Source organism: Synergistaceae bacterium (assembly GCA_021372895.1).
GTDB lineage: Bacteria > Synergistota > Synergistia > Synergistales > Synergistaceae > JAJFTP01.
In genome coordinates, this window is record JAJFTP010000007.1 from 1 (window position 1) to 57,671 (window position 57,671).

Genomic DNA, 57,671 nt, shown 5'->3' on the forward strand with positions numbered 1-57,671 from the left:
GGATGTGGAAATGAGATGCTTTCAGAGAAGATGCTTGAATTGGGCAAAAAAAGGTCCGTAATACGTGAGATATTTGAGTACGGCAAGACGCGCATCAAGGAGATAGGCTCGGATAAAGTGTTTGATTTCAGCCTGGGCAACCCGAGTGTTCCCGCTCCGGAATGTGTGAAAGAGGCAATTTTGTCCCTGCTTGCGACAGAGGATTCGGTCCTTCTCCATGGATATTCATCGGCGCAGGGAGATGCCAATGTCAGAAAGACGATCGCCGGACACATCAACAAGACTCATAACACCAGAATTACAGAGGACAACATATATATGACCGTAGGCGCAGCTGCCTCGCTTACTATCTGCTGTAAGGCACTGACAGCTCCCGGTGACGAGTTTATCATTTTTGCCCCGTACTTTCCGGAGTATAAGGTCTTCGTCGAGGCAGCTGGTGCAAAACCTGTCATCCTGCCTCCTAACGAACCTGATTTTCAGATCAGTGTGGAGAAATTCAGAGCAGCTGTGAACGATAAAACCAATGCGGTCATCGTCAACTCGCCGAACAATCCGTCCGGTGTGGTATATTCCGAAGAGACGCTTCGTGATCTCTGTTCGGTACTTGAGGAAAAATCCAAAGAATATGGACACCCTATATATCTTATATCAGACGAACCTTATCGCGAACTTGTCTATGGTGACGTTAAAGTACCATATCTCATCAATTACTATAGAAACACACTTGTATGTTACTCCTACAGCAAGTCGCTATCTCTGCCCGGAGAGAGGATAGGCTACATCGTGGTTTCTAACGAGATGGAGCAGTGGCAGGACATGTTTGCCGCGATCTGCGGAGCCGGCCGCGCACTTGGCTATGTCTGCGCGCCCAGCCTCTTCCAGCAGGTCATCGCGAAATGTGTAGACAAAACCGCTGATATTGCAATTTATAAGAGAAACAGAGATTTGCTCTACAATGGGCTCACAAAACTTGGATTTGACTGTGTGAGACCGGACGGAGCCTTCTATCTTTTTGTAAAAGCCCTTGAGCCTGATGCAAATGCCTTCTGTGAGAAGGCAAAAAAATATGAGCTTCTTCTGGTTGCCGGTGACGGGTTCGGATGCCCGGGATATGTAAGGATCTCTTACTGCGTGAGAACAGAACAGATCATCAACTCTTTGCCTGCATTTGAAAAATTAGCCGCAGAATACAAATAAACACTAACCGCATTAAGGACACAGCGCATATTCTCAAAGCACATAAAATGGCGCGTCGTACTCATTCATGTACGTCGCGCCATTTCTCTTTGGATCCTGCCAAGTCAGTAAGGGTATATAAGAAGCGCCCTTTATTTCTTCAGTTGACGTACGACGTCGATAACTGTCCCGTCGCGCCATTCAATGATACCTACGATGCGGTCTTCCGTAGCAACGGGGTCTGTAGGGCCGGCCATCTTAAGGGCACGCGCCGCGAGTTCGTCCATTGAGACAAGAGGGAGGTCCTTGACCTCTGAGCAGGCTTCGAGCAGGTCTTTGCGGCGCGGGTTGATTGTGATCCCGTATTCGGTGACGATCGCGTCAACGACTTCGCCGGGCGTCGTTACACTGTAGACCTTGTCAGTTACGCACGGGATGCGGCCACGGAGCAGCGGCTGCGCGATGATGGTGAGTTTTGCGCCTGCCGCCGTGTCCTGGTGTCCTCCTGTTCCGTGAAGCAGAGCTCCGTCGGCTTCGGTGTTTACATTTGCGTTGAAGTCAACGTCGACCTCGGTTGCGCCCAGGATTACGACATCAAGCATATTGACGGCCGTGCCGTTGTTCCAAGGGTTGGCATACCAGTCGGCGGATATCTCGATGTGGTTCGGGTTCTCACCTATAGAGCGAACTGCGTCAAGGTCAAAGGACTGAACGTCCATAAGCCTCTCCACAAGACCCTCTTTAAGCAGTTCGACAAAATATCCGGTGATCCCGCCAAGCCCGAAGCTCCCCTTTATGCCCTTCTTTATCATCGCTTCTTTCATGAATGCGGTTACCGCGAGCGGGATCCCACCGGCCCCCGTCTGGAAGGAGATGCCGTCCTTGAAGTATGGGCTGGCTTCGATGAGCTGTGACGCGTACTTGGAGATGAGAAGACGGAGCGGGTCGCGGGTGACCTTAGTCGTTCCGGAGACAATTCCTGCCGGGTCGCCGATGCTTGGAACCTCAACGACTAGATCCGCATAGACCTGTGGGATGGAAACCGGAGCTGCGGGATATGGCTGGAGGTTGTCCGTGATGGCAACGACGCAGTCGGCGTAATGCGCGTCGGTGAACGCGTAGCCAAGTGAACCGCAGGCTGATTTTCCCTGAGTCCCGCAGATGTTGCCGTATTTGTCGGCTGTCGGTGCCGCGATAAATGCGACATCTATGTGCACATCTCCTGCCATCACCGCGCGCGGACGGCCGCCGTGGCTTCTGAGAACGACCGGGACATCCATGCCGCCGTCTGAGACCAGCTGCCCTATTGGGCCGTTGACCGATCCCATGATTTTGGTAATTACGCCGCTCTTGATGTGGTCGATCAGTTTTTTATGGACGCCGAAGAGTGCTGTCGGGAACAGCGTCAGGTCTTTGATGCCAAGTTCCGCGCATGCGTCTATTACCATGTTTACCACGTAGTCGCCGTTGCGGAGGTGATGGTGGAACGAGACTGTCATCCCGCTTTTGAGTCCTGACGCAATGATAGCTGCTTTTATGTCGTTTACCCGTTTGTCGGTACGGTCGCTGTTTACACAGCGCAGCCTCGGACCGGCTCTTAAGCCTTCGGGTTTAATTGCGAATGCGCCTTTAAAGGGCTTTGTCCTGCCATAACCTTCGATGAAATCGGGGATTTCGCGGCCAAGTGCGTTCTTTGCCATGTTATTTCACCTCCGGGATCCCGGCTTTGAGCAGAGTATGCTCCGCTCTCTTTACGACCGGAACATCCACCATTCGTCCGTCCACAGAGACTGCGCCCTGCCCATGTTTTGCCGCTTCCTTAGCTGCTTTGACGATCTTGATGGCTTGTTCTATCTCTTTTTCGGTTGGTTTGAATACGTCGTGTATTATTGGGATCTGGTTCGGGTGGATCACACTCTTGCCTTCAAATCCAAGCTGTTTGATAAACTCGGTCTCTTTGCGCAGGCCCTCGTCATCAGTGACCCTCGGGAAGACAGTGTCTATAGGATCCACGCCTGCGGCTCTGGCTGCAAATACAAGCATACGCCGCGCCCATTCCAGCTCAGTGCCTTCTTTTGAACGGTTTGTCTTAAGGTCTGCCGTCAGGTCTTCGCCGCCTGGTATTATCGCCGCCACACGCGGAGAAGCAGACGCGATGTCGTATGCGTTCCAGATGCCCTTCGCCGTCTCAAGAAGGCAGAATATCTTTGTACGTCCGACAGGAATGCCGTTTTTCTCTTCGACATGCGAGAGTTCTTCATCAAGTATCCTGACTGTGCCGGCATCGTCGACCTTCGGGGCGCGGATGCCTGTAAGACTGGTAAATGGAATTACGGCAGCCAGATCATCTTTCCAGTATTCTGTGTCGACACCGTTGATTCGGACAGTGACTTCGCAATTGCCGAACTCGCCCTGTTTAAGAAAGTGCCGCACAAGTATACGGGCTGTGTCCTTTTCAGCCATTGCGACCGCGTCTTCCAGGTCAAGGATGAGTCCGTCGGAACCGAAGAGATGCCCGCGAGTTAGCATGTTAGGGTTGTTGCCCGGAAGGTATAGCATTGTGCGCCGCATTATTTCGCACCTCCCAGTCTTTTTATAGCCGCTTCAACACGGGCCCCTAGCACTATGTCGAGCGCGCCGTTGTCCTGTATCGAAACATCGATATCCTTGATATCCATTGATACAAGAACTTCCGTTACTTTTTTCTCCATTGCTGTTTTAAAACGTGTCGCGCTGCTGCCGGTTATCCGGATTTTTACACCGGAACCGGCCGTACCTTCAGTCACGGTTACAAGGCAGTCCATTGATTCCAGTGTTCCAGCCTGAGCCGTATTCATGATCATTTACCTCCCTGCTGATATCATGGGAATTACAGCCTGCCCCTCAGCCTCAACGAATAACTGAGAAAGCAGGCCGTATTTGTGTTTTTCCTGTTTTGCGGAAAATGTATCCGCAGGATCGGCCCGCAAACGTTGTGAAGCTAGTGTGCCAAAATGTCCGTTCCTGCTCTAGTCGTCAAAGCCAACGAGACTGGCTGCATCCCATGCGCACATTTTGTGGACTTTTGACTTTGCTTCTTCGAGCCTTGCACCGGTGAATGCCGGGTCGATTTTACCTGCGATTGCCGCAGCCATATCCAGGGAGCTGGCCGCGTTCTTCTCCCAGTCCGGGTCGCCGCGGAAATCGCGGAGAACATCATATGTAAGGGTGCCGGGTTTGCTTTCTACGAGGACCTCGCCGAGCGCCTTCTCGATTTTATTTGCCGCATCGTCAAGGCCGAGGTACTCCAGCATCATTTTTGCGGTGAGGACTATTCCACTCGGGTTGACTCTGTACTGGTGGGCATATTTGGGAACAGAGCCGCTGCTGGGTTCGAAGATCGCCGCATCCTTGCCGATGTTTCCGCTTGGTGCGAAGCCCAGACCTCCTGTGAGCTGTGAAGCTTCGTCGGAGAGAATGTCGCCGAATACGTTACTGGCTACGATAACGCTGTAATCCTGCGGGTTCTTGATAAGCCACATAGCCATTGCGTCCGCGTTTTCTTCAATGCCCCTGATCCCGTACTGCTCATATTCCTTTGCGATTTCAAGGAAAATCCTTTTCATCATTCCGTCGGTTTCACGTATCACGTTTGCCTTGTTTCCGCAGTGGACTGTCTTGCGGCCGGTTGCCTTAGCGTATTCGAATGCCGCTCGGATTATACGCTCACAGCCGTCTTTCGAGAATACGCGCCATGAAACCGCTACTTCGCGGCCGCGGAAGCGGTCCATGCCCTTATGGAGGTCGAACATGGCCTCGGGAAGCGGATAGAATTCTACTGCTGCGTAGAGGTCTTCTGTGTTTTCACGGAACATGACTATATCGATATCGGGGTCTTTCGCAAGGGGGGTGCCTATTCCGGGGAGTTTTTTCGCCGGACGGAGGTTTATATAAAGGTCAAATATCTGACGCATCTGGAGGATCGCTGATTTGAAACCCTTTACGCCTGACTTTGACGTGATTGCCGCCATAAGGGTGGCGTCAGTGTCGCGGATCTTCTCGATCGTTTCGGGCGGAACTGTATTGCAGCGCGGGTCGCCCTCGCCGAATTTTTTGTTTGATTTTTCCCACATGCACCAGCCGAGATCGGCACGGATCCAGTCGATGGGCAGGTTCAGTGATTCGAGTACGAGCAGCGCGCTCTCCATCATATCGAAGCCGGAGTCGTCTCCTGGCATATAGCATACCTTGTAGCGGTCTTTCTTTTCCCTTATCTTTAGAATATTTTCTGACATAAAAAACCCTCCTTAAGTTATAAGTTATATTCTCAACTTTCCCACCTCTTGCTACTAGTGGATTCAAAACCTCTGTTTTTCGTCTTCTCTGTATGTTATTTAACAGAGAACCAGTGGCTCTAAAATATTAAAGTTGCTGGATTCCCGATCTCGAAACGCACTCGAAATAGTTCAGTCACTATGGTGATTTGTTATGTCCCTCTTTCGAGGAACAGCGTCCTTCCTGATCAAAAGCATGCGGGAAAGACGGTGGGAAAGTTAAGTTATATTTTAAGATATCATCCAGCAGCCTAGGATAACCCCAGGCTTTTCTTCACGTGAGGTATAAGTCCCCCATCATTGACCAAACCCTGGACAAACTCAGGATAGGGGGGGAACTTTACAGTCTTGCCGCCGGCAATTATCTCGCCCTTGTCGAAATCTATCTCTATAATATCGCCCTTCGCGACAAGATCCTGGATCTCAGAGCTGATTATTATAGGCAGTCCCTCGTTGAGGCAGTTGCGGTAGTGGATACGGGCGAAACTCTTTGCTATTATGGCGCCTATGCCGCGCTCTTTCAGGCAGATGGCCGCCTGTTCACGGCTGGATCCACAGCCCCAGTTCTTACCGGCGACTATGATGTCTCCGGGCTGCGCGTTCTTGTTAAAATCGGAGTCAAGATCCTCCAGAGCATGCTGGCCCATTTCTGAGCGCTCTTTTACCGTATACGTGTATTTCCCGGCGAATATGACGTCAGTATTGACGTCATCCCCATATTTCCAGACCTTACCCTTTATCTTCATAATTACAGCACCTCCCTTGGGTCGGAGATATTGCCGGTCAACGCGGATGCAGCTACCGTGTAAGGACTGGCCAGGTATATAAAACTATCCTTATTGCCCATACGGCCTTTGAAGTTGCGATTCGCCGTGCTTATGCACGTCTCGCCCGTTGCAAGCGTTCCCATATGCGCGCCAAGACACGGCCCGCACCCGGAGTTGCAGATGATGCATCCGGCATCGAGCAGCGTATCTATCGTGCCGTCTTTCATCGCCTCGCGGTAGATATTCCATGACGCCGGGATCACTATCATACGAACCGCGATTTTTTTACCTTTAAGAATTTCAGCCGCGGCGTGTAAGTCTTCGAGTCTGCCGTTAGTGCAGGTCCCAAGGAAAGCCTGGTCTATTTTCGTGCCGACGACCTCTTCGATTGGGGCATAGTTGTCGACCGTATGGGGTTTCGCGACACCAGGCACGATATCGCTCAAATCGTAGCTTAATTCTTTGACGTATCGCGCATCGGGATCAGCCCACAGAGGCTCCCAGCCGGAGACCTTTTCCTTGCCCTTGATGTAGTCCAGTACTTTTTGATCTGGAGGGCAGACGGCGTTCTTTGCCCCCATTTCAATACCGAGATTGCATAACGTCATGCGCTCCGAGATGCTCATGTCGAGGATGCCCTGTCCGTGGAATTCAACGCTCATGTAGTCGGCGCCGTCCGACTTGACGTCGCCCATGACCTTAAGTATGAAATCTTTGGCGGAAACGCCTTTATTAAACTTGCCGGTCACGTTTATCTTCATGCTCTCCGGGACCTTAAACCATATCTGTCCGGTTGCCCATGCAGCAGCCATCTCGGAACGTCCGATCCCCGTCGCAAAGGCCCCGAACGCGCCATACGTACAGGTATGGCTGTCACTGCCTATTATGACGAGTCCTGGAAGTGCGAATCCCTCCTCCGGGAACTTCTGATGGCAGACGCCTCCTGCGCTTGACACATCGTAGAAGTGGGTAGCACCCTGTTCCCGCATAAACTCCCTCGCCTCTTTATGGTTCTCGGCGTGATCCGTCGAAGGCGCTGGAACTCCGTGGTCAAGGATCACAACAAGGCGCTCCGGCTTCCATACGTTCTTGACACCTATTTTTTTGAACGTGCGCGATATCGGGCCGGTGTTATCATGGCTCATACACCAGTCGGGTTCGACCGTGACTACCTGATTTGCTGTGACTTCATATCCGGCTGCCCTTCCGAGCGCTTTTTCAGCAAATGTCTTGCCCATTCTAAATTCACACCCCTTTGTGTTTTATAGATCGTGAAACCGTGACAAGGCATATCCCTTGTCCATTTGAAACAATAGCAAGACGATCACAGGATCCCATAAAAATTCATTCTTACACATATACATAGTACAACTGATCATCTGGTGTTTGACACGGCGCTCTTCCTGCCGCGGCTTCAAAATTGCCTGACAGTTTATGCTATTTTTTTGCCGCTGCCTGGGCTTTGAGATACTCGATAAGCCCGCCGGCCTCCATTATGTCGTTTTCCAGGTCGCTGACCGCGTCGCCGTGGAAAGATCCCCCGCTCGTTATGTCTCTTATGGTGCCGGTTGAGAGATCAACTTCGAGCTGGTCACCATCCTTGATCTTTCCTGCTTTTATAGCATCGGAGATCCCTTTGACAAAGAGAACAGGGTATCCGTTGTTGATCGCATTGCGGTAGTAAATACGCGAGCAGGTCTCTGCGAGGATTACCGGAACGCCGGCATATTTGAGGCAATATACCGCATGCTCACGGCTGGAGCCGCATCCGAAGTTCTTTCCGGCTACTACAAAATCTCCCGGTTTTACCTCTTTTGCAAAGTTCTCCTTGCCCGGGTAGTACTCGAATGCATACTGCGGCATATTTTTGGGATCTGTTTCCGCCAGATATTTGTTGTGGTATATGAGATCGGTATCTACGTCGTCGCCGAAGACCCACGCTCTGCCCCTGAGAATTTTGCTCATGTCTGTTTTCCTCCTCTGCTAGCCCAGAATATCCCTGGGGTCTGTGATGACGCCCTTGACCGCGGTCGCCATTGCGGACATCGGGCTCATAAGGTACGTATGGCTTCCCTTGCCGACCTTGCCGATAAAGTTGCGGTTCGTCGTTGAACAGCCTATATCGCCGCTGGGGAGTGCACCATAGTGTTCGGCGGTGCATAGCGCGCATGTCGGGTTTGTAAAGACGACTCCTGCCTCCAGGAACTTTTCTATCATGCCGGCCCTGGCACACTGGAGCTGTACTTCGGTAGTGCAGGGGGTGATTATCGTTCGTACCTTGGGGTCGACCTTGCCGCCGCCGGCCATAAGAACATCATATGCAGCCTTGATGTCTTCAAAGCGGCCGTTTGAGCAGGAACCTATATGCACCTGGTCTACCGCAGTGCCTGCGATTTCCCTGATGGGTCTGACGTTGTCCGGTGCGTCAGGGCAGGATGCAAGCGGCTCAAGTTTTGAGACGTCGTACTTGATTATCCTGCAGTACTCAGCATCAGGATCCGCAGAGAACTCTTTGATACGTTCCTCAACGATCGGGCCTGCACGCTCGACCATCCACTTAAGGACTTCGCCGTTCGGCATGATAAGCGGGACCTTGCCGCTCATCTCTGAAACCATGGAACATAGGGTAATGCGCTCTGCAAGGTTTGAATTTTCTATTGTTTCTCCTGTAAACTCGACCGCAAGGAAGTCCATGCCCCCCGCGCCCAGGTCGCCGACTATTCGCGTAAGGAGGTCTCTCATGCAGACGCCCTTCTGGAATTTGCCCGTTACCTCTATCTTCATTGTCTCAGGCACGCGGAACCAGTTTATCCCGTTTATGAATGCCGCAACGATGTCGGTGTTTCCTACTCCGGTGGCAAAAGAACCGACTGCACCAAGGAGGTTCATGTGGCTGTCGGTGCCCAGGACGACATCGCCGGGTTTGATCATCCCGGCTTCAAGCATTACATGCTGGCCTATGCCGTGGTTAATGTCGAATACGCGCTTGATACCCTGTTTCTTCGCAAACTCACGAATGATCTTCTGATTTGCTGAAACCTTCTCCGAGTGTGAAGGAGCCTGCAGGTCAAAAGTGAACGCTATCTTATCGGGATCCCATACCTTGGCATCCGCGCCCATTTCCTTCTCAAACTGCAGAACACAGTTTGCCCCACCGAAATCCCGCGCCGTTGCCCAGTCTATTTTGCACCAGACACGGTCTCCAACCTTTACGGGTTTGCCTGCGGCCCGTTCCATGATCTTGACTATCGCTGTCTTACCCATGACGGTCATCCCTCCGTATATTTTGTTGATGTTGCTGATGATATTATTTCATTCCGAGGAACGACTTCACACCTTCAAAATTCATGAAGTCGGCCTTGTTCACAATTACCCCTTCAGGGCTGCGGAGAGTCCCGTCGCCCTCATGCGCATGGTTTGCTATTATGTGGCCTATTGCATCCGGACACCCGTTGCGAAGTGCAATGACAGTCCCTGAGAACGGATGGCGAAGGTTCTTTCCCATAGTTGACTTGACTGTCTCTCCGGCCGAATTTTTTTCATATTCGACTAACTTGCCGACATCGTGAAGAAGCGCGCCTGCGACCAGGAGGTCATTATCAAGCGTGAACTTAGGATCCTTTGCCGGATAAATTGCGTTGAACTCCTCCATTGCGCTCTTTGCCATGCGCGTTACGCCCCGCACGTGGTCAAGGTATGAGAATGGACAGTCCGGAATGAGAAGGGTAAACGGTATCTTGTCCATATCGTCAGGCTCCCAGCCGCCTGTCTTAAGAGCATCGATGTAAGATGCGACCACCTTGTCCTGCAGCCCCTTGTCCTTGATCCATTCGATCTCAGGAAAGAGTTCTCTGATTCTTTTTTCCATAATCGACGCCTCCTGTTTATATGATGTATGTGATATTAAGTATTTTTGAATAATTACTTTACTGGTCAGACCAATCAGCGCTGAGCAGCTATTCCTTTGTGCAGAGTCCTGTATATTCTGTCGATATGACACGCGGCCATCTCCTTTGCCCGATCAACGTCATGGTCAAGGATCGCGTCATACATGGTCCTGTGTTCGAGAAGAAAAGCATCTTTGTCATCGAGCAGGTTGTAAATCTTATCGTGAGTTGCCATAATAAGATCGAAATTCATCCTTGTGATGTTTACGAATACAAAGTTGTGGGTCGCCTCCGCGAGGACAAGATGGAAGTCAAAATCAGCCTGGGCCCGGCCGGACGGTTCGGTGAGATTCTTCTCGGTTGCCGTGATCACGCGCAGCATACGAGTCAGGTCGGATGGGGTCGCCTTCATCGCGCTCTCGCCTGCAATAGCAGGGTCAAGGACACGGCGTGCCTCCATGAGCTCAAGGATGGCCGAATCTTCAAGAGGTATCGTTTTCTTGTCTTCGGAAATAGACCTGGGGTGACGGACGAAACGGCCCTTGCCCGGGATGGACTCGATGAGGCCGAGAAGCTCCATCACCCGGAAAGCTTCACGAAGAGAACTTCGGCTGACGCCAAAATCATTCATCATCTGGCGTTCTGACGAAAGCGGATCTCCAGGCAGGATATCCCCGTTTGAGATGGACTCCTTAAGTTTTTCTACAACCTTTTCGTATATGCGGGTCCCCCGCGCAACGTGCGTTTCAGCCATGCGAAAAAACTCCTTTCCTGGACCACCCAGTATACTTTATACTACCCTGTGATTAAAAAATCAAGTGCAATGGAGCATTCTAAATAGTCAGACTAATCGCTTGTGAAATGAGGTAACGGGGATTGCCAGACGGCTTATGGATGCCGTAGGATCCGGGCCGGTGCGTACCAAAACGGAAGTGTTCCGTTTCATATAGAGAAAAACATCTGGAATAACAAATAATCGATAATATAGATATATAATATATAGAAGCGTACGGACAAGCTATAATATAATGATGGCTGATAAGCCGGATATGGGCCGGGGGCTGGGATGATGCCCAAATGCGGTAGTTTTACCGTAACATTTGTCCATTCAAACATCCGGTGTTTTCTTAACTGAGAGGGGTCGGGCCTGTGGTGGAACGTGCACTTGAAATGAAGATGCAGGAGCTGCTTTCGATGTCTGGAAAGAAGATACTTGGCGTTAATCCTCCGGTGCATGACTTCGCTTTCTTTGACCTCTGGTCCAAGCCGCTTGGGCTGCTGTATCTTCTGCAGAGGATGAGGGATAACGGGAACGAGGTCCGACTGCTTGACTGTATCCACGAAGGCGCAGAAGGCAGGAAGTCCTTTGGCCGTGAAAAAATAGCTGAGACAGAGATAGAAAAGCCTGCGGCATATTTTGGTATAAAGAGAAAATATCACCATTTCGGAATGAAAGAAGAGGGTTTTTCAGCAAGGCTCAAAGAGCTCCCGAGACCGGATGCCGTACTGCTGACCTCAGCTATGACTTACTGGTACGGAGGAGTCAGGTGGGCAACAGCGCTGCTGCACAGGGAACTTCCCGGCGTACCTGTCATCCTCGGAGGCATTTACGCTCGTCTATGTCCCGATCATGCTTCGGCTCTCGGCGCTGATTTTATTGTAACTGAGCATTGGGAGCCGGATGTATCATATCCGGCGATGGACCTTTATGGTGATCCGCCTTATGGAGTGACTATGACATCTTTCGGCTGTCCGATGGCCTGCAGCTACTGTGCGTCGCACATTCTATGGCCGGATTACAGAAGAAGATCTCTGGAAGAGGTGACCGGTGAAATTGATTTTCAGGCAAAGCTCGGAGCCGAGGATTTCGCATTTTATGATGATGCCCTTCTTATGCATAAGAGGGAAAATTTATATCCTCTATGCCATGAACTGATCAGGCTGTATCAAGGCAGACTGCGCTTCCACACCCCTAACGGCCTTCACGTGCGCGAGATAGACTACGAGTGTGCCATACTATTAAAAATGACAGGTTTCAAAACGATACGCCTTTCTCTGGAAAGTGTTGACCCGAAGGTCGCGAGCGCAAGCTCGGGCAAAGTCCTGCGCGAAGAATACGCTTCAGCAGTCAGAAACCTCCGCAGGGCAGGCTGGTCGCGTGATGACTGCGAGACCTACATACTGCTCGGTCTGCCCGGTCAGAGCATAGAGTCGATCAGGGAAACAATAAATTTTGTAAATGCGTCCGGTGGGAAGCCAAAGCTGGCCGAATTCTCACCCATACCGGGAACGAGGTCGTTTTCACAAGCTGCGGCCTTGATTCCGGAGCTTCTGACAGAGCCGCTTTTACACAATAACTCAGTCTATTCTTCGTGGATTTCCGGTGCCATATCAGAGGAGGATCTGCAGGGATTGAAAGATCTTGCGAGAAAGACTCATTAGGCGAACGCCGGTCGATATGCCGAAGGAATATCCCGCTATCGTAAGGTGTGCGGCACGGACACACGGCCGTCAAGAAAGATCAGATGTCTGTTTGCGGCGACTCCTGTGTAATGTTGCAAGGTGATCAAGATTGACAAAATAACGGTGCAGTATATGGCGCGGGGCCCCCTGCTGCCGGAAGCAGCTAAAGGTCCCCGCTCAAATTCCGGAAGTCAGTACTGAAAGCTCAAGCCGTGTCGTTTATTTATCAGAGATGTACGAGCATACATACTGTACGGGTACATAGCAACGAAAACAGTATTTGCTGTTTCCCGGCAGATCGAAGTTCTCTCCGGCCTTGACTTTTATGTACTCTGCAGAGCCCGGAAGAAGGACCTCGCACTCTCCGTCGATGATTTCCATGATCTCTGCATCGCCGGTGCCGAACTCATAGCTGCCCGGCAGGAAAAGGCCGAGCGTCTTGCGCTTTCCATCCTTGGTATATACCGTGTGGCTGACTACTTTCCCGTCAAAATATACGTTTGCCTTTGCAACAGCGGTTACGTCTTCCAGTTTCTCGATCATCCGATGTCCAACCTCCTGAGAAAATAATGAATGCCGTTTAATGCTGTAATAATAGTGTGAATTTTGTCCTGCGTCCAGTAAAATAGTCTTGTCTGCGCAGGTTTTGTCAATTGCAAAAATATATGGGGGAATTTATATGCCAAACGTCTATGCGTTCAGCGACGGCAGAATAGTTTTAAGGGACAACGGCACAGCTCTGCCAGATAGGGACTCTGATATCGGGCTGGAAAAATTATTCTTAAACAGAGGTTTTGTGGATAAGGAAGACAGGTATGGCGATATCTGGGCGGAATTGCCTGAAGATGCAACTCTTCCATTAGGTTATTCTCTGTGTGAGCGGCGTGAACTCTGGCCCGTCTTCGATGAAAAAACTTTTTTTCGTGCCGGCAAGGCATATCATTTAATGGAGTGGCAGAGGACGCACAAATTCTGCGGGGTCTGCGGAGCGCGCTCTGAATTTGACGGCAGAGAACTCGCGATGCGCTGCCCGGAATGCGGGGAGCTTGTGTTTCCGGTTATAGCGCCTGCGATAATAGTTGCGGTAGAGAAAGACGGGAAACTGTTGATGGGACACGGTGTCTCATTTCCGCCGGGACGTTTCAGCGTACTGGCAGGTTTTGTCGAACCTGGTGAAAGCTTGGAAGAGTGTGTCAGACGCGAGGTCTATGAGGAATCGAAAATACTGGTGAAAAACATAAGCTACTTTGGCAGCCAGCCATGGCCCTTCCCGCGCTCTCTGATGGCGGGGTTTACCGCGGAATGGGAGAGCGGCGATATCGAGCCGGATATGACTGAGGTGACAGACATACGCTGGTTTGCTCCTGACGAAATGCCGGAATATTTCAAGGGCCTCAGTATATCCAGCCGGCTGATAAATGATTTTATAAAAAGGCATTCGTAAACTACTGATGATTTAAGCTGCTCTTTAATGTACATTAACACAGGGCATAGTCTGATATGCCCTGTGTCAGACAGAACGACAAATTCCGCAGTAATTTTAGAAGGAGGCCTGTGCTTATGAAATTAAAAATATATAATGTGCTGCTTTTTATGCTTATAGCAGTTTTCTTTGCAATACCCGCAGAGGCCAAGCTCTCGCATGAGACCGCCAAAAATGTGTGGGGCCGCGTTGCTGAAGCAACGGATCTTACAAAAATTCCGTTTACAATAAAAGAGGAGAAGACGCCGAACGCCTGGGTCACAAACGGTAAATCAGTCACAGTAACGACCGGGCTTCTAAACATCCTTGATTCCCCAGCCGAGCTTTACGGAGTCTTCGCACATGAGGCAGGACACGCCAAGCTCGGACACTATGATGACACAGTTAAGCACGCGACCGGGCTGTCCGTTGCCGCGGCAGTACTGGGACAACTTCTTGGCGGAGGTATCGGAGACACCGCGGTAAATGTCGGCGCAAACCTTGCATACGCCGGATGGAGCCGGGAACAGGAGGTAGAGGCCGACGATTACGCTGTGAGGCTTGCGCACAAAAACGGAGAAGATCCAGTCGGATTGTACAGCGCAATGCTTAAACTTTCGAAGAGCGGCTCGAAGCTGCAGCCCAGCGGATTTAACTCGCATCCGCCTGATGATCGCAGGCTTCTCCATATAAGGAATGAAATACTGAAAGTTGAGCCTAATGCCAAATTTCCGGACGGTTCAGAGAAAACCTCCGGTTTGCAGACACCTGTGGACCCTGTAGCCAAGACTCAGACAGATCAGCCTAAAACTGCAACAGTTGGACCCCGAAAATCCGGCGGATATGATATAGATGCGGCTATCGAGCGCATGAAGAAAGAAGAGGCCGCCAAAAACAAAGCAGCCGGAAGCACTAACTGATATGTTTGGCGAAAAGGGGCTCACACAAATCTATACCGGGGATGGCAAGGGCAAGACGACAGCCGCTTTTGGGCTTGCGCTTCGGGCAGCCGGGCAGGGAGCTCGTGTCGCAATAATACAGTTCATGAAGGGTTGGAAGCATTACGGCGAGCTTAAATCCGCAGTGATGATCCCTAATGTGACGTTGATACAGACCGGCCGCCAGGATTATGTCTATCGCGGCAAGGAGACGCCGGAGGACTATACAGAGGCTCAGCGCGGGCTGAAACTGGCGCAGGGGTTTGCCTTGCCCGACAAGTGCGACATGCTTATACTCGATGAAATAAACGTCGCGCTTGACTATGCCCTTATTCCGCTCGAAAGCGTCATCGAGCTTGTCATGAGCAAGCCTCATGAGATGGAGCTCATACTGACAGGTCGCTCCGCGCCTCAGAAGCTGATCGAGGCGGCTGACCTTGTAACAGAGATGAGAGAGATAAAACATCCGTATCGGCAGGGGGTACAGGCGAGAAGGGGAGTAGAGTACTGATCTGCTGCGCTTGAGTCATGTGGATCTTTTATCGCACCGCGCCGTCCACTCCGTTAAAATCCGGAAAGAAACAAATGCCTTTTTCAGCGATAATCAAAATGGAGCGTAAGGTAACCAAGCCGGTTGACAAATTATATATATTGGCTTAATCTAAAATAGTTTTAAACAACAATGACCATCGCTTTCCGTACAGGGAAGAAAAATATCAAAGGAGGCAATAATGATGAAAACACAGGACGACCTTGCAACGGCATTCGCAGGAGAATCACAGGCAAACCGCAAGTATCTCTTATTTGCAGAGCAGGCAGAAAAAGAAGGTTTCGATAACATTGCCAGGCTCTTCCGTGCAACGGCAGCAGCGGAAACGATCCACGCTTTCGGCGAATTTAAGGCAAAAGGCGGGATTGGCACGACCGCGGAGAATCTTGTTACAGCAAAAGAAGGCGAGACTTATGAGTTTACCTCAATGTATCCGCCAATGCTCGAAGACGCTAAAGCAGATGGCAATAATGAAGCGGCGCGCATATTCCATTTTGCACTTGAGGCTGAGAAGGTCCACGCACGCCTGTACCACGAGGCGCTTGCCAATCTCGGCAATGAGCCTGAAGGTCAGGACTACTACCTCTGCCCGATTTGCGGATACATTCATAAAGGCACGGAAGCAACAAGTCCATGCCCGATCTGCGGAGCAAAGCCCTCCATTTTTAAGAAGTTTTAAGTATTTGTAAATATTTTAATATAGCTGTCTCTTTAAACAAAGCGCCGGTGATCAAAGCAGATATATGCTGGCCGTCCGAAAGGGCGGCTTTTTTTATTGCTTTTTATGTGCGGAGACTGTAAGCTGTTGTAAAATCTGATGTACCATGCTTCGTCATGATATAATGTGCTTGATAATGGAATATTATTTCCACTATTTTATTTGGCAGAAGCGGAGGGGCTTGTTTGCTGCGACTTTTTGTTAGATATATTCTTAATCTCTTTTTCCGTGTTGAAGTCAAGGGATGGGAAAACTGGAGAGAAGCAGGAGAAGGGGTGCTCATTGCACCAAATTATGTCTCGTTCATTGATCCGCTTATACTTGCAGTTTTTCTGCCGGAAAAAGTTCCTTTCGCCATAGAACGCCGCCTCACAAAGAAACGTTTTGCCGGAATGTTCCTGCCTCTTGCCGACACACATATCCTTGACGCAGACACGCCTCTCACTCTTAAATACTTTCTTGCGCTGCTGAAAAACGGCGGGCGCTGTGTGATCTTCCCGGAACTGCAGCCCACGACCACAGGACTCCCAATGAAGGTTTCAAGAGGGGTCGCCATGATCGCAGATCACACGGACGCGAAGATACTGCCGATACATATAGAAGGGACAGAACGGACTCCATTCTCACGCATCCAGCATAAGCGAGGGATCCGGTTCTTCTCTAAGGTCACTCTGACAGTATATCCGGCCCGCAGGCTCAATATCCCCGAACAAATCACAGGGACCCAGCGTAACGCGGCTGCCGGACGCGCGCTTGAAAAAATAATGGAAGATATGTGCCTTGCGGCCAGGACAAAACAGAAGTCATTCTTCGGTATACTGCTTGACTCACGCAGACGGTTCGGGGGCAATTACAGGATATTCTGTGACTATGGGCAGAAGCCGGTGACATACAACGGCTTTATCACAAGAATACTCCTTATAGGGGAAGCTTTGAAAAATCAGAACATTGACGGTGACCACGTCGGAGTGCTGCTCCCTACATCCCTCGGCGGCGTTATCTCAATATATGCTCTTCAGAGGATCGGCAAGATCCCGGCTATGCTGAACTTCTCTCTCGGTGGGCGCTCTCTTGTCAACTGCTGCAGGACGGCAGCAATAAAAACGGTTGTGACCTCACGTAAATTCATAGAGTTAGGCAAACTTGAAAACCTTATAAACGCCATTGTCGAAGAGGGGCTTCGCATCATTTGGCTCGAAGATCTCGCACCGGAGATAACAACACGGAAGAAGCTTTTCGCGGCAACCAGGACGTTATTCCTGAAGTCCCTCCCAGTTATCCCGGGGGAGACAGACAAGCCGGCGATAATCCTCTTCACATCGGGCTCGGAGGGCGCGCCGAAGGGGGTCGTGCTGAGCTACAGGAACATAAATACAAACAATGCACAAATATACACGCGGGTCGACTTCTACCCTTCAGACCGTGTCCTCAATGCTATGCCCATATTTCACTCATTCGGCCTATGCGGGATATTTATGCCGGTAAGCCTTGGCGTGATCGTTCACCTCTATCCCTCGCCGCTACACTATAAAACGATACCCACGATCTGCTATGACGAGCGTATAACAGTGCTGTTCTCCACGGATACCTTCCTTAACGGATATGCAAAAGCTGCGTCTGACAACTATGACTTTGCTACTATACGCCTGCTCGTGCAGGGTGGAGAAAAACTTCGTGCCTCCACGCAGGACGTCTGGTTCAAGCGTTTTGGCATAAGGATAACTGAAGGCTATGGTGTTACAGAGGCATCTCCTGTAGTGGCCAACAATTATTACGCGCACTACAAAAGCGGAACAGTGGGATTGATATGTTCCGGTATTGAGTACAGGACAGAACCGGTCGATGGTGTCCATACGGGCGGAAGGCTATGGATAAAGGGCGACAATGTAATGATGGGATATCTGCGCGTTACTGACCCAGGTGTGATCGAACCGCCGGCAGATGGCTGGTACGATACAGGAGACATTGTAAGCATTGATGATGAAGGTTTTATGACTATACTCGGACGTGCAAAGAGGTTCGCCAAGATAGGCGGAGAGATGATCTCACTTGCTGCGGTCGAAGATCTGCTCGGCGAGTGCTGGCCTGAAGAAAAACACGCCGTGGTCATGCTGGACGGCGGACCAAGGGGAGAGACGCTGACTCTTGTAACGACAAGAAGAGACCTTAAACGCGACGCAATGCACCAGCGGCTTTCTGAACTTGGAGTCGCAGAAATTGCTATACCAAAGAGGATCTTGGTTATGGAGGATATGCCGCTTCTCTCGACAGGAAAAATCGACTATGTCCTGCTTGAAGAAGTCCTTAAGACGCGCGGGGAGGATGCGTAACATATTTGTGAAATATGACCTGCCGTCCGGTTTTATATCGACAAACCCCGGATAGTTAAAAAAGCATGCATATCTCTACTGTTTCCATGCAAGTGTGTCTATACGGAGGAGCTGGAAGTTCAGAAGAGTTTCGGTCTGGGGAGGTTTCCCATCCGCCAGGCTGTTGAATTCAGTCAGCATCCTGGCGTAGGCAAAGCGTTTCATAGGTGTGAACTCCCCCTGCATCCCGGCCCTCAAAAGTACAGAGAGCTGTTTATATACGTCAGGCACAGGAACAAAGGCAGGACCTTCCGGTGTCATCCTTATAGTGTAGACGAAAGAATAGCTGTCTCTGCCGCTGAACTGTCCAGCCTTGTTATACGTCGGTGTCGCGGGTGAGATATATACGGCTGTTCCCTTAGGCACTATGAGCTTGGCGGGTACGGCGTCCCATCTCGTATATTCGTATGGTGATACAGCGATGAAGGCTTTTGGCGACCATGTTGTCATGCCTATCCACAAATGTACTCCGTTGCCTTCAAAATTAGTGAACGATGCGCGCCAGAGCAGGTCATCCTTCGTGTCCTGATCCACGCGTGAAAGGAAGGAACTGTCGGAGATAAAGGAGAGGCCTTCCAGCTGCTCTATCTGACGTACGCCTGCTGGAGTTCGCAGCCACGCAGAGGCAACAGTCCCGCCTCTCTGCTCAAGCACCAGTATCACGGGGAAATCCGCAACCCGCAGAGTCGTCAGATTAGAACTGCCTTCCGGAAGCTCATTGCCCTGCAGTATGTATATCAGGACTGCGAGCAGCAGAAAAAAACAAGGCAGAAATGCGATCCGGAGATTTTTCGGTGATTGCGGCCAAATTCTCCATTTGGCCTTTGAACAGAGTCCTGTGATTTTTCTGGGGATAAACTCTTTTGCATTTATCATATTTGTATTATCCATTCCATTTTTTCTTCCTGCAGGGAGTCCAGCAACTCCCTGACGGTTTTTTTCAGAACTGGATGTACTGCCCCGGGCGCGATCTCAGCAAGGGGAACGAGAACAAAAGCCCTTTCCTGAAACAGCGGATGGGGCACCTTCAACGATGGAATGTCAATAATCTCGTCTTCTAAAAGTATTATGTCTATGTCGATCTCACGAGGTCCCCAGTGTCCCGATAAGCTTCTTCCCAGGGATTTCTCTATTGCTTTGATAACGGTGAGTATCTGTACTGCTTCCAGTTCTGTCTTGGCTGTAAGGCACATATTGAGAAAACGAGGCTGATCTGTCATGCCCCATGGAGCTGTCTCCCAGACGCGGCTTTTTGCCGATATGAGGAACCCGGAACCGCTCAGCGCACCGATCGCCTGTTCCAGCATCAGGAGCCTGTTCCCCATGTTTGAGCCGAGTGCCAGTACGACTGTCCTGCTAGGCATATTTTGCTCCTTTTATTGCCTCTGTCATCATAACCGCTTTTCTGTTCTGTGCGACATCATGCACGCGGATCATATCCACGCCCTGCCATGCGCAGAGCGTGGAAACAGCAATTGTGCCTTCAAGGCGTTCTTCGGGATATTCCGACTCAGTCGCACGTCCTATAGTCCCTTTCCTGGAGACACCGATCAGCAGCGGTAGCCCGAGGGTTTCGAAAGCCTCGAGATGCCGTAAAATAAAAAGATTCTGGTCATAGGTTTTTGCAAAACCAATGCCGGGATCTATTATGATGCGTGATCTGTCTAACCCGAAAGATCCCGCTGCGTCGATCCCCTTTTCGAAGAATTGCGTGAGTTCGAGAAGGATATTATCGTAACCGCACATTGACTGCATTGTTTCAGGTGTGCCGCGCATGTGCATCAGCACCAGCATTGCTCCGAAATCAGATGCTGCTTTTGCTATTTCAGGTTCATAGGTAAGTCCGGAGACGTCGTTGATTATATCTGCACCGGCCTCCAGAGCAGATCGTGCAACAGAGGCACGGGTAGTGTCTATGGAAAGGGGGATGGATGGCAGCAATTTGCGGATCTCTTTTACTGCGGCAACTATTCTTTCTTTTTCAATGTCCTCCGGTACGCGGGCTGATCCCGGACGTGTAGATTCTGCGCCGAGGTCAAGGATGTCCGCGCCCTCTTCCGCAAGCTGAAGGGCCCTTTTGACAGTCTCTTCCAAGCTGCCGCCTGTGCGGCTTTTGCGGTAGAAGGAATCATCCGTCAAATTTATTATTCCCATTATGAGAGTGCGTGCCCCGATTTTGAGGACGGCGCCTGATGGAAGGACTGTCGTTTTTCTCCTTCTGCTAAGCGCCGCAATTGCCCTGCGGATCTCTTTAGAAATATCAGGGAGTCCCCACCATGCCATAGTTTCAAGTTTGTCCGCAAGCAGCTCAAGCTGTTTTCTTGTGCCAAAGAGTATTACGTCGCTATGCGCCACGCCACAGTCTATCACATGCGCATTCACGGCGGCGTCTCCGCCCCGGGACAGTATCTCCTGCTTTATGACATTGGCAGCGCGAACGTCGGCGTTGGAGACGAAAAGGATCCTTATCTCCCTGCGGTTGCTGAAGAACGGAAGGCTGCGCATGTCTGCCCCGATCGCCCTTAGTGCGTCCGCAAGCTCCGATGTCTCAATGAATTTCATATTATATACAGTCATTGAGATCTAGCCCTTATTCGAATTCCTGAACAAGGGGGATGCCCTTCAGGTGTTCCGTGAAGTTGAGCCCCATGAGACAGAAGCCGCGGGTATCATCGTGAGTCAGCAGGCTGTATGACGCGTTGTCCATGTGGAGGCGCCAGAAACGGGGTTTTGCTATTCCAAGCGCCCCAGCGAGCGCAAGTTTAAGTACCCCCCTGTGTGCGACGATCGCAAGGGTATGTCCTTTACGTTCTTTTATGATCGATTCAAGCCCCTTCAGGGAGCGGTCCATAACCTGGTCAAGCGTCTCTGCGCCCTCGACCCTCAAATCTTCAGGCATGGTTACCCATGTGTTCCAAAGCTCAGGTGTTTCAACTGCAAGCTCTGCCTTAAGACGCCCTTCCCATGGTCCCAGCCTTATATTGCAGAAGGCATCAATTATCCCAACTCCAAGCCCGAGCGCATCGCCCAGTATTTGAGCTGTTTTGGTTGCACGACTCAGGGGGCTGGAATATATGAACTCTATATGCTTGTCTTTCATAGCTTCGGCAAGAGCATATGCCTGAGTCAGTCCATTTTCATTGAGAGGGAAATCAAGACATCCGCGGATCCTGTTTTCCTTGTTCCCGGCACATTCGCCGTGGCGTATGAGGTAAATTGTCGTTTTAGTATTCAATATTTACACCCCTGTTGTCTGTTTTGCCTGCTGACGGAGGCATTGTAAAATGGATCTCAGCAACGATCTTTCTGATATTTTCAGCTGCATTTATATATCTGTTTTCCACCGCAGCGAATATTGCAGGATCGGTCCCTGCATCCATGGGAACTTAAATATGCATTGCTGTCCGGAGTCTTATTGTAAAGGCGGCAGACAGCCACAAATATTGATCCGGCATTATATATGGATGTCTGATCGTTGTTTGTAACGGGTAATTTTTATCCATTGGCTCATTATACCCTATTGTCCGGTTTATCCCATCCGTTATGTACCCGACAAATCCGTAAAAAACACGATATAAATTGTCTGACCTGTCTTGACATTTGTGCGGGGGGCTGTTATTCTAATCCCGTTGGAAACTGTTTAGCACTCATAGTTACAGAGTGCTAATAATGATGGAGGGGGTGCGGCCGGTGCTTACGGAAAGACAGTTGGAGGTTGTTCTCTCCGTTGTGTACGAATATATACGCAGCGGCGAGAGCGTAGGGTCGCGGACAGTGTCGCGGCGTTATCTGACAGGTCGCAGTTCTGCAACCATCCGCAATGAGATGTCCGATCTTGAAGAGATGGGCTTCCTTAAACAGACGCACACTTCGTCAGGCCGTGTTCCTACTACGCAGGGATACAGGCTTTATGTTGATTACGTCCTCCAGCGTGTCGATCCAAAAAGGCACAGCAGGGAATGGATAAGGAAGCTCGCAGAACATCATAGGGGGCTGGAAGGGGCGCTTGAGTCAGCCACGGAAATTTTAAGCCGCGTAACCAATTATGTCGGTGTTGCAGCATTGACGTCTCTTGACGCTGTTAAACTTCAACGTGTAGACTTTGTGCGGATCGCGGAACGCAATGTGCTGTTGTTGGTTGTGCTTCAGGGTGGACTGGTACATCAGAAGATAATAACTCTCCCGTGGGATATGTCGCAGGATTGTCTTGACGATCTTTCGCGCAGGATAAATTTCTTTGCGGGATGCAGCTGGACTGAAATAAAGAAAGAGCTTCAGACTTATATCCTGCAGGAACTTAGGGAGTATCAGTCGGCATGTACAAGGGCGCTGAAGGAGCTGGAAGATATAATGCTCTCGCCAACGATGAAAGTTTACACAGGTTCGATGAGCCACATGCTGAACTTTCCTGATTTCCAGGATCTTGGCAGGATACAGGCTCTCTATTCCTTCCTTGAACAGGAGGAAAGCATTTCTGAGCTTATAAACAGATGCTCCAATGAGGGGCTTAACATCTTAATAGGCGAGGAGAATGAATCCCCTGCAATGAAAAAGGCCTCGCTTGTCGCGGCCTCTACCGTTTTTAACGGCCAGCGTGCGACGATAGGCATCATAGGTCCGGAGCGCATGGATTATGAAAGGGTAATAACGACTATAGACCGGGTGCTCCAGACGTTGGAGCCCGAGTCTGACGGGGAGGTAAAAGAATAGATGTGCAATGAGAATAATGAGAATAAGGATACGGTCTGTGATAACAATGCAAATAGCCTTATAGACGGTATAGACGGTGAAGAAAAGGACTGGAAGAAGCTGTACGAAGAAGCACAGGCTGAACGGGAAGCGTTGTTTGCCGAAGCTGAAAAGGCAAAGGAAGAGATAAAGGGTCTTACTGACGAAGCGGCCAGAGCCAGAGCCGACTATTATAATTTGAGAACACGTGTCGAGCGCGACATGGAACGGGATCGTAAACTGGCCGCAGAAAGAGCTTTAAGTAAACTCCTTCCGGTTTTTGAGAACCTGGAGAGGGTTTGTGGCGCCATCGAAGACAAAGAGGGTAACCTTTATAAGGGAATAACGATGGTCATCAAGCAGTTCTGGAATGCGATGGAGAGTCTGGGGCTTGAACAGGTCTCCACGGAAGGACAGTTTGACCCGTCATTGCATGAGGCCGTCTCTATGGAGCCGGTCGATGACGAAGCTAAGGACGGCCACATTATCGATGTGCCGAGAAAAGGCTATAAACTTGCCGGCAGGGTAATCAGAGTCCCCCAGGTGAGAGTGGGTAAATATACTAAAAAATAATTTGGGCAGATCCGCGTGCCTCATGCGGCAAAAGCAGGTAAAATACAGATCAAGTCAAATAAACAGGAATAAATATATTCTGTCGCCTGCTGCAAATGGTACAAAACAAGGCAACCACATAAATAAATATATAAAACTAAACATCCAAAAAGGTGGAATGAACTATGGAAAAAATTATTGGAATTGATCTGGGTACCACAAACAGTTGTGTGGCAGTAAAAGAAGGGGACAGCGTAACAGTTATCCCGAACTCCGAAGGAGGAAGGACTACCCCATCTGTTGTCGCCTTCACCAAGGATGGCGAAAAGCTGGTCGGCCAGCTTGCAAAGCGACAGGCAATAGTCAACCCGGATCGTACTGTGATCTCAATCAAGCGCAAGATGGGCAGCGACTACAAGGTGAATATCGACGGACAGCAGTACACACCGCAGCAGATTTCCTCAATGATCCTTCAGAAGCTCAAAAGGGACGCCGAGGCATATCTCGGCACTACGGTCACCAAGGCTGTCATTACATGTCCTGCATACTTCACCGATGCACAACGCCAGGCTACTAAAGATGCAGGGACAATTGCAGGGCTTGAAGTCCTGCGTATAATCAATGAACCTACGGCAGCTTGTCTTGCATACGGGATCGACAAAGAGGGAGAACATAAAATAATGGTTTTTGACCTTGGCGGCGGGACTTTTGATGTCTCGATCCTCGACGTAGGCGACGGTGTTTTCGAAGTCCTCTCTACTTCAGGTGACAACAAACTTGGCGGGGATGACTGGGACGCCAGAGTTGTCGACTGGGTTGCAGACGAGTTTAAAAAGAGTGACGGCGTGGATCTCCGCAAGGACAAGATGGCAGCGCAGCGCCTGCGTGAAGCGGCGGAAAAAGCTAAGATAGAGCTTTCATCAATGCCGGAAACATCGATCTCCCTGCCGTTTATCACTGCTGACCAGAACGGTCCGAAGCATCTTGAAATGACGCTTACAAGGGCAAAGTTTGAGGAACTGACGAGGGATCTTCTTGACAGGACTGTTCAGCCGGTGCGCACGGCGCTGAAAGATGCAGGATTGCAGGCGTCGGAAATAGGCAAGATACTGCTCGTTGGTGGTTCAACGCGTATGCCGATGGTGCAGCGCAAGGTCAGGGAACTCCTCGGCAAAGAGCCGACTAAGGGCGTCAACCCGGACGAATGTGTCGCTATCGGAGCAGCTATCCAGGGAGCTATCCTTTCAGGGGAACACAAGGGCATTGTGCTTGTTGACGTTACGCCTCTCTCTCTGGGACTTGAGACACTTGGCGGCGTATTTACGAAGATAATTGAGAAGAACAGCGCAATACCTGTCTCAAAGAGCCAGGTGTTCACGACTGCCGCAGATAATCAGCCGCAGGTTGAGATACATGTCCTCCAGGGCGAGCGTGCAATGGCCAGCGATAACATCTCACTCGGAAGGTTTTTCCTTGATGGGATCGCTCCTGCACCCAGAGGCATACCCCAGATAGAGGTCACTTTTGACATCGACGCGAACGGCATAGTCAACGTCACAGCCAAGGACAAGGCCACAGGCAAGGCGCAGAACATCACGATCCAGTCGTCAAGGCTTTCAGACAAGGAGATCGAGAAGATGCGCCATGATGCGGAGATGAACGAGGAAGAGGACAAAAAGAAAAGGATACTCATTGAAGCCCGCAACGAAGGAGACAGCGCTGCATACAACGCGGAAAAAGCGCTGAAGGACCTTGGGCAGGAGGCAACTCCTGAGGAAAAGGCGGCAGTCGAAGAAAAAATCAAGGCGCTGCGCGACCTCCTTACAGGTGAAGACTCAGAGGCGATAAAAGCGGCAGTGGATGCGCTTATGACGGCTATGCACCCGATCACACAGAAGGCCTATGCGAAATCGACAGCGCAGGGGGGGACCCAGGAGGGCAATGCCGCACCTCAGGATGCCCCTGACGAGACAACTGTGGATGCAGAGTTCCGCGAAGAAGACAATAAATAGTGTGAGGTGAGGCGCTGATGGCTGCTCCCGGCAAGAAAGACTATTATGAAATATTGGGTGTTGGACGGGGAGCCTCGGCCGACGAAATAAAAAAAGCCTACCGCAAGCTGACAAGGAAGTATCACCCGGATGCTAATCAGGGCAACGCGGAGGCAGAGAAAAAATACAAAGAGATCAACGAGGCCAATGAGATCCTGAGCGACCCCAAGAAGCGTGCGCAGTACGACCAGTTTGGCTACGTCGGGGATATGCCTCCCGGCGGAGGTTTTGAAGGTTTCGGAGGCGCGGGTTTCGGAGGTTTTGAAGGTTTCGGAGGCGGCGATTTCGGCGACCTGTTCGGGGATCTCTTCGGAGGCGCCGGCAGGCGTTCGGTGAATCCGAACGCCCCGCGCCGGGGCAATGACCTTGAATACACTATGCAGATATCTCTCGAAGACGCTTATCGGGGTGTCAGCCGCAAGATAGAGATTCCAAAGTTGGTTACCTGTCCGCACTGCGGCGGAGGAGGAGCGGAGCCCGGCACAAAAGTCGATACCTGCCAGACCTGCGGCGGTCGGGGACAGGTACAGCAGACCGTCAATACTCCGTTTGGACAGATGGCGCAGGTAAGGACCTGTCCCGCGTGCAATGGCAAGGGCAAGACAATAAAGACTCCTTGCCGTGAATGTCATGGACAGGGTCGTGTACGCAAGCAGCATTCTGTTGAGGTCAAGATACCCGCCGGTGTCGATACCGGAAACAGGCTCAGGGTTTCAGGTCAGGGCGAGGCAGGAGTAAACGGCGGGCCGTCGGGTGACCTGTTCCTGCTCATCGAGGTGAAACCCGACATACGCTTCCAGCGAAAAGGAGACGACCTTAACACGGCTGTCGACATAGCTTATCCTCAGGCGGCTCTTGGCTGTGAGGTCAAGATTGAGACGTTTGACGGTTTTGAGATGCTGGATATTCCGGCAGGGACACAGCCTGGTTCAAAACTGCGTATAAAGGGCCGCGGCATGCCTCGGCTGCGCGGGAACGGCAACGGGGATATGAATATCCTGGTTCGTGTAAAAGTTACAAAGGACCCGTCTGCGAAGGAACGCGAACTCCTTGAGCAGCTTGCAAAAGAGATGAAAGTGCCTGTTAAGACAAAAGAAGGTATCTTTGACAAGTTTAGAAAATAGCGCCGCAGCTAAGTGGCAATAGTCTCGGCAAATACAGTTTTAACGCATTTGCAGCATGGATAAGGAAGGCCGATGGCAGGATCTTGCTTTTCTCTGATGATGTCGGGTAATTTGATACCGACAGGCATGAGAGCGCAGGATCGTTGCCATTGGCTTTTTTTGCAGTTTTCGCGATATTTTGTGCTGACGGGACAATATTATGAAAATCATCAGAGATGGTTTGGTATAGCCGGCTCATACCGGCATTCATCTTCCCACGCCTGAAAATGAACTCTTCGCACACATTGATTCAAAATTTTGGCTATTATGCCTGACAAAATGATTTTTTTCTTTACATATCACACTCTGGATTATAGAATAGCCAAAGCGGAGGGATCTTATCCAAAATCTATTTGTCCATATTTTTAATTACCGATTTTCTATTTTTGTGAGGAGGTGAGGCACTGGCGGTAAGTTCTGGAATCACTGGGAACAAAACAGAAGTCCCTGAAGTTTTTCCACAACATTATTGGAGGTGTAGTATATTGAAGAAGATCCTTGCAGTACTGGCAGTCATTATGATTCTTTGTGCGGCGGGTGCGGCATTTGCAGCCGAGCCGATCAAGGTTGGTTATCTTGCGGCTCTCACCGGTGACTTTGCAGCTTATGGAACGACAGAAGTAAACATGGCGAAGATGGTAGTCGGAGACGTCAATGCAAAGGGCGGAGTCCTTGGCCGTCCAATCGAACTCGTAGTCTACGATACAAAAACACGCAACGAAGACGCTGTCAATGCAGTCCGCCGTATGATCGAGAGTGACAAGGTCGTAGCAATCATTGGAGCAAACTCAAGCGGGATCAACATCGCGACAGCACCCATCGTTGACAGGGGCAAGGTACCCCAGATATCGACGGTAGGGACCAACCCGCTCGTTACGGTTGACAGTAAGGGTAATGTACGCCCCTACTCATTCCGTATCTGCTTCACAGACCCATATCAGGGCGAACTTGCCGCAGAGCTTGCAATGACCGATCTTAAGAAGGACAAAGCCGCGATTCTCTATAACGTTGGCTCAGACTATGCTCAGGGACTCAGAGAGTTCTTTACTAAGAGCTATAAGGCCCTTAACGGCAAGATCGTAGCTGACGAAGGTTACCGCGACACAGACGTCGACTTCCGCGCGCAGCTTACGAAGGTCAAGAGTTCAGGTGCAAATGTCCTGTTTCTGCCGGGTATGGGCAAGGACATGGCGCTCATCATCAAGCAGGCTAAGGAGCTTGGCCTGAACGTCACAATAATCGGCGGCGACGGCTACGGCGAGTTTATGAACGAGATAGCAGGCGACTCTATGAAGGGCACATACTGGGTCAACCACACATATCTTGAAGACCCCGTCATGGCCCCGATCTTTGCGCGCTACAAGAAGGTCTACAAGGATGACTGCAAAGAATTCGTAAACGGTACAATGGCTTACGACGCAACCTACTGGCTCATCGACGCCATCAAACGCGCCGGCAAGGCAGAAGGACCCGCAATCGCGAAGGCGCTTGAATCAACGAAGAACCTTAAGCTGAACCACGCGACCCTTACGATCGACCCAAAAACTCACAACCCGCTTAAGAAGGCAGGAGTCATTCTCAGGGTCGGAGATGACCTCAAGGCGAAGTTCTACAAGAAGGTCCAACCGAAATAAAATAGTTTCTGTGCGGTATACGGGCTTGGGGATCGATCCCAAGCCCGCTCCGGCCTCTTGTTCAGGTCGATAAAAACCGGTCAGGCACCGGGAAGGCTGAGGTGTTTTAATTGGATATGATTATCCAGCAGATCATTAACGGACTTTCACTCGGGTCTGTTTATGCTCTTATAGCAGTAGGCTATTCGCTAGTATATTCAATACTGCTTTGTTCGAACTTTGCACATGGCGGGTTTCTCGTGATAGGCGGCTACATATGCTATTTTGCGCTTCGCACTGGCGGCATGAACATCTGGTTTGCCTCTCTTGCTGCGATCATAGGAGCCGGGATCTCGGCTGTAGTTGTTGAAAAGCTTGCTTACAAACCCATTCGTGAGCGTACGCCCATCACGCTGTACATGCTTATTGCATCAATGGGCATGAGCATAGTTATTGAGAATATTTTCGTGGTTACCGTCGGCGGCCGCTTCCGTGCGCTTCCTCCGGTGATCCCGACGCAACCCGTAAATTTTTTCGGTCTTGCCACCACCAGCGCATTTGACCTTCTTTCGCTGGTAACTGCGATTGTCTTTTTGGTAGCCCTTCAGCTCTTTTTATCAAAGACCAAATGGGGCCTTGCTATACGCGCTGCCTCATATAACCTTAAGACTGCGGGGCTGATGGGCGTAAACGTAAACAGGCTCATATCAATAGTCTTCTTCGTTGCAGGTCTGCTCGCAGGCGTCGGCGGCATATTTCTCTCCGTCCGTTACACTCTGTATCCACAGCTCGGAATGATCACGACCAAGGCGTTCGTTGCAGCGGTGATTGGTGGGCTTGGCTCTCTTCCCGGCGCTGTTGTAGGCAGTCTCATCCTTGGTCTTGCTGAGATGCTCACTGCTGGTTTCATATCGAGCCAGTTCCGTGACCTTGTCGTTTTCGGGCTGCTCATAGTTACGCTCATTATCCGTCCAACGGGTCTCTTCGGGAAATCCGTGGGCGAGAAAGTGTAGGGATACAGCATGGAAGGTTATGCTGGCGGCGTAATCACCCTCCTTGCGGTAAACTGCATAGCAGCGCTTGGGGTATCACTGTTTACAGGATTTACCGGCATATTTACGCTTGGACACGCCGGTTACATGGCGATAGGTGCATATACGGCTGCTATACTGACGATCCAGTATGGAGTTCACTTTATCCCTGCTATCATTATCGGCGGGCTTGTGGCGATGGTATTTGCATATCTGATCGGTATCCCTACGCTTAAGCTTGTCGGTGACTACTACACAATAGCATCTCTGGGACTTGGAGAAGCTATAAGGCTTATTATAGAAAACTGGCAAAGTGTCACGCGCGGTGCGCGTGGATACCCCGGAATAGACAATTACACCTCGATGCCGGTGGCATTCGGATTTCTTATAGTAATGGGCATAGGGATGTTTTTTCTGGTAAACAGCAGCTATGGGCGTGCGTTCAAGGCTTGCCGGGACGACTATATAGCAGCGTCCCTTCTGGGCTTCAATACCGCACGGTTCAGGGTCCTCAGCCTTGCCATATCAGGCTTTTACTGCGGAGTCTCAGGGGCCCTGCTTGGGGGGTACATGTCGTTCATCCAGCCTGTCATGTTTGACATGGCTAAATCTACGGAACTTGTATCTATAGTTGTCTTCGGTGGTCTGGGATCGATGAGCGGCTGTCTTATCGGAACAACGATCCTGACACTTGTGACGGAACTGTTCCGCCCGATATCCCAGTATCGTATGCTGGTCTACGGACTTGTCCTTGTCCTGGTAATGGTCCTGCGTCCGGAAGGGATCATGGGGACGAATGAACTTACAATGACATACATAAAAAGTATTTTTCGCCGCAAAAAGAAAATCCCTGCAACAGAGGAAGGCGTCCGCTGATGGCAGCCATACTTGAACTCAAAAATGTAAACAAGGCCTTTGGCGGCGTTCAGGCTGTCAAAGATATGACGTTCAAGATAGAGACCGGTGAACTTGCCGGACTTATCGGACCGAATGGCGCCGGTAAAACCACTATATTCAACCTCGTCACAGGTGTTTACGATGTAACGAGCGGAGATATCGAATTCAAAGGAAATAATATAAACAGGCTTAAGACCTATCAGGTTATATCGCTTGGCATTGCGCGTACCTTCCAGAACCTCCGTCTCTTCGCGGCTTCAACAGTGCTGGATAACGTAATGACTGCCGCACAGCAGCACTACAAGTACGGTTTCTTCGAAGCGGTCAGCCACATGGGACGCTGGAGAAAAATGGAGGGCGCAACACGTGCCGAGAGCATGGAGCTTCTTGAGAGAGTCGGGCTTGCGGATCGCGCAGATCAGGCGGCAGGCACACTCCCTTATGGACTTCAGCGCCGTCTGGAGATAGCGCGCGCAATCTCCCTGAAGCCTGAACTCCTGCTTCTTGACGAACCGGCGGCAGGGATGAACGCGGAAGAGGTAGAGCAGCTGAACGAGCTGATACAAAACATTCACAAGGATTTTAACCTGACCATCCTCCTGATTGAACATCATATGGATATGGTTATGGAGATATGTCCCCACATCGTATGCATGAACTTTGGTGCAAAGATAGCAGAGGGCTCTCCGGACGAGATACAGCGCCATCCGGAGGTCCTTAAGGCATATCTTGGAGAGGAGGAATAGGAAATGGAAGAAAGAAAGCCTATCCTCTCCGTAAGAAATCTATCCGTCAATTATGGCGCAATTCAGGCGCTTAAAGGCGTCGATCTTAATGTATATCCCGGAGAGATAGTGACTGTCATCGGAGCAAACGGAGCCGGCAACTCGACGATGATGAGTGCAATAATGGGCGAGGTGCCACGAGCGGGTGGCGAGATCCTGCTTGACGGTATGCCGTTGCCTGCAAGGAGCTTTCAGGTCGTTGAAGCCGGGGTCAGCCTTTCACCGGAGGGCAGAAAGGTCTTTGCTCCCCTTACTGTTTATGAGAACCTTGAGATAGGGGCGTTCCCGCTTAAGGACCGCGGTCAGGTTGCCCAACAGCTGGAAAAAGTATACCATCTGTTCCCGCGTCTTAAAGAACGTAATGATCAATATGCCGGCACGCTTTCAGGCGGGGAGCAGCAGATGCTTGCCATCGGGCGTGCGCTCATGGCGATGCCGAGAGTCCTGCTTCTCGATGAACCGTCACTCGGGCTTGCCCCGATAATCATCAATGAGATATTCAAAGAACTCACGGAGATCAATCAGAAACTCGGAATGACGATCCTTCTGGTTGAGCAGAATGCCCGCAAAGCGCTGCTGCTCTCGCACAGGGCATACGTACTTCAGACCGGAAAAATCACGATGGAAGGAATTTCAAAAGATCTTTTGAACGATCCTGAAATTGAGGCGGCTTATCTGGGAGGCAAAAAGCATTAGTAAACGCTGACAGATAATAGATACACAGATGAGATCCGCTCCTTTCACAGTATATGTAGGTATAACAGGTAATATCCCCTGCCGCATACGCCGGATATCGAACTTCCATGATATCGGTATTTGCTGTTGTTCCGCCTGTCATTAATAGGGTACAATAGCAGACGACTTGAAGGGAGTGGAAGTTCATGCAGAACAGCGAAGGATATTGGTGGTATATAACTATCTCAGATGAGACTGGACAGGAAGATGTCCTTTTCTCTCTTGCCGATATCTCCGGGAGCATAGGCACGGAGCTTCAGGAACTTCCGTCGGGAGGGGCGAGACTCAGAGCATATTATAGAAGCAGCGAAGAATTGTCTTACTGGAAAAAACGCCTTCTTGACGCAATGAAGGAATGGCCTTCAATAAAGGTCGAAGACTTTGGCAAGATTGAGAACCAGCCGTGGAACGTGGCTGCGGAGGAGGCTTTTCCGCCGCTGCCGGTCGGAAAGGGGCTTGTTGTCCTTGCGCCTTGGCATAAGGGGAGGGAGCCGCAAGGCCGTATGCCGCTTTACATTAATCCGGGAAGCGCATTCGGCACAGGATACCACGAAAGCACACAGATCGTGCTCGAGTTGCTCGAACAGTATTTGAAACCGGGCATGACGACAGCGGACATCGGCACAGGTTCAGGAATACTGACCATATGTGCACTGAAAATGGGTGCTGCCAAGGCCTATGCCCGCGATATCGACCCTGCTGTGATTGAGGAAGCACGCAAAAACTTTGAGCTTAATGGGCTTGACCTTCATAGGGTCGATCTCTGCACGGAAGACCTGCTTAAAGATTTCAGGCATAAAGTGGATATACTGACCGCCAATATACTTCTTGATCCGCTTATCAGCATGGTCGCCCACGTCCCTGCGGTTATCGGCAAAGATGGGGTTGCCATTTTCTCAGGCATGCTGCTTGCAGAACGCGATGTTTTCATGAAGGCGCTTGGCGAGTCAGGAATGAAGCCAGTCGAAGAACTTGTGAAGGGAGACTGGTGGGGTGTCGCTGCCAAGGCTTCGTCTTGAGAAATGTACCAAAGAAGATGGGACGTGGCTGATAGATGCGGAACAGGCGCACCATCTTGTACGCGTGCGCCGCTGCTACAACGGATCCATTGTCGAAGGCCTGCTCGACGGGGAAAAACTTGAGCTGCGCCTTATATGTGAAGGCGACATGGTGCGGGCAGCGGAAATTTCGCGTGAAGCCGAGGCGCCTATGTCACCTGAGATCCATCTCCTGCTTGGGCTGCTGAAGAATGACCAGTTTGATGATGCCCTCCGTTTTTCGGCAGAGATAGGGGTGCACACCATACATCTGGTCGCATGCGAACGCAGTGTGCCTAAGTACAGCAATGACAAACTTGACGATAAAATGTCACGCTGGCGCAAAATACTTGACGAGGCCACAAAACAGGCCGGTTCTACGAGACCGCCGGTTTTGTGTCCTCCGTGTAATTTTGACAGATTTGATTTTGCCGTGTTGCCTGAAAATCGCTTTGCAGCACTGTTGTCGCCTGATTCCGCAGCGCTTAAGAGTTTGAAGCCGTGCAGCCCGCTTGCCATTGCAATAGGTCCGGAGGGAGACTGGTCCCTTTCTGAGACAAAAATACTGCTTGCGGAAAAATTTATACCGATAAGCCTCGGAAAAAGGATCCTGCGCGCAAGCACGGCAGTAGCCGTTGCGTGCGGCTGGTTCATGTTAGTGTAAGATGTGCATCCCTAACAGCGGACCATGTTATCTTTGACTTGTTGCCTATTTTTATTTTATAATCGTTTGCCAAACTGGAAAATAATTATGGTTGGGTGAAATATATGCTCCCATTTACGAATAAAACTTTTTCTATAAATATCCAAGGCTGCCGCACTAACCAGTATGAGGGTGAGGCAATTGCAGCCGCTCTCGAGAAGGCAGGGGCTGTCCATAACGATGTCAGCCCGGATATCGCCGTTATAATGACTTGTACTATAACAGCCGCAGCGGACAGAAAGTGCCGTAAGCTGATAAGAAAACTGCGCAGGGAGAACCCGGCCGCGGTGATCGTAGTATGCGGCTGTTATGCGCAGAAAATCTCCGGCGCGGAGCGCGAACTGCTCGACATAGACATCGTCATCGGCAACAGGATGAAGCATAAACTCCCTGAACTGCTGTCCCAATGGTATGCGAATGAAGGGATCAAAAAAGACATCTCGCTGTTTGACGACAATATACTTGCTGAAAGCTCATGGGATGGACTGATGCTTGATCACCCGCGCATGCACAGGCGTGCCTTTCTCAAGGTACAGGACGGATGCAACCATTACTGCAGCTATTGCATAGTACCATACGTCCGCGGCAATCCTGTATCACGGGACATGGATAAAGCCGTAGCCGAAGCACGGGGTATCATCGATTCGGGCTGTAAAGAAATTGTCCTTACCGGGATCCATTTAGGTCTTTATAAGGACCTGGGCACACTTGTCAGGCGCATAGGAAACATAGACGGACTCAAGCGTCTGCGCTTTGGTTCCATAGAGCCGTTTGCTGTCGATGATGCACTGCTTGATGCGCTTGCAGAGACAGAAACTTTCTGCCCACACCTGCATCTGCCGCTGCAGTGCGGCGATGATGGCGTGCTTGCAGCCATGAGGCGGGGCTATACGGTCCGCGCTTTCAGAAAGATAACGGAAGATATAAGACGCAGGCTGGGCGATAAGATCCATTTAAGCACGGACCTCATGGTAGGTTTCCCTGCGGAAGGCGATGCTGCGTTTGACAACAGCATGAAATTTATAGAGGAAATCGGTTTTGGCAAGGTGCATGTATTCCCATATTCGCCTCGCGAGGGAACGGATGCGGCTGCCATGGAACGCCAACCTGAAAAGGAAGTGCAGGAACGTGTCCATAGGGCACTTGCATTAGCAGATAAGCTCCACAAAAAATACTGCTCCGAATGGATAGGCGAAAAAGTATCAGTCCTCGTTGAAGAAAAGAAAAACGGAACGATCCGCGGCCTCACACCCAACTATGTGCGTATTGTCGCAGAAGACAATGGAGCCAGGCTCTCTGAAGAGGTCATGGTCACACCGCAAAGATATGCGAATGGCATCCTGCTTGCCGGAAACATTCCCGACCCTCTGCATGACGAGGAAGAGTTCCCCGAAATTTTATAGAAGGCCCATCTTTTTGATAAAACATTTGATAAAACAATAAAAAATCTCAGTTTCCCCTTTCAGTTGAGGTATGCTACAGTAAATATGTTTGTTATAGCAGTCGCCCGGTGAATCATGCAGTAATATGTCCATATAATGGCAGGTGAATTGAATGAAGTACAAGGCCCGTTTTCTTGGAAACCCTGAATTTTTTGTAGATGGTCAGCCGCTGGCCTTTGCGTTTCAGAAGGCACGGATCCTCACGCTCATGCTCATTGAGGAAAAGAGCATATCCAGAGATAAGATATGTGAGTACTTGTGGGCGGACAAACCTATAGAAAAAGGGCGCAGAAATCTCAGCAACGCTCTTAGTTATATAAGGACCATAATACCTGTCCATGCGGGAAGCGCCGGCATGATTTCGCTGGATCATGCATTCAGGATAGAAAAAGATATCGACCGCCTATGTCATATAGATACTATGGACTGGAACGATATCTCTGATTTGTGTTTGCCTTTTATGGATCTGGCTGAGCTTGATGAATGGCCTTCTTTCAGCGACTGGCTCCTCCCTAAAAGGCAGTACTACCATAACGTAGCTGTAGAAAATCTTAAAAGGCGGGCAGCGAAAAAACTTATATCACCATCGGAGGAAGGCTATGACGATGCTGTGCTCTGCTATGAAAAGCTGGCTGAATACGAACCTTATGATGAAAAGATACATGGCGAACTTGTAAGGTTATACATAAAAACAGGACAGAAAGTTAAGGCTGTTGACACTGCCCGCGCATACTCCATGCGTATTGAGAATGATCTTGGGATAAGTACAGATCTGTCCGATATTTCATCTTTGATGAAAAGGAAGACGCCCGGCAGCAATCCATTGTCGATGAATCGTACTTTTGATGATATTCCACTGGCCAGAAATGCCGAAATGCTCAAGATGCTGGATTTTTTATCAAGGACTGGTGCTGAATCCTGTTCTTCCTGCGGGCTTGTCTGGGGAGAACAGGGAATAGGAAAGACTGTTTTTATAGATGAAATAGCGTCTTGTCTGAAAGAAAAGGGCTGGGAGTGTTATTTTGTCAGGTGCTCTCAAGAAGAAAAAAATCGTCCTATGGTTCCATTTATACAGCTTCTGCAGAGGCTCAAATATACACCTTCGCAGTTGGAAAACATCACATCTCTCACAGAACTCAATTATTCGCGCCTTGCAGAGCTGGTCTATCAGCAGATTGCCGAAGTCTCTGCCGGTCGGAGTAAAATACTGATTATCGAAAATATCCAATGGATGGACGAAGCATCATGGATGATTCTTGAAACTATCATGTGGGATCATTCCGCACCGAGACATCTCCTTATTTCCGGATTTGAAAATATCCGTTCCGCATTTATGATACGGACCACTCTTGCTGATGAGCCTTTTGAAGAATTTGAAGTGAGACTTAAGCGATTCAACCTTGAAGAGACAGGCCAGATTTGCCGCGGGATCAGGCCCGATCGTCAATGGTCGGATGAACTTATTCACGAAGTATACATGCAGACAGAAGGGAATCCTTTTTTTATCAAAGAGCTGCTGACGTCTAATGAAGGAACAGAAGACCAAGGAGTAACTTTATATAAAAATCCGTTTTTGTCGGTTGTCGAACGGCTTGATAAGGACGAAAGGCTCTTCATGGAGGCCATGGCAGTGTCTTCTGAACCCGCTTCAATGCTGTATGTTGCCAAACTGATTGATATGTCTCCGCTGCAGATTTCAAATATCTATGAAAACATTAAAGTCTATGAATTACTTCGTGAAAAAAATGAAGAAGGGGATGTGTTATATTACTTTACACATGTAAAAATACGTGAGATCCTCTTGAAAAATATGTCTTTTTCAAGAAAACAGGCACTTCACTTAAAAAATATCATGATTTTGGAGGAGTCGGCTTTGCCGCTTTTATACAGGCATAGGAATATTTATAAAAGACTTTATTATCATTGTCATGATGCCGGGCTCAATGAGAAAGAGCTCTTATGGCGTGTCAGGGAATTGAAGCTGCATTTCATGGCCGCACATGAAGTTTTTCCGACACTCATTGATCAGGACCTTATGTACTATATCCCCTCATTAGACGATGTAGACTATACCAATCGGTCTCTTGCGTCAGCATGGGAACTTATGAATAAAATTTCCCGCTCCGGAGGAAGAAGCCATGATCTTGACAGAATAGAGAGAGATCTTTATATACTGCAGGGAGCTTATCATTGGTGGGCTGGGCAGTATGAAGATTCAAGACAGATGCTCACAGAGGGTCTGCGCAAGGCACTTAAAATCGGGGAGCAGGAAGCTGCCATCGAAGCAGTTGTGCAGATGTGCTATCTTGCAATACAGACTGATAATGCACAATTTCTTCATTCCTGTGCATCTAAAGTATATAGGATCTCCCAAAAAGAACACCTGCACCAATGGCTTGGAATTTCTCTGCGCTTTTTGGCTATAGCCAAAATCCTAGAAGGTAAGCATTCAGAAGCCGAAAGGCTTTTACAGATGTCCACCCTTGTTTTTGAAAAGCTCGAAGAAGAGGGAAGCAGCTACACGGTATGTCTTATAGCCGCCGAGCACTTCAGGGGAGATATGAAACTGGCCTCGGGGGATATTGAAGGTGCTCTTTCTTTTTACATGAGCTGCATCAACATCGGAGAGTCTATCGGACTTTACCGTGGACTTGGGCTCTCTCTTGCAAAATCAGCATTTTGCCTTATGCTTCTTGGAAATTTTGAAGAGGCAGAAAAATACCTTCTTCGGATGGAGAAATTTTATAACCTCATACACTCAGACCTGGACGGTGGTCTACAGGGTTCAGGTATCGCACTTGGACTCATGGGGTTGATCAACTCAAGGAAAGGAGACTGGGAAAAGGCCAGGATCTATTTTACGTTGGCTCAAAAGCTGGTAGCAAAAACAAGGCGTCCGACATGGCAGGCTGTGCTATGTTGGTCTAAACTGGAGTTATTCAGGCTTTCCTTGCAGATCCCTGAGGATTTTGCAAAGGACGTGCTCAATAAAGAGCCTGAATGGTATTTGAATCAATTGGAGCAAATGAAGCATAAAGTGGGATGGGTCAACATCGCGGAGCCGGCTAGTCCTGTTACATGATCTTTATTTTGCGGTAATTGCAATGTAACTTAGGCTGATTTTTTGAAAAAGTGTCAAAGAAATGCAAAAAAAATATCTATCTATAACCCCTTTCGGACAATGAGGCCGGATGGGGTTTCTTTTTTTTGCATAGTTTTTATAGCCGGATGATATCCTTTGCACGTTGAACATAAATATTTTTTCAACATTAAGGTTTTAATTAAATTAAACGGAGGTTGTAGATATGTCGATCGAACAGGTTCGTCAGTACATGGTTGACGGTGAGGGTGAAGCGGCCGTAGAGATCGTGAAGGATCTCATCTCAAAAGGTACGCCGGCTAAGGATATTATGAGCGGTCTTACGGATGAAATGGCTATCCTCGGACAGAAGTTTGAGAACTTCGAAGTATTCCTCCCAGACCTTATGGTTGCAGGTGATGCGTTTATGACGATCATGGAGGTTCTTAAGGTACACCTTATAGCGGCTGTTGGGGACAAGATACCACACACAGTTGTTATCGGTACGGTAAAGGGCGACTATCACGATATAGGCAAGAACATAGTAGGAATTGTCCTGCAGGCAAACGGTTTTCATGTAGTTGACCTTGGTTCTGACGTAGACCCGGTTGCCTATATAGATGCGGCGCGCAGGGAAAAGGCCGATGCGGTAGGCCTGTCAGCTCTTATGACCACTACAATGCCGGGACAGGAAGAGTTTATAAAGATGGTTGCCGATGCCGGTGACAAGGGTAAATATCTCATCTGTGTGGGCGGCGCACCCACGTCTGTTGAGTGGGCAGAGCGCATAGGCGCAGATGTCTGGTCATTCGATGCATTTGAGTACGCGGCTAAGCTCAAAAAGCTTCTTGGTTAATAAGGAATCAGAGGAGGAATAGATCATGTCTACATTTAGGATGTGGGAAGTTTTTGCGAAGGCAGATAACGGGCCCTTCTACAGAGACCAGTCGGAGTGGATGATAAAGAGCTTCATCCCCAATATGAAGAGAGTTGTTAAGGAATATAACGTTAAATATGACGGCAAAACGATTGTCAACTGCGACGACGATTTGGCTGATAGGGTATGGGCTGCTGCAAAAGATTTCTTCATCTCCGTTGGTGTATATAATCAGGATTCACACAGGGTCATGAAGTTCAGCGAACAGGAAGTCAACGAAATACTCTACACAAAACAGCCCAAATATATGATCGGAGCAGGGCACGACCAGCGCTGGCTTCAGGTCCGTTCAATAGAAGATAAAGAGCGCCGTCCCTTCCACCTTTTCAGCCCGGATGCAAACTTCAGCACCGATATCCATAAGAAGGCATGCATGGCTTATCTGAAAGAGCCCCTTCTTGACGGACTTTGCGCTCCTTTGATCGAAGATTTTATGGGACGCAAGGCGACATCGCAGAGTCCGACTGAAGTTGCAGCGGCAATGGAACATGCGATGAACCTACGCGATGCTCAGCGTCTTGTCGGTAAGCCGGACGTATGGACTGTATCAGTAGGTACGGCAGAAACAGACCAGGCACAGATTGCAGCAGCAAATCCTGAATGGGGAGTCCGCCCGTCACACCTTGATGGCCGTATGGTATCCATTCTCACAGAAATGACCACCAACAACTCGATGCTCAATAAGGCCCTGCACTACCGCTCATACGGCAACGTTTTCGGGAACCTCTGCGGAGCCATATTCGGCGGCCATGCCGGCGGCACGGAAGGCACTGCGATTCTCCAGACAGCTTACAATATCGAAGGGGCATGTCTCTACGGCTCAGCCTGGGCATTGAACTTCCCGTTCCATCTTAAGTGGCAGTCAACAACTACGAGAGAACTTCTATGGCTCCAAAGCGTTCTCAGCCAGGCAATGGCACGTAACTCAAATCAGATATTCCTCAACAACCTTTTTGCAAACGCAGGTCCTGCGACGGATCAACTCTATTGGGAGTGCGCGAACCATGCCCTTGCAACTGAATCTTCGGGCGGCAACCCATGGGGTGCTGCAACATGCCGCAATAAATTTACAGACAGGGCAACCCCGCTCGAATCCCGCTTCTATCATGAAGTTTCCGAATCTTCTTTCAAGATGCGCATTACCCGTGCCCAGGCAAACGAAATCTGCCAGAAGATCATGGAAAAATACGAGAAACTTATTCCGATCGACAACTATGGAAAGACGATTCAGGAAGTTTACGACATGGAACGTCTCGTCCCTCATCAGGAGTACCTTGATCAGTACAGACGCATGAAGGACGAACTCTCTGCTATGGGAGTAGATTTCGTCTACTAATAAGACAGCATCGTTTTCAGTTTGCAAAGAGGCACATTATTGTCTGTCTCTTTGCAAAACCTATGTTAAGGATACAGTCCATGCAATTTATATAACGAGGTGAGGAAATGACAGGCAAAGAAAGGGTACTTAAGGCGCTGCGTTTTCAGGAAGTAGACCGCGTTCCATGGGTTCCTTTTACCGGAGTCCATGTCGCCAGACTCATAGGAAGCGATGCAGAAAAGCTTCTTAAGGAAGGCGATGTGCTGGTAGAAGCTGTCACTGCTGCTGCAGAGCGCTACTGTGCCGACGGAGTCTGTTCTGCATTCGACCTTCAAGCTGAAGCGGAGGTCCTGGGATGTGACCTGCATTGGTCTAAGAATAATCCTCCTGCAGTTACAGGCCACGTGCTTGCACAGGGAAAAACATTGGAGGATCTGCCCGAATTCACGAAGGACAAGGGACGCCTTCCTATGTTCTTTGATGCAACCCGTAGGCTGGTTGAAAAAATAGGAGATAAAACTGCGGTGTTTGCCCTCTGCTGCGGACCGTTTACCCTTGCTCTCCATCTTCGCGGCTCAGATTTCATAATGGATATGATCAAGAAGCCTGAAGAGGCCCATAAGGTACTGGCGTTCTGCTCCGAGGTTACGCGTAAGATGGGTGAGTGGTATATGGAAACAGGAGCTCATGTTGTGGCTGTTGTCGACCCTATGACAAGCCAGATAGCCCCGAAACATTTTGAAGCGTTTGTAACTCCCTATGTAAAACCTGTAATTGATGAAGTGCACGTAAAGGGCGGTATCGTCACGTTGTTCTGCTGCGGCAACGCCACCAAGAACATAGAGCTTATGATGCAGAGCAAGCCCGATGCGATCGCTTTTGACGAGCAGGTAGATTTAGCTTTTGTCAGAGAACTTGCAGAAAAATATAAGGTCTGCTTCGAGGGGAATATCCCGCTTACAACCACACTGCTTTTCGGCTCCCCACGCGAATGCGTAGCCGACGTTAAAAAGAGAATAGAGATCGGCGGTACTGCAGGATACATCCTTTCCCCGGGCTGTGACCTGCCATATGATACTCCGTTCTACAACCTTGAGGCTGTTGGTAAATATGTTGCTATAGGTGAAGAACCCTCCGAGACATCTGGTTTCCTATCCCTTGAAGAAGCCCTTGCTCAGGCAGAGGACTCCGGTGATATTTTAGAGGATGTGAAAATAGAGCCGGGAAAGGTGTTCATAGAGATCGTTACTCTGGACTCAGAGGGTTGTGCTCCATGCCAGTATATGTGTGAAGCAGTGAAAAATGTGGCTCCTCTCTATGGTGAAAAGTTAGAGTGGCGGGAATCCCTCATAAAGAGTGCTGCCGGCATCAAGCGCACCATGGCTTTGGGCGTTTCAACCCTGCCTACGATGCTCATCAACAATGAAGTCGTCTACGACAATATAATCCCAACAGCAGACGATCTTATGAAACAGATTGACAAGAGGTTGAAAGGATAGTTGATTATTTCAGTAATATTTTCATGTTCCGGTGCAGATGAAACTTGCACCGGAACATGAAAATATAGTTATATAAGACATACTTGCTGAAATTATATTCAAGAATAGGGGGAAACATCAATGGAAAACAAAAATGTGAAAAAACCCAGCGTTACATTGGCTTTTGTAACATTTGTAGGTATAGCCGGAATTATCGGTTATGGTCTGCTTGGTCTTGGTCTAGACGCTCATGTCCCAATAGCGATAGCAACAATTTTTGCCGCATTGGTTGGTTTTTTCGCTATAGGAATTAAATGGGAGGATATGGAAGTTGCCATTTGCAGCGCTATTAACTCTTCTATAAGCGCATTGCTTATACTGATAGCGATTGGCATGTTGATAGGTTCGTGGGTGCAGGCTGGAGTTGTTCCGGGAATGATTTATTATGGGTTTGATCTTCTTTCCCCAGGAATCTTCCTCTTAGCCACTCTCCTGATATGTTCTGTAGTTTCTCTCGCAACAGGTACATCATGGGGTGTTGGGGGTACAGTTGGAGTTGCATTGATCGGTATTTCAATCGGACTTGGAATCCCTGCCCCTCTGACGGCAGGAGTAATCATTTCCGGAGCATATCTCGGAGACAAGATGTCTCCACTCTCCGACACAACAAATTTAGCACCTGCGGTTTCCGGATCGAACCTTTTTGACCACATACGTGCAATGATGTGGACGACGGGACCTACATATATCATCGTTATAATAATTACGATCGTGCTTGGGTTCGGATATGCAGCAGGAGATGCTAGCTCCATGTTTGATACAAGCCGGATAAAAGCTTTCCAGGCTATCATCGGAGCCGAATTTGACATTAATCCTATTTACACGATTGTCCCTCCTCTTATCGTTATTGTTCTTGCTGCTATGAAATGCCCAGCTCTCCCAAGTATGATGGCTGGGACAGCAGCAGGATCGGTTTTTGCTATATTCCAGGGCAAGACACTGGCAGAGGCACTAACAGCCATTCACTACGGGTATACTTCTTCGGTAGCTGCAAAGATTTCGGAAACAGCGGTTGAAGGGATTCCTGCACTTTTGACTAAATTTGGCATATCCGGTGTGACACCTGATATAGCGCATGAAGTCGGATCGCTTGTTGTTGAGCTTCTTAACAGAGGTGGACTTGATAGTATGATGTGGTCGCTGTCTCTGATTATGATCGCTCTCTGTCTCGGAGGTGTCATGGAAAGCTGTCACTATCTTGATGTCCTTCTTAATCCACTTCTATACAAAGTCCGTAGAGTCGGTGATTTTATTACTCTCGTAGAGGCATCCTGTTTGGTAAGCAATATATTCTTAGGGGACCAATATCTTGCAATTATTGTCCCTGGACGCATGTTCAAAATGGCAGTAGAAAAGTCGGATCTTTCTCCAAGGATGCTTTCCCGTGCTTTGGAAGATTGCGGAACGCTGACTTCACCCCTGGTTCCATGGACAGGATGCGGCGCATTCCAGTCCGCAGCGCTTGGAGTTCCCACACTGGAATATCTTCCGTACTGCTTCTTTAATTACCTTAACCCGCTTGTTGCAATATTTATTTCCTATTTGGGGATCGGGATTTATTGGGGTAGAAATAAAGATGACAAAGTTGAAAAGCGCACTGCACTTGACTTTAGTTTCCTCAAAAATGAAGCATAATATTGTAATCAGGGATATCTGTCTTGTAACAACAATTTATGACATATCAAAGATGTTGCCGTAATTAATATAAAGCATGTAGGCAGAGTCTTATTATTTTAAAGATTCTGCCTTAAGGTTTTTATATATGTTTATGTATTGTTAATATTTATTTAATTATATAGTAAAAATGATATAATTATAGTTATTTCTAGTAACAATAAAAAAACGGAGGTGTGATTCATTTGCAAAGAAATATCTCAAAAAGCATGAAAATTATTGAACGCGATAACAGAGTGATATCGCCATGCTCAAGATCTCCGTACTATCCTTTTGTTGTAAGTTCTGGAGTCGGTGCTTTATTGAAAGATGCGGATGAAAATGAATATATAGATTTTTCTGCAGGGGCTGCTTCTCTAAATACAGGGACATGTCATCCATGTGTAGTTGAAGCGATCCGTAACCAAGCCGACAAGTTGCTGTGCTATACTATCGGCTATATGTACGAGGAGTCTTCTGTCCAACTTGCAGAAAAATTGGTAAGCTTGGCCCCCGGAAAATTTAAAAAGAAAGTTGCTTATGGCTTGTCAGGGTCAGATTCGATCGACGGTGCAATAAAATTTGCCCGTAAATATACCGGGCGCAGCGAAATTATTTCTTTTCAGACGGCATATCATGGCTGTACTTACGGCGCACTTTCTGCTTCAGCTATTTGCCTTAATATGAGAAGAGGCATAGGTCCGATGCTTCCAGGGTTTCACCATTTCCCATATCCGGAATGCGATTGTTGCAGGTGGCATGAGACAATAGAATCATGTAACCTCAATTGTCTGGAAGAAATAAAGAAGGCTTTTAGGTTTTATCTGCCTTCTGAAGAAGTTGCCGCTGTTATTTTTGAACCCATTGGCGGAGACATTGGTATTGTGGTCCCGCCTATCAAATATGTCAAAGCTCTTGCCCAGCTTTGTTGGGAAAACGGTATCCTTTTTGTATCTGATGAAGTACAGCAAGGAATGGGACGTACTGGAAAATGGTTTGGAATAGAGCATTTTGATGTTCAACCGGATATTATAGCTGTATCTAAATCTCTTGCTTCTGGAATGCCTCTAAGCGCACTTATAATGAGGGCTGAAATTGCAGATTGTCTTATGGATCCAGGGCATTGCTTCACATTGGCAGCAAATGCTGTTTGTTGTCGTGCCGCACTTGCCACAATACATATTATTGAAAATGAAAAACTTATTCGCCGCAGCAAAGATCTTGGAGAGAAAATAACCGATAAAATTTCAAAAATGAAAGAAAACATCCCTATTCTGGGGAACACAAGAGGGCTTGGACTTACGATAGGGCAAGAGATAGTTCATTCTGATGGTTTGCCGGATAGAAATGCATGTGCAAAGATTTGTTATCGTTGCTGGGAGAGAGGGCTCATTCTTACATTTCTTGGGGATAACGTACTGCGGATACAACCGCCTCTAGTTATTACAGAAGGGCAGGTGGAAGAGGGACTTAATATTCTTGCTGCATCATTAAATGACTACAGAGAGGGCCGTATCGGAGATGAAGTACTCGCTTTTGCCAGAGGATGGTCCTATTAATTAATGGAAGACATTAATTGTGTAATCACATTTTTGCCGGCTAGAGTAAAAATTTCTGCACATAAAGGCGAATATCTGTCTGACGCAGCTTTCCGTGCCGGTGTGAAAATAGACCGCCACTGCGGCGGTGTCGGTGTGTGCGGTAAATGTCGTGTAAGTGTTCTGAAAGGCGGTAAATTTCTCAAACCTTTGACAGATACTGAAAGAAAAGTTCTTTCAGATGCTGATATCGCCAATGGCATACGCCTTGCCTGCTGCGCAGCTGTTATCGGCAGCGGAGAAGTCTATGTACTGGACGGGGTCGAAATGTCCGGAAATCAGATACTTGACAGCATTTCAGATAAATTGATCACAATCTGGGCGCCGGATTGTGAAGGATATGGCGTGGCTGTGGATATAGGAACCACTACGGTCGTATGCTATCTTCTTGACCTTGATGGTCATAAAGAGGTGGACCGTTTTTCTTTTCTTAATCCGCAGGTATCTTTCGGCGATGATGTCATATCCAGAATAGCTTTCTCAAACTCTGTTCCTGATGGGCTTCAGCGGCTGCAAAAAATTTTAACAGATGAAATGGACAGTGCCTTAAGCGTACTTGCTGAGCGGAACGGAATAAAAAAGGACCAGATAAGAGAGGTCACCGCAGCCGGCAACACCGTTATGGAGCATCTTTTTTTAGGTGTCTCGCCGGAGAGCATCGGGCACAGTCCCTATATGCCTGGGTTTTTAACGCATTCGCCTGTCCCTGCGAAGGAACTGGGACTTAATATATATCAAACTGCTGTCGTTAAATTGCTTCCGAACGTGGCCGGCTATGTAGGAGGTGATATTGTAGCGGGGGTCGCGGCCCTTGATATGGACAAGGACTCAAGGATAAGGCTCATGGTCGATATCGGCACTAACAATGAGATAGTTATCGGAAACAGCGAGGCTCTGTTCTGTTGTGCCACTGCGGCCGGCCCTGCCTTTGAAGGAGCCAGAATACAGTATGGCATGAGGGCAAGCACCGGCGCCATAGAAAAAGTCACGCTTACAGAGTCTGGGCTTATATGTCAGACAATAGACAACACTGCACCGAAAGGACTTTGCGGGTCCGGCCTCGTTGATGCCGTTGCCTTGCTTCTTGAAACAGAAATGATGAACAAAAACGGCAGGCTTCAATCTCCAGAGGAGTGCCGCGACGAACGTTTCAGAGAACGTATGGACAGGGATAGAAAAGGAATAATCCGTCTTCTGCTGACAGATGCGCGGGACCCGGTTTACCTGACGCAAAAGGACATCAGGGAGGTTCAGCTCGCGGTGGGAGCCGTAAAAGTCGGGATAGAGGTAATGGTTGAGCGTATGGGTATTACTTTGGATGATATTTACGAAGTTTTGCTGGCTGGTGCCTTTGGGAATAATATCGATATAGGCAGTGCGATTACTGTTGGATTGCTGCCCCGCGTATCACACGGCAAAATCCGAAGTGTATATAATTCTTCAGGTTTAGGAGCCTCTCTCTCACTGGCGTCATCGGAATTTTACGAAGGGACCAAGACGACAGCGGAAAAGATGTCTTACGTAGAACTTTCATCCCTGGCTGATTTTCAGAAACGTTTTATCCGTGCCATGATATTTTCTTAAATAGAAGGAGGAAGGTAAATGAAGGACATACAGATATTTTTTTCCTCTCTGCACGGAGGCGGATCACAAAATATCACAGCAGTAAAATACGCCCCCATGAATGTTGAGCTATCATCGCTTATGGAACATTATGTTCTTCTTGGTGAGAAACACATAAAAAACATTGAAAAATTTATGTCATACTGGAATCTGGAGGGGAAAGAGACTCTTTTATCTCCTAAAGCACGCCTGGTCATGATGCCTAAAAAAGAGGCCGAAAGAAACTTTGGTTATGACATTATGATGGGCGAAGAATCTGCAGATCATGTTATTATGGCTGTCTGGACGCTTGGCGGCGATCTTGAGAAGAAGAGCATGGAGCTTATGTCGGCCAACGGGGATCTAATGATGGGATTTTTGCTTGATGTAGCAGGTTCAATAGCCCTTTACAATATGCATGACGTTTTAATCGAATGGATCAGGTCAGAGTTGGCCGCGCCGAATAACAAATTCATCACTAAGGAGTTTTATCCGGGGCAGAACGATGTTATCCCGGATATGATGGAGAAGATCGAACTTTTGGGCTGCACGGAGAGAACAATAGAAGTGGCAGCCCACGGATCTCCCATGCTTCACCCCAGGAAGACACAGTGCTCTTTTGTCGGGATCAGTTCAACTCCTCTGGAGATGTCTTTGACCGTCCTTCCATGTTCTCCGTGCAGCGATAAAAAATGTTTGTACTACCAGCTTGGAGGGTGCCATATGCAAGTTCTGGCGAATTTCGATAAAGCCAAAGGCAATAAAAATGAGCCACAACAAGTGTAAAATATTTTTACTTTCTGGATTTCTGGGTAGCGGTAAAACTACGCTTCTGAAGCATCTTGTCAGCACTGTTCCCGATGCTGAAAAAATAGCTGTGTTGATGAACGAATTTGGCAAGGCCGGGGTAGACGGAGATGTCATACGGAAAAATGGCCTTGAAATCATAGAGGTCAGCAGGGGCTCCATCTTTTGTGCCTGTGCCAAAGGAGACTTTCTCAGGGCCCTATATACAATATTCCGCGACCACAAACCGACGGTGCTTCTCATAGAAGCAAGCGGAGTAGCGGATACAACCGATATGGAACGCGATCTTGGATACGGGATGCTGCATGATTATTATCAGATGGAAGGAAATATTTGTGTAGTTGATGCGCAGCATTTTGAAGAATGGCTTGATCTCTTCAACGCAGTAATAAAACAGGTCCAAGCCGCATCCCACATCGTCATAAACAAAACAGACCTTGTCTCAGCGGCAGAACTGAAAAAACTGGATGCACACATAAGCGGAATAAATCCGGAGGCAAAAATAAGACACGCGGAATACGGCAACATATCATGGGGACTATTTATGTCAAAAGATGCGATGGCGGAAAAAGCTCCTGTGCTTCCAATGTCCGAGGAATGGGAGAAATATATAGAACAGGCACTCAGCGACAACACAGCACACCTTACTCCTCCAGACAAATTATCCTCGTTGAGTATATTTTGGGAGGGAAACCCCGAGGTATTTAAAAAATTACTGAATGAACTGCCGGAGGACATCATACGTTCAAAAGGATATTTCAAAGACACAGATCATAAATGGAAAGTATTTGACATAGTCGGTAATGCAGCTCCGGAATATTCTGAACCTGAGGCCGATTTTGCTCAAAAACGCAACCTTGCAATCTTCATCCGCACGAAGAAGGCAAGGCGCGAAATACCGGCACTTTTTCAGGATCACGGGCTTAAGTTGCTGGAAGTCAGGTTCTGATGCTGAAGAGAGTGAGATTATAAGCATGGGAGCCGAGAATAACGAAGATCAGAGCTTTTGCTCCATATCGGAGAAATGCATTAAATTTTATATGTCGCAGGAAGACGCAACACCAATGGAAATGGCCCTGGCTATAATGAAGCTGCAGGATTTTCCAATACATAACTATGCGCATCACTAACTTGTCCCGGCGGTCCTTCTGGCTGCAGTTCACCGTCATCAGGACCGTTCAATTGACCTTTATAATAAAGACATGGAAGAAATATGCAGACGAGCTAAGAATGTGCTCCCTGGTTTTTGGGGATTCTGCGGGGCATGCGGTGCTGCAATCGGAGTAGTTATATTTATGAGCATGATTACCGGGTAATAAGCCGCTAACAAAAGAGACCTGGGCAATGTTGCAACATGGCCACATCTGAAGCGCTTAAAGAAATGGCGCTTGCAGGCTGGCCGAGATGCCGCAAACGCAACACGTTTATAGCCGTTAAATACGCAATTGCTTTTGTCTCCGATAATCTTTCAATAAACCTTGGATCTGATGAAAAAGTAAGGTGTGTGTTCAGCCGGTTCAACAAGGAATGCCTGAAAGAGTATTGTTCGTTCTATGATGATGAAGGATGAAAAAATACTTCTGGCCGCACAGTCTTTTAATAATAAAACCATCGATACAGTGATTGACAGAATGCCTGTAAATGACGCATAATGTTATGGTGTTTCTAAAAACTCATAACAGCAAGAGATTGATAGCGACACGCGCAAAAACAGACACTCTCTGGCCGCAGTTGATCCCACCGGGCTATGAGACACGGTGGCGGTCAGCCTTTTGGATCAAAGAAGGGTGTCTATCCCCCACTTGCACATTTTTTCTTTATTGTTTTGTGAGTGGCTGAGAAAGGGGGGAATGTAGATGACCACCGTAACTAGACGCGATAACGAGTCGATCGAAGATGCGCTTAAGCGTTTTAAGCGTGAGCTTCGTAAGGTGGGCGTGCTCCGCGAAGCAAAGAAGCATGAGCATTACGAAAAACCCAGCGAAATCAAGAAACGCAAGAAGGCTGAAATGACCCGAAACAAAGGCAGAAAGGCTGATTATTGATTATGTCTGACCTTGTGCTTAAAATCCAGAATGATCTTGTAGCCGCGATGAAGAACAAGGATGAGCTTGTACTTTCTGTGCTTCGTATGCTCAAGTCGGCGATACAGCTTGCTCAGATTGAAAAGGGCAAGGAAGATCCTCTTACTGATGATGAAGTTCTCGTATTGGTCCGCAGGCTCATCAAGCAGCGCAACGAAGCGGCTGCGATGTACAGGGCTGGCGGCGCTGAGGACAGGGCGGTACGTGAACTTGAAGAGGCGAAGGTCCTGGACGCATATCAGCCGTTGCAGCTTTCGGATGATGACATTGCAAAGGTCGTTTCTGAGGTTGCTGCTCAGTTCGGAGCAACCGGGCCTAAGGATATTGGCAAGATTATGGGCAAGGTCATGGCTGCCGTAAAGGGCCGGGCCGACGGAGACAGGGTAAGGACCCAGGTCCAGAAATATCTGACTTCCCTTATGTAATGAATAATCTATAATTTACGTAGGTGTCGGACGAAAGTTCGGCATCTTTTTTTTTGTAAATCTACCGATGGAAAACAAAAATAACTGTAATATATTGAAAGCAGAGGCTATATGTGCGAATATTAGTTATGTCAGCAATAACGGGGTGCTTTTTATATCCGGCAGCCTTTATCTATCTGTGGAGTACTGGAGGTTATGATAATGAAAACTTATAAAATCCCGCTTGTGCCGGGGCCGGTATCTGTCCCGCAGAAGTATCGCGAGGCATACCTGACAGATTACGGCAGTTCGGATCTGGAGAAAGATTTCTATGATCTGCTCGAAGAAAATCAAAGGCTTCTGCAGACGATACTGAGGACGAAGAACAGCGTAACTATCCAGTCAGGCGAGGCTATGCTGGTACTATGGGGAGCGCTGAAGAGTACTGTCAAGAGCGGTGACAAGGTGCTTGCTCTTTCAAACGGCCTGTTCGGACATGGCCTGGGAGAGATGGCCGAAGCTTCGGGGGCAGTGGTCGAATATATCGAGGCTGCAGACGGAGAGTTCGTTGATATTGAGGTCCTGCGCTCCCGTATAGCGGTTTTTAAGCCTGATATCGTGACCGCAGTGCATTGCGAGACGCCGAGCGGACTTCTGAATCCCATAGAGGAGGTTGCACCTGTAGTCCGCGAGAGCGGCGCACTTTTCTGCGTTGATTTCGTTGCAAGCGCAGGAGGTGCCGATGTGCGTGTCGACGACTGGGGTATTGACCTTGGACTCCTGGGAAGCCAGAAGTGCCTGTCCCTGCTGCCGGACCTCTCTGTGATGACCGTGAGCGACAGAGCATGGAAAGCTGCCGAGCGTGTGAATTACGCGGGATACGATGCGGTGCTGCCATGGCGCAGCGCAGTTCAAAAGAGGGAAATGCCTTGTACGCATAACTGGCATGCAAATGCTGCCATGAACCTCTCCCTTAAAGCCCTTCTTGAAGAGGGACTCGAAAATTCTTTCAAGCGCCACAGCGAAGCTGCGGATCATTGCCGTTCAAGGGTAAAGAAGATGGGGCTGGAGTTTTACGCTAAGAACGAAAAGCTGGCATCGCCTACTGTGACGGCCATAAAGATCCCGCAGGGCTGGACGTGGGAAGAACTCGACAGGGCTCTGCGCCTGCGCGGCATGGTGGTCGGGGGAAGCTACGGCTCACTTGCCGGCAAAGTCTTCAGGATCGGGCATATGGGAACTCAGGCAGATATCGGACTTGTAAGGAGCGGCATGGATATACTGGAAAGTGTCTTGCAGTCACGCTGATGATTCACGGCCGGCAAGCAAGATGCACATGGGTATTTCTGTAATATTTTTCTTAATGTTGCTTCACTATCTCTATATCTAGTGTTATACTTATAAGAGTACAATATATATAGTGGTTGGAGGAATTCCATGCGCTGTCCTGTATGCGGGGCTCCTGAGACGAGGGTCATAGAGACGAGAAGCACCGACGATGGGCGCGTAAACCGCCGCAGGCGCGAATGTCCTGAGTGTCAGGGTCGTTTTACGACGTATGAGAGGCTTGAGGAAAAAACATACCTCTGGGTCGTTAAAAAGGATGGCCGGCGAGAGGCATTTGACAGAGACAAGCTTATGAAGGGGCTTCAGCGTGCGTGTGAGAAGCTGCCTGTGCCGCTTGAGCGAATAGAGGAGGCTGTCGCACAGATCGAGGACAGGCTCCGCAGCTCCGGTCAGGGCGAGGTGGCTGCGTCTGTTATAGGAGAGAATGCGGCGGAGGAACTCCGCAAGATAAATAAAGTGGCTTATGTGCGCTTTGCTTCGGTCTACAGGGAATTTACGGATATATCCAGCTTTACCAAAGAAATAGCAAGGCTGCTTGAGGACAAGGAGGCACACCGCAATGGCAAATGACACAACGCAGGGATCTGAATCATATTTTGGCAGACAGGGGTATCTGTTTGAAAACGCGGGGGAATCGACGGACCTTGCTTTAATGGTTGATGCTCTGGCGCAGGAGGAAAGCTCACCATGGGATGTGAGTAGGATCCGCGACGCACTGATCATAGAAGCGGGGGTCGATCCTGCCACCGCTGAGGCTATAGCGCTTGAGGTCGAAGAAGACCTGCTGAAGTACGGCCGCAGCCGCGTGACGACTTCTATAATCCGCGAGATGGTCAACGTAAAACTTTTTCAGCGGGGGCTGGAGGCGAAACTTGCCGACCACAGCCGCATCGGTCTGCCGGTTCACGACCTTGAGAAGATGATGCTCACCAAAAATAAGGAAAACAGCAATACAAGTCATAATCCGGAATCTATAAATCTTTCCATCGCAGAGATGGTGCTTAAGGAATATGCGCTTACGAAAGTTTTTACGAAGGATGTGGCAGAGGCACACCTGAAGGGTGACATACACCTCCATGACCTGGGCATGGTCAACCGCCCGTACTGCTCAGGGCAGAGCGTTGCATACGTTGCTCGCTACGGGCTTAACATCCCTTCGATCACCAGTGTCTCGAATCCGGCAAAGCACGCTGATGTTCTCCTTGCCCATATACTTAAGATGACTTCCGTGCTTCAGAATCACTTTGCCGGCGCCATAGGCTGGGATGCGATAAATATGTACTTTGCCCCTTACCTCGTAGGCTGGACTTATGAGCAGGATAAGCAGCTCGCACAGCAGCTCGTATTTGAGTTCAACCAGCTTGCCGGCGGGCGCGGCGGTCAGGTTGCGTTCACAGACATCAACCTGTATTACGAGATACCGAATCACTTCAGGGATGTTCCGGCGATAGGGCCGGGCGGCAAGTTCACAGGCAAAACAAAGTCCGAATCTGACAAGGAATCCAAGATGTTCGCCAGAGCTCTGTTCGATGTCTATATGGACGGAGACAGCCGCGGCCAGCCTTTCTTCTTCCCCAAGCCGCTGCTTCACATCACCGATTATTTTTTCAAGGAAGAGGGCTGGGAGGAATTCCTTGATCTCGCATGTGAGCTTGCATCGGAAAAGGGCAATACATACTTTGTGTTCGACCGCGGAGGCGTGGCTAAGTTATCGGAGTGCTGCCGACTTTCGTTTGAGCTTACGCCTGAAGACCTTGACGAGGCAAAACATCCATGGAAGATGCGTTACTGCGCTCTCCAGAATATCACGCTGAACCTTCCGCGCGCCGCGTATAAGAGCGGCGGCGATGAGGAGATGCTCTTTGATATCATTGAGCAGGAGATGGAGCTTGCGGCAAAGGCGCATATGCAGAAGCGCGCTTTTATCAAGGGCATTCTTGACCTCGGTGTGGAAGGACCGCTTGCGGCCCTCTCGGTATCGCATGATGACGAGAGTTACCTCAGGATGCGGAAAGCGAGCCACCTTATCGGCATCCTTGGCCTCAATGAGATGGTCCAGGCGATGACGGGATGCCAGCTCCACGAGAGCGAACATGCTGAGCAGCTTGGCAAGGCCGTCATACAGTATATGGACCTCAAATGCCAGCAGCTTTCCGAACGCTTCGGCCTGAAGATAGTTCTTGAACAGACACCTGCGGAGAGTACGGCGCTGCGTTTTGCGAAGCTTGACCTAAGGGCCTACCCGGATATCGCGCGCAAGTATGTCAAGGGCAACTTAGAAAAGGGAGAGATATACTACACAAACAGCACGCACCTCAACTATCAGCTTGTTCAGGACCCGATCGACAAGGTGATCCGCGAGGGCGAACTGCACCCGATGATAAAGGCCGGGGCCATAACCCATATATGGATGGGCGAACACAAGCCTGATCCGAAAGCACTGGCGTCTTTTGTGATCAAGACATTCCGGCACTCCGAGAACGCGCAGATAGCATTCAGCCCGGAGTTTACAATCTGCAACGAGTGCGGGCATATCGAGCGCGGGCTTCTGGAGGCATGTTCCCGCTGCGGCTCGGAAGACGTCGACGGTATTACCAGGATCACTGGTTACTTCACCAGGACGTCATCGTGGAACGCGGGCAAAAGGGGAGAGCTCAGAGACAGGGCAAGGGGACCAGTCAAGGTCCCGTTCTGATTTTGATGGATATATCGAAGGACTGTTGCGCGGGAGGATATCTTCCCGCATCTTTTTTGGATTGGGACGGGCATGTTGCCGCCGTTATATTCACGTTGGGCTGCAACTTCCGTTGTCCGTGGTGTCATAACAGCGATCTGGTATTAGAAACTGCGGAACCTGTCCCGATAACGGAAATAATTGCGGACATAGAGCGCCGCCGGAAGTTTCTTGACGGTGTTGTGGTGAGCGGAGGAGAACCTTGCCTTTGGAGCGGCCTGATGCATTTGCTGCATGAGCTGAAAAAGATGGGGCTTTCTGTCAAGCTTGACACTAACGGCTCATTTCCGGACGTACTTTTTGAAGTTTTAAAAGAAAAACTGGTCGACTGTGTCGCTATGGATGTAAAAGCACCGTTTGACGGGGATGCCCTTAAAAGGGTGACAGGCGTCGAAGTCCCGGTGGAAGCTATAGAAAAGAGCATATCTTTCGTCCGTGAATTTGCCCCTTCTTATGAATTCAGAACTACCTATGTTGCTCAGCTTCTTACACAGGAGGACCTTATATCCATACGCAAAAGCCTCAACGATGACGCGCATTGGATCGTCCAGTGTTTCCGTCCCGTCAACTGTCTTGACGCGGCATATCTCGATCACCCTCCGGTAAGCGCCGAAACAGTCAGGGGTATACTGCCCGGGATCTCCGTAAGAGGGTAAAGATCGGTGGAACTGAAAATTACCTGTTTGTCCGGGGTTTTGCCAATATCAGCGTTCCGCCGCGGTCTGTTCCGCATATTCTAATCCATGGTCCTCTGCTGCTATGGGGTTTTTTCTGTGTATGTTTCAAATATTCTTCAAATGACAGGTAAAAATGATATTTTGAAAAATTTCATGATGAAATTGGCAGTTCTATACGCTATAATCATAGCCACATTTATGAAGTTTCATAAATTGCCTGTATTAAAAATCCAGAGAAGAAGAAGGTGTTCTGCAGTGAAGTTGGGAAAGAAAATCGCAGTGGCTTTTTGTATCGTTCTTTTGACGGCCGGAATGGCTATGGCCGCGGATACGGTCAGAATCGGAGTGTATCTTCCGGTAACCGGAGGAAATGCGATCGGCGGGCAACTTGAGCTTGATGGTGTGAAACTTGCAAACAAAGAAGCTCCTACAGTGCTGGGCAAGAAGGTTGAGATCATCTTTGTAGACAACAAGAGCGACAAAGTTGAGGCGGCCAATGCGGTCAAGAGACTCATTGAAAAAGAGAAGGTAAACGCAATCATCGGGACCTATGGATCATCGCTTGCTATGGCCGGCGGCGATGTTGCCGAGAAAGCCCATATCCCTATGGTCGGGACCTCCTGCACTAACCCGCTTGTGACGCAGGGCAAGAAATATGTCTTCCGTGTCTGCTTTATAGACCCATTCCAGGGTTCGGGTGCGGCTGAGTTTGCCAGACAGGAACTGAAAGCCAAGACAGCGGCGTGCCTCATCGAAGTTACAGAGGACTACAGCGTGGGCCTTGCTTCCTTCTTTGAGCGCAGCTTCACTAAGCGCGGCGGCAAAATAGTTGCAAAGCTCAACTATCAGAAGGGCGACCAGGATTTTACTGCACAGCTTACGGAAATCATAAGCAAAAAGCCGGACATCCTCTACATACCGGCGAACTTTGCCGAGGGCGCGATCATCATGCGCCAGGCAAGGGAACTCGGTGCGAAGTTTAAGATCCTCGGCGGCGATGCGATGGACAACCCTGAGATCGTAAAGATTGGCGGAGATTCAGTTGAAGGGTTCAGCTACACGACATTTGCATATGCACCCGAGATGCCCAATATGAGTCCTATTGCGAAAAAGTTCACAGAGAACTGGAGAAAGGCATTCCCTGGAAAAGAGCCAAACGCACTTACGGCATGCGGATATGACAGTTATATGCTCATTCTGGATGCCATTAAGCGCGCAAAGAGCGACAACCCGGAAAAAATCACCGCAGCGCTGGCCGCCACTAAGAACTTTGCCGGCGTGACCGGCAACACGACAATCAACGCATCACACGATGCCGAGAAGTCTGTCGGTATAATGCAGATCAAAAACGGCAAACGTATATTCCTTACAGTTGTCGAGCCCAAATAAGAATTATCTGGTTTAAACTCCAAAATTGAAGGGGAGGGGCGCTGTCCCTCCCCCCCTTTCAGGAACGAGGGGAATTCTCATGACTCTGGACATGTTCATCCAGCACTCTTTCAATGCGCTGACTCTGGGCAGCCTTTACGGGCTCATCGCAATAGGCTATACGATGGTCTACGGCATCCTGAGGCTCATTAATTTTGCTCACGGCGATATTTTCATGATCAGCGCCTATTTTGTCTTTTTTGGGATAACACTTTTCCATCTGCCGTGGGTGTTGGCAGTTATTCTGTCAATTGCTGCCACGGCCGCATTAGGGGTTATGGTTGACCGCATCGCATACAGGCCGCTTCGTGATGCGCCGAGGATTTCTGCTCTTATAAGTGCGATAGGAGTATCCTTCTTCATCGAAAATATTAGCCTTGTACTCTTTTCCGGAGTACCTAAACCTATGCCCAGGCTTGAAATGCTTGTAACGGTCATGCAGTTCGGCAACATCCGCATACTGCCTCTGGCCATTTTTGTGCCTGCGATTTCATTTATCCTCGTAGCTGGTCTGTTGTGGGTGCTCTATAAGACACCTCCCGGACTTGCAATGAGAGCTATATCGAGGGATATTGAGACGACCCGTCTCATGGGGGTCAAGGTTGACAGGATAATCGCCCTGACGTTTGCCATAGGTTCCGGGCTTGCGGCTGCAGCTGGCATTATGTGGGCTCTCCGCTACCCGCAGATCCATCCGTTTATGGGAGTATTCCCCGGGTTTAAGGCTTTCATCGCAGCTGTCTTCGGCGGTATAGGCTCAGTTCAGGGGGCTATGATCGGAGGACTTATCCTGGGTTTCATGGAAATCATGATAATCGCATTTTTCCCGGCTCTCTCCGGCTACAGGGACGCGTTCGCGTTTGTGCTTCTTATCTTGATTTTGTTTGTAAAACCTACCGGCCTTATGGGCGAAAAGCTTGAGGACAAAATATAATGAACAAGTCGAAAAAAATAGGATCAAATATTTTTCTGCTCGCAGTCCTTGCAGCGTTCCTCTGGTGGGCTCAGGGAAATCTGGACGGCTACAAAATACAGGTACTCAACCTCATCGCTGTCAACGCAATCCTTGCCCTCAGCCTGAA

Annotated in this window: 52 protein-coding genes and 1 pseudogene (1 of these 53 running past the window's edge); 38 read left to right on the plus strand and 15 right to left on the minus strand. The window is 49.2% G+C overall.

Features of this window, described 5'->3' with window-relative positions; all coding sequences use genetic code 11:
• Positions 1-1,200 (plus strand): pyridoxal phosphate-dependent aminotransferase (locus LLF78_00610; protein MCE5201003.1); only part of this gene is annotated, 1,200 nt, incomplete at its 5' end.
• A 131-nt stretch (positions 1,201-1,331) separates the two neighbouring features.
• Here LLF78_00610 and citF read toward each other — a convergent pair.
• The 10 genes from citF to LLF78_00660 form a co-directional block, all read right to left on the minus strand.
• Complete coding sequence (gene citF / locus LLF78_00615; protein ID MCE5201004.1) at positions 1,332-2,879, minus strand: citrate lyase subunit alpha; 1,548 nt, start codon at positions 2,877-2,879, stop codon at positions 1,332-1,334.
• Between the two features lies 1 nt (position 2,880).
• Complete coding sequence (locus tag LLF78_00620; GenBank protein MCE5201005.1) at positions 2,881-3,750, minus strand: CoA ester lyase; 870 nt, start codon at positions 3,748-3,750, stop codon at positions 2,881-2,883.
• Complete coding sequence (gene citD, locus LLF78_00625; protein ID MCE5201006.1) at positions 3,750-4,022, minus strand: citrate lyase acyl carrier protein; 273 nt, start codon at positions 4,020-4,022, stop codon at positions 3,750-3,752. Before citD ends, LLF78_00620 begins: the two co-directional genes overlap by 1 nt.
• Positions 4,023-4,187: 165 nt before the next feature.
• Positions 4,188-5,453 (minus strand): isocitrate/isopropylmalate dehydrogenase family protein, encoded by a 1,266-nt coding sequence (locus LLF78_00630; GenBank protein ID MCE5201007.1) that lies wholly within the window; start codon positions 5,451-5,453, stop codon positions 4,188-4,190.
• Positions 5,454-5,743: 290 nt separating this feature from the next.
• On the minus strand, positions 5,744-6,238 hold the full coding sequence (locus tag LLF78_00635) for a 3-isopropylmalate dehydratase (protein MCE5201008.1): 495 nt from the start codon (positions 6,236-6,238) through the stop codon (positions 5,744-5,746).
• Positions 6,239-6,240: 2 nt separating this feature from the next.
• Positions 6,241-7,497 carry a 3-isopropylmalate dehydratase large subunit gene (locus tag LLF78_00640; GenBank protein MCE5201009.1) on the minus strand — a complete coding sequence of 419 codons (1,257 nt, stop codon included), beginning with the start codon at positions 7,495-7,497 and terminating at the stop codon, positions 6,241-6,243.
• A gap of 199 nt (positions 7,498-7,696) precedes the next feature.
• A complete protein-coding gene (leuD, locus tag LLF78_00645; protein ID MCE5201010.1) occupies positions 7,697-8,224 on the minus strand; it encodes a 3-isopropylmalate dehydratase small subunit in 528 nt (175 codons plus the stop codon).
• A gap of 18 nt (positions 8,225-8,242) precedes the next feature.
• Positions 8,243-9,523, minus strand: coding sequence for a 3-isopropylmalate dehydratase large subunit (locus tag LLF78_00650; GenBank protein MCE5201011.1), 1,281 nt, complete (start codon positions 9,521-9,523; stop codon positions 8,243-8,245).
• Between the two features lie 43 nt (positions 9,524-9,566).
• The gene (locus LLF78_00655; protein ID MCE5201012.1) at positions 9,567-10,127 is read right to left on the minus strand and encodes an HD domain-containing protein; all 561 of its coding nucleotides are present in this window, start codon (positions 10,125-10,127) and stop codon (positions 9,567-9,569) included.
• A gap of 74 nt (positions 10,128-10,201) precedes the next feature.
• Positions 10,202-10,900 (minus strand): FadR family transcriptional regulator, encoded by a 699-nt coding sequence (locus LLF78_00660; protein ID MCE5201013.1) that lies wholly within the window; start codon positions 10,898-10,900, stop codon positions 10,202-10,204.
• Between the two features lie 395 nt (positions 10,901-11,295).
• Here LLF78_00660 and LLF78_00665 point away from each other — a divergent pair, with 395 nt between their 5' ends.
• Positions 11,296-12,588: a radical SAM protein gene (locus LLF78_00665; GenBank protein MCE5201014.1), complete on the plus strand. Its 1,293-nt coding sequence runs from the start codon at positions 11,296-11,298 to the stop codon at positions 12,586-12,588.
• 240 nt (positions 12,589-12,828) lie between these two features.
• Here LLF78_00665 and LLF78_00670 read toward each other — a convergent pair whose 3' ends face one another.
• Positions 12,829-13,152, minus strand: coding sequence for a pyrimidine/purine nucleoside phosphorylase (locus tag LLF78_00670; GenBank protein MCE5201015.1), 324 nt, complete (start codon positions 13,150-13,152; stop codon positions 12,829-12,831).
• Between the two features lie 136 nt (positions 13,153-13,288).
• Between LLF78_00670 and nudC the strand changes: the two genes are divergently transcribed.
• From nudC to LLF78_00695, 5 genes are all read left to right on the plus strand, one after another.
• A complete protein-coding gene (gene nudC / locus LLF78_00675) occupies positions 13,289-14,053 on the plus strand; it encodes an NAD(+) diphosphatase (protein MCE5201016.1) in 765 nt (254 codons plus the stop codon).
• Between the two features lie 116 nt (positions 14,054-14,169).
• Positions 14,170-14,991: a M48 family metallopeptidase gene (locus tag LLF78_00680; GenBank protein MCE5201017.1), complete on the plus strand. Its 822-nt coding sequence runs from the start codon at positions 14,170-14,172 to the stop codon at positions 14,989-14,991.
• A 1-nt stretch (position 14,992) separates the two neighbouring features.
• Positions 14,993-15,520: a cob(I)yrinic acid a,c-diamide adenosyltransferase gene (gene cobO, locus LLF78_00685; GenBank protein ID MCE5201018.1), complete on the plus strand. Its 528-nt coding sequence runs from the start codon at positions 14,993-14,995 to the stop codon at positions 15,518-15,520.
• 220 nt (positions 15,521-15,740) lie between these two features.
• A complete protein-coding gene (locus LLF78_00690; GenBank protein ID MCE5201019.1) occupies positions 15,741-16,238 on the plus strand; it encodes a rubrerythrin family protein in 498 nt (165 codons plus the stop codon).
• 224 nt (positions 16,239-16,462) lie between these two features.
• Entirely contained in the window at positions 16,463-18,607 is a 2,145-nt protein-coding gene (locus tag LLF78_00695) for an AMP-binding protein (GenBank protein MCE5201020.1), read from the plus strand.
• A 75-nt stretch (positions 18,608-18,682) separates the two neighbouring features.
• Here LLF78_00695 and LLF78_00700 read toward each other — a convergent pair whose 3' ends face one another.
• The 4 genes from LLF78_00700 to LLF78_00715 are packed head-to-tail and all read right to left on the minus strand — an operon-like array spanning position 18,683 to position 21,881.
• Entirely contained in the window at positions 18,683-19,537 is an 855-nt protein-coding gene (locus LLF78_00700) for a hypothetical protein (GenBank protein ID MCE5201021.1), read from the minus strand.
• Positions 19,519-20,010, minus strand: a complete 492-nt coding sequence (folK, locus tag LLF78_00705; protein ID MCE5201022.1) for a 2-amino-4-hydroxy-6-hydroxymethyldihydropteridine diphosphokinase — start codon at positions 20,008-20,010, stop codon at positions 19,519-19,521. The genes LLF78_00700 and folK overlap by 19 nt, the downstream gene beginning before the upstream one ends.
• Complete coding sequence (gene folP, locus LLF78_00710; GenBank protein MCE5201023.1) at positions 20,003-21,223, minus strand: dihydropteroate synthase; 1,221 nt, start codon at positions 21,221-21,223, stop codon at positions 20,003-20,005. The genes folK and folP overlap by 8 nt, the downstream gene beginning before the upstream one ends.
• A 13-nt stretch (positions 21,224-21,236) precedes the next feature.
• Positions 21,237-21,881, minus strand: a complete 645-nt coding sequence (locus LLF78_00715; protein ID MCE5201024.1) for a histidine phosphatase family protein — start codon at positions 21,879-21,881, stop codon at positions 21,237-21,239.
• A gap of 455 nt (positions 21,882-22,336) precedes the next feature.
• Here LLF78_00715 and hrcA point away from each other — a divergent pair, with 455 nt between their 5' ends.
• From hrcA to LLF78_00870, 31 genes and pseudogenes are all read left to right on the plus strand, one after another.
• Positions 22,337-23,356 carry a heat-inducible transcriptional repressor HrcA gene (gene hrcA / locus LLF78_00720; protein MCE5201025.1) on the plus strand — a complete coding sequence of 340 codons (1,020 nt, stop codon included), beginning with the start codon at positions 22,337-22,339 and terminating at the stop codon, positions 23,354-23,356.
• On the plus strand, positions 23,357-23,947 hold the full coding sequence (locus LLF78_00725; protein MCE5201026.1) for a nucleotide exchange factor GrpE: 591 nt from the start codon (positions 23,357-23,359) through the stop codon (positions 23,945-23,947).
• 164 nt (positions 23,948-24,111) lie between these two features.
• Positions 24,112-25,938 carry a molecular chaperone DnaK gene (gene dnaK, locus LLF78_00730; protein MCE5201027.1) on the plus strand — a complete coding sequence of 609 codons (1,827 nt, stop codon included), beginning with the start codon at positions 24,112-24,114 and terminating at the stop codon, positions 25,936-25,938.
• A gap of 17 nt (positions 25,939-25,955) precedes the next feature.
• The gene (gene dnaJ / locus LLF78_00735; GenBank protein MCE5201028.1) at positions 25,956-27,101 is read left to right on the plus strand and encodes a molecular chaperone DnaJ; all 1,146 of its coding nucleotides are present in this window, start codon (positions 25,956-25,958) and stop codon (positions 27,099-27,101) included.
• Positions 27,102-27,625: 524 nt separating this feature from the next.
• Entirely contained in the window at positions 27,626-28,774 is a 1,149-nt protein-coding gene (locus LLF78_00740) for an ABC transporter substrate-binding protein (protein MCE5201029.1), read from the plus strand.
• A gap of 110 nt (positions 28,775-28,884) precedes the next feature.
• The gene (locus LLF78_00745; protein ID MCE5201030.1) at positions 28,885-29,766 is read left to right on the plus strand and encodes a branched-chain amino acid ABC transporter permease; all 882 of its coding nucleotides are present in this window, start codon (positions 28,885-28,887) and stop codon (positions 29,764-29,766) included.
• Between the two features lie 9 nt (positions 29,767-29,775).
• Complete coding sequence (locus LLF78_00750; GenBank protein MCE5201031.1) at positions 29,776-30,660, plus strand: branched-chain amino acid ABC transporter permease; 885 nt, start codon at positions 29,776-29,778, stop codon at positions 30,658-30,660.
• Entirely contained in the window at positions 30,660-31,427 is a 768-nt protein-coding gene (locus tag LLF78_00755; protein MCE5201032.1) for an ABC transporter ATP-binding protein, read from the plus strand. The genes LLF78_00750 and LLF78_00755 overlap by 1 nt, the downstream gene beginning before the upstream one ends.
• A gap of 3 nt (positions 31,428-31,430) precedes the next feature.
• Positions 31,431-32,162, plus strand: coding sequence for an ABC transporter ATP-binding protein (locus LLF78_00760; GenBank protein MCE5201033.1), 732 nt, complete (start codon positions 31,431-31,433; stop codon positions 32,160-32,162).
• A gap of 185 nt (positions 32,163-32,347) precedes the next feature.
• Positions 32,348-33,220: a 50S ribosomal protein L11 methyltransferase gene (locus LLF78_00765; protein ID MCE5201034.1), complete on the plus strand. Its 873-nt coding sequence runs from the start codon at positions 32,348-32,350 to the stop codon at positions 33,218-33,220.
• On the plus strand, positions 33,195-33,902 hold the full coding sequence (locus LLF78_00770; protein MCE5201035.1) for a 16S rRNA (uracil(1498)-N(3))-methyltransferase: 708 nt from the start codon (positions 33,195-33,197) through the stop codon (positions 33,900-33,902). Before LLF78_00765 ends, LLF78_00770 begins: the two co-directional genes overlap by 26 nt.
• 104 nt (positions 33,903-34,006) lie before the next feature.
• Entirely contained in the window at positions 34,007-35,344 is a 1,338-nt protein-coding gene (gene mtaB / locus LLF78_00775; GenBank protein ID MCE5201036.1) for a tRNA (N(6)-L-threonylcarbamoyladenosine(37)-C(2))-methylthiotransferase MtaB, read from the plus strand.
• A 151-nt stretch (positions 35,345-35,495) separates the two neighbouring features.
• Complete coding sequence (locus LLF78_00780; protein ID MCE5201037.1) at positions 35,496-38,465, plus strand: AAA family ATPase; 2,970 nt, start codon at positions 35,496-35,498, stop codon at positions 38,463-38,465.
• Between the two features lie 223 nt (positions 38,466-38,688).
• Positions 38,689-39,318, plus strand: a complete 630-nt coding sequence (locus LLF78_00785; GenBank protein ID MCE5201038.1) for a cobalamin-dependent protein — start codon at positions 38,689-38,691, stop codon at positions 39,316-39,318.
• 25 nt (positions 39,319-39,343) lie between these two features.
• Positions 39,344-40,735 (plus strand): monomethylamine:corrinoid methyltransferase, encoded by a 1,392-nt coding sequence (locus LLF78_00790; GenBank protein MCE5201039.1) that lies wholly within the window; start codon positions 39,344-39,346, stop codon positions 40,733-40,735.
• 107 nt (positions 40,736-40,842) lie between these two features.
• Positions 40,843-42,216: a uroporphyrinogen decarboxylase family protein gene (locus LLF78_00795; protein MCE5201040.1), complete on the plus strand. Its 1,374-nt coding sequence runs from the start codon at positions 40,843-40,845 to the stop codon at positions 42,214-42,216.
• A gap of 120 nt (positions 42,217-42,336) precedes the next feature.
• Complete coding sequence (gene nhaC, locus LLF78_00800; protein ID MCE5201041.1) at positions 42,337-43,890, plus strand: Na+/H+ antiporter NhaC; 1,554 nt, start codon at positions 42,337-42,339, stop codon at positions 43,888-43,890.
• A gap of 248 nt (positions 43,891-44,138) precedes the next feature.
• A complete protein-coding gene (locus LLF78_00805; GenBank protein MCE5201042.1) occupies positions 44,139-45,467 on the plus strand; it encodes an aminotransferase class III-fold pyridoxal phosphate-dependent enzyme in 1,329 nt (442 codons plus the stop codon).
• A 3-nt stretch (positions 45,468-45,470) separates the two neighbouring features.
• Positions 45,471-47,090, plus strand: a complete 1,620-nt coding sequence (locus tag LLF78_00810) for an ASKHA domain-containing protein (protein ID MCE5201043.1) — start codon at positions 45,471-45,473, stop codon at positions 47,088-47,090.
• Between the two features lie 18 nt (positions 47,091-47,108).
• Positions 47,109-47,894, plus strand: a complete 786-nt coding sequence (locus LLF78_00815; protein ID MCE5201044.1) for a hypothetical protein — start codon at positions 47,109-47,111, stop codon at positions 47,892-47,894.
• Positions 47,875-48,864, plus strand: coding sequence for a GTP-binding protein (locus LLF78_00820; protein MCE5201045.1), 990 nt, complete (start codon positions 47,875-47,877; stop codon positions 48,862-48,864). Before LLF78_00815 ends, LLF78_00820 begins: the two co-directional genes overlap by 20 nt.
• Before the next feature lie 199 nt (positions 48,865-49,063).
• A pseudogene (locus LLF78_00825) lies at positions 49,064-49,485 on the plus strand (DUF5714 domain-containing protein).
• Positions 49,486-49,771: 286 nt separating this feature from the next.
• Positions 49,772-49,960 (plus strand): 30S ribosomal protein S21, encoded by a 189-nt coding sequence (rpsU, locus tag LLF78_00830; protein ID MCE5201046.1) that lies wholly within the window; start codon positions 49,772-49,774, stop codon positions 49,958-49,960.
• A 2-nt stretch (positions 49,961-49,962) separates the two neighbouring features.
• Positions 49,963-50,424 (plus strand): GatB/YqeY domain-containing protein, encoded by a 462-nt coding sequence (locus LLF78_00835; GenBank protein ID MCE5201047.1) that lies wholly within the window; start codon positions 49,963-49,965, stop codon positions 50,422-50,424.
• A 201-nt stretch (positions 50,425-50,625) separates the two neighbouring features.
• On the plus strand, positions 50,626-51,711 hold the full coding sequence (locus tag LLF78_00840) for an aminotransferase class V-fold PLP-dependent enzyme (protein ID MCE5201048.1): 1,086 nt from the start codon (positions 50,626-50,628) through the stop codon (positions 51,709-51,711).
• 129 nt (positions 51,712-51,840) lie between these two features.
• Positions 51,841-52,320: a transcriptional regulator NrdR gene (gene nrdR / locus LLF78_00845; protein MCE5201049.1), complete on the plus strand. Its 480-nt coding sequence runs from the start codon at positions 51,841-51,843 to the stop codon at positions 52,318-52,320.
• Positions 52,310-54,445, plus strand: coding sequence for an anaerobic ribonucleoside-triphosphate reductase (gene nrdD, locus LLF78_00850; protein ID MCE5201050.1), 2,136 nt, complete (start codon positions 52,310-52,312; stop codon positions 54,443-54,445). Before nrdR ends, nrdD begins: the two co-directional genes overlap by 11 nt.
• A gap of 5 nt (positions 54,446-54,450) precedes the next feature.
• Entirely contained in the window at positions 54,451-55,140 is a 690-nt protein-coding gene (locus tag LLF78_00855; protein MCE5201051.1) for an anaerobic ribonucleoside-triphosphate reductase activating protein, read from the plus strand.
• Positions 55,141-55,473: 333 nt separating this feature from the next.
• Positions 55,474-56,550 (plus strand): ABC transporter substrate-binding protein, encoded by a 1,077-nt coding sequence (locus LLF78_00860; protein ID MCE5201052.1) that lies wholly within the window; start codon positions 55,474-55,476, stop codon positions 56,548-56,550.
• Positions 56,551-56,629: 79 nt separating this feature from the next.
• Entirely contained in the window at positions 56,630-57,523 is an 894-nt protein-coding gene (locus LLF78_00865; protein MCE5201053.1) for a branched-chain amino acid ABC transporter permease, read from the plus strand.
• On the plus strand, positions 57,523-57,671 hold the 5' portion of the coding sequence (locus LLF78_00870) for a branched-chain amino acid ABC transporter permease (protein MCE5201054.1). The gene runs 892 nt beyond the window's last position; 149 of the gene's 1,041 nt are visible here — the first part of the coding sequence; its start codon is at positions 57,523-57,525; its stop codon lies off the right edge, out of view. The genes LLF78_00865 and LLF78_00870 overlap by 1 nt, the downstream gene beginning before the upstream one ends.

Coding starts and splice junctions, on each gene's coding strand:
- citF (MCE5201004.1), bottom strand. CDS start 2,879: ATGGCAAAGAACGCACTTGGCCGCGAAATCCCCGATTTCATCGAAGGT.
- LLF78_00620 (MCE5201005.1), bottom strand. CDS start 3,750: ATGCGGCGCACAATGCTATACCTTCCGGGCAACAACCCTAACATGCTA.
- citD (MCE5201006.1), bottom strand. CDS start 4,022: ATGATCATGAATACGGCTCAGGCTGGAACACTGGAATCAATGGACTGC.
- LLF78_00630 (MCE5201007.1), bottom strand. CDS start 5,453: ATGTCAGAAAATATTCTAAAGATAAGGGAAAAGAAAGACCGCTACAAG.
- LLF78_00635 (MCE5201008.1), bottom strand. CDS start 6,238: ATGAAGATAAAGGGTAAGGTCTGGAAATATGGGGATGACGTCAATACT.
- LLF78_00640 (MCE5201009.1), bottom strand. CDS start 7,497: ATGGGCAAGACATTTGCTGAAAAAGCGCTCGGAAGGGCAGCCGGATAT.
- leuD (MCE5201010.1), bottom strand. CDS start 8,224: ATGAGCAAAATTCTCAGGGGCAGAGCGTGGGTCTTCGGCGACGACGTA.
- LLF78_00650 (MCE5201011.1), bottom strand. CDS start 9,523: ATGGGTAAGACAGCGATAGTCAAGATCATGGAACGGGCCGCAGGCAAA.
- LLF78_00655 (MCE5201012.1), bottom strand. CDS start 10,127: ATGGAAAAAAGAATCAGAGAACTCTTTCCTGAGATCGAATGGATCAAG.
- LLF78_00660 (MCE5201013.1), bottom strand. CDS start 10,900: ATGGCTGAAACGCACGTTGCGCGGGGGACCCGCATATACGAAAAGGTT.
- LLF78_00670 (MCE5201015.1), bottom strand. CDS start 13,152: ATGATCGAGAAACTGGAAGACGTAACCGCTGTTGCAAAGGCAAACGTA.
- nudC (MCE5201016.1), top strand. CDS start 13,289: ATGCCAAACGTCTATGCGTTCAGCGACGGCAGAATAGTTTTAAGGGAC.
- LLF78_00680 (MCE5201017.1), top strand. CDS start 14,170: ATGAAATTAAAAATATATAATGTGCTGCTTTTTATGCTTATAGCAGTT.
- cobO (MCE5201018.1), top strand. CDS start 14,993: ATGTTTGGCGAAAAGGGGCTCACACAAATCTATACCGGGGATGGCAAG.
- LLF78_00690 (MCE5201019.1), top strand. CDS start 15,741: ATGATGAAAACACAGGACGACCTTGCAACGGCATTCGCAGGAGAATCA.
- LLF78_00700 (MCE5201021.1), bottom strand. CDS start 19,537: ATGGATAATACAAATATGATAAATGCAAAAGAGTTTATCCCCAGAAAA.
- folK (MCE5201022.1), bottom strand. CDS start 20,010: ATGCCTAGCAGGACAGTCGTACTGGCACTCGGCTCAAACATGGGGAAC.
- folP (MCE5201023.1), bottom strand. CDS start 21,223: ATGACTGTATATAATATGAAATTCATTGAGACATCGGAGCTTGCGGAC.
- LLF78_00725 (MCE5201026.1), top strand. CDS start 23,357: ATGTGCAATGAGAATAATGAGAATAAGGATACGGTCTGTGATAACAAT.
- dnaK (MCE5201027.1), top strand. CDS start 24,112: ATGGAAAAAATTATTGGAATTGATCTGGGTACCACAAACAGTTGTGTG.
- dnaJ (MCE5201028.1), top strand. CDS start 25,956: ATGGCTGCTCCCGGCAAGAAAGACTATTATGAAATATTGGGTGTTGGA.
- LLF78_00750 (MCE5201031.1), top strand. CDS start 29,776: ATGGAAGGTTATGCTGGCGGCGTAATCACCCTCCTTGCGGTAAACTGC.
- LLF78_00755 (MCE5201032.1), top strand. CDS start 30,660: ATGGCAGCCATACTTGAACTCAAAAATGTAAACAAGGCCTTTGGCGGC.
- LLF78_00760 (MCE5201033.1), top strand. CDS start 31,431: ATGGAAGAAAGAAAGCCTATCCTCTCCGTAAGAAATCTATCCGTCAAT.
- LLF78_00765 (MCE5201034.1), top strand. CDS start 32,348: ATGCAGAACAGCGAAGGATATTGGTGGTATATAACTATCTCAGATGAG.
- mtaB (MCE5201036.1), top strand. CDS start 34,007: ATGCTCCCATTTACGAATAAAACTTTTTCTATAAATATCCAAGGCTGC.
- LLF78_00780 (MCE5201037.1), top strand. CDS start 35,496: ATGAAGTACAAGGCCCGTTTTCTTGGAAACCCTGAATTTTTTGTAGAT.
- LLF78_00785 (MCE5201038.1), top strand. CDS start 38,689: ATGTCGATCGAACAGGTTCGTCAGTACATGGTTGACGGTGAGGGTGAA.
- LLF78_00790 (MCE5201039.1), top strand. CDS start 39,344: ATGTCTACATTTAGGATGTGGGAAGTTTTTGCGAAGGCAGATAACGGG.
- LLF78_00795 (MCE5201040.1), top strand. CDS start 40,843: ATGACAGGCAAAGAAAGGGTACTTAAGGCGCTGCGTTTTCAGGAAGTA.
- nhaC (MCE5201041.1), top strand. CDS start 42,337: ATGGAAAACAAAAATGTGAAAAAACCCAGCGTTACATTGGCTTTTGTA.
- LLF78_00805 (MCE5201042.1), top strand. CDS start 44,139: ATGAAAATTATTGAACGCGATAACAGAGTGATATCGCCATGCTCAAGA.
- LLF78_00810 (MCE5201043.1), top strand. CDS start 45,471: ATGGAAGACATTAATTGTGTAATCACATTTTTGCCGGCTAGAGTAAAA.
- LLF78_00815 (MCE5201044.1), top strand. CDS start 47,109: ATGAAGGACATACAGATATTTTTTTCCTCTCTGCACGGAGGCGGATCA.
- LLF78_00820 (MCE5201045.1), top strand. CDS start 47,875: ATGAGCCACAACAAGTGTAAAATATTTTTACTTTCTGGATTTCTGGGT.
- rpsU (MCE5201046.1), top strand. CDS start 49,772: ATGACCACCGTAACTAGACGCGATAACGAGTCGATCGAAGATGCGCTT.
- LLF78_00835 (MCE5201047.1), top strand. CDS start 49,963: ATGTCTGACCTTGTGCTTAAAATCCAGAATGATCTTGTAGCCGCGATG.
- LLF78_00840 (MCE5201048.1), top strand. CDS start 50,626: ATGAAAACTTATAAAATCCCGCTTGTGCCGGGGCCGGTATCTGTCCCG.
- nrdR (MCE5201049.1), top strand. CDS start 51,841: ATGCGCTGTCCTGTATGCGGGGCTCCTGAGACGAGGGTCATAGAGACG.
- nrdD (MCE5201050.1), top strand. CDS start 52,310: ATGGCAAATGACACAACGCAGGGATCTGAATCATATTTTGGCAGACAG.
- LLF78_00855 (MCE5201051.1), top strand. CDS start 54,451: ATGGATATATCGAAGGACTGTTGCGCGGGAGGATATCTTCCCGCATCT.
- LLF78_00860 (MCE5201052.1), top strand. CDS start 55,474: ATGGCTATGGCCGCGGATACGGTCAGAATCGGAGTGTATCTTCCGGTA.
- LLF78_00865 (MCE5201053.1), top strand. CDS start 56,630: ATGACTCTGGACATGTTCATCCAGCACTCTTTCAATGCGCTGACTCTG.